Genomic DNA, 57671 nt, shown 5'->3' on the forward strand with positions numbered 1-57671 from the left:
CTGTTCACAGGCCCGCATCCAACCTTCTTGCAGTGGACTGCCACCCCGCGACCCGCCGACCAGTGATCAACAGCCTGGTTACGACACGACACCAGCCGCTGCCCGCAACGCCCGCTAGCCATCCCGTCGGCCTTCGTCCGCACGCAGTGGAACAGGTGGGGTCTGTCCGGTCAAGGTGGAGCACCCTACCGTCTGAACGACCTTGACCGGACAGACCCCACCTGCTCGGCTTCGCCTGGACGGAGGTTGTCGGGATGGCACCACCATCCCAGAGCGCCCGAGCGCCCCGCCGGAGGCGCTGCCTGTGTCTCGCCCCGGAACTGCCACTGACCGTGGCAGCCCGGGGCTTCTTCGTATGTCGCGCCGCCGGCGGGCTGTAACCGTCGCGCTGGCGGCCGTAGGCCAGAGGCGCGGCGGCGGGCCATCGGCCCGGCCCAGGTTCGGCGGCGCGCGCGGCCTGCGAAGCGGGCCGCCTTGATCCCGTACAGAAAGTTCTCACAGCGGAATGTCGTACCTTTGTCCGACTCCGGTTGATGCGTTACAGGTCGACTCCAGTTGATGCGTGACACTCCGCTGAGTGCTGGTGGAGATGAGCGTGACCGAACAGCGGTATCGGGCTGTGCTGGAGGTTCAGGCCGGGCTTGCGGTGACGGAGGTGGCCGACCGGTTCGGCGTCTCTCGGCAGGCGGTGCATCGGTGGCTGCGCTGGTATGCCGAGGAGGGCTTGGACGGATTGCGGGACCGCTCGCACCGGCCCCAGGGGCACCCGGCCCAGACCTCGGCCCTGGTCGAGTCGGCGATCTGCGAGCTGCGCCGTAACCATCCCCGGTGGGGGCAGCGGCGGCTGCACTACGAGTTGGGCCGCCGGGGCTGTCCCGGTCCGGTTCCCTCGTTGAGCACCATCTACCGGGTGCTGGTCCGTCACGGGCTGATCGATCCCGTGCCTCGCCGTCGCCATCGGGAGGACTACCGGCGGTGGGAACGTGGCCGGCCGATGGAGCTGTGGCAGATGGACATCGTGGGCGGTGTCATGCTCGCCAACGGGCGGGAGGCCAAGGTCGTCACCGGCGTGGATGACCACTCCCGGTTCTGCGTCATCGCCGCTGTCGTTCCTCGGGCCACCGGCCGGGCGGTCTGCCTCGCGTTTGCCGAGGCCTTGCAACGGTTCGGGGTGCCCGAGGAGGTGCTCACCGACAACGGCAAGCAGTTCACCGCCCGGTTCAACGTCGGTGGCGGGGAGGTGATGTTCGACCGGATCTGCCGGGAGAACGGCATCACGCACCGGCTCACCAAACCCCGATCACCCACCACGACCGGCAAGGTTGAACGGTTTCACCAGACCCTGCAACGCGAACTGCTCGATGACATTGAGGTCTGGGCTGACCTGGAGGAAGCCCAGGCGGCCATCGACGTCTTCCGTCATGAGTACAACACCGGACGGCCGCACCAGTCGCTCGGCATGGCATTCCCCGCAGACAGGTTCGCCACCCGCCCCACCGAGGCGCTGCCGCTGCGGCTGCCGCCCACGCTGACCACTGCCGGAACCGGCCCGGAGGAGCCGCCCCCGCTTGCGCTGCCGAACCCACGCCGGTCACACGACCAACAGCCGGCCGCCACGACGGCACCGCTGGTCATGGATGCCAACGGCGTTGAACCGGTCAACCTCGCCGTCGAAATCACCCGCACCGTTCCCGCCTCCGGCAACCTCGCCGTCTGCGGGCAACAGTTCTGGCTCGGCCCCGCCAGGGCCGGAGCCGCCATCGGGCTTTGGGCCGACACCTCCGTCGTCCACCTCCTCCTCAACGGCGTCCGACTCAAGACCGTGCCCTCCCGGCTCACCCCCACCCACCTGCGTCAACTCCTCGCCGACGGCGGCCGCCCCGCCGGACCGCCCCCGATCACCGCCGGTCAGCTCAAGTTGAGGGCTCCCGTCGAGGTCGACCGTCTCGTCAACGCCATCGGCCTGGTCAGCCTCGCCGGCCGGCAACACTCGATCGGCTACCACCTCGCCGGCCGACGCGTCACCATCCGCCTCGACCACGGCGTTTTGCATCTCCTCGACGCCGAGCGGGCCCTGCTGCGCAGCCTGCCCAACCCGCTCACCCCACAAGAGCAGGCCCGCATCCGCGACGCCCGCCCCGCCGGCCCTCCGCCCGCTCCCGCATCTGAACCACAACGCGTCGAGCGACGCGTCAGCAGCCGCGGCGTCCTCGTCATCGCCGGCCAGAAGATCCGCGTCGGCATCGGCCACGCCGGTCGAACCCTGACCGTCGAAGAGGCCGACACCACCTTCCGTGCCTCGCACGACCACCAAGCCCATCGCCCGGTTCAAGGTCCGCAAGCCCGAGCCTCCACGACAGCGTCGGATAGCCTGCACCGACCGCGACGACCACGGAGCCCGACCATGAAGCTGCCGCCCGGAGCCACCGGCTTCAACCCACCACCCGGCGCCCAAGCGGACCTCAAAGCCTTCACCGCCGTCTGTCACCACGCCGCCCGCACCATCGACGCCACCGTCACCGGCGTCACTCCCGCCAGCGTCACGCCCAACTTCCACACAGTCGATATCGCCCACGCCCAGCACCACATCGCGGTGCTGCGGCACACCACCCTGCCGTTCATCGCCTTCGCCCGCCCCCACGCCAACCGCGACGTCATGGTGACGTTCGTCGACCACCCCGACCTCGCCAGCGCCCTCACCAACCTGACCGACGCCCAGGCCCTCACCATCGAGCAGCTACAGACCTCCCTGTCACAGGTCGACCTGAGCGCCCTCAGCCCGCACGAACACGACCAGATCAACTACTGGAAACCGACCACAGTCGGCGAGCTGCTGTTCAACTTCTGGGACTGAACATCAGTAGCCTGAGACAAGGAACAACTAAGATCGTCTAGCCGGATGTGTCACGGATCAAGTGAAAGCGATCCGTAACGCATCAAGTGGAGCCCGACAGAATGTCGTACCTTCACTTCATTATGGATGGGTGGCAGACGACCCAGCTCCGACGCAAGCTACTATCCAGCCAGCGCCAGAGTCGGCAACTCCAGCAAGCAGGATCTATGAGGCTAGGCGCAAGTGGGCGCGGACCTACGCGAGCAACCACCGCTCAAGGCGCAGCTTAGGTGCCGCACTGTCATTTATCTTCACAGTCGTCGCAGGGGTCGGCGCTTACGGGATGGCTGGAATTGGGGATGCGTCGGTCTCGGAACGAATCTTCATCACCGCCCTCTTTCCGTTGTTTCCAATATTAGCCGCTCGAATGTCGGCTCGGGTTCGACTGGAGGGCGACACCGCGCCTGCGGGCTGGGTGGCGGCCTGGCTAATCGCAATCTGCTGGGCGGCGCTTCTCTTCTTCGGGTATGCCAATAATGGGCAGCTGCTGCTGGCGTTCACGTTCGGAATTAACAGCCTTGCGCAGGTCGCCGTGTACGCGACATGCATGTTCATCCCAGTTGATTACAGATTCGAGGACGAAGTAGTTCTACCGCGACTCCTTGAGACGCATGCAGCACCGCCGCCACACGCCAACGAGGCGCTCCTGACTGATTACCGTGAGGCCGAGAAGATGGCGGCAGCCTGGCTTAGGCGGTTCGGATACAAGGACGCCGAAATAACGCCGGTTGGCCAAGATGGCGGGATTGATGTAGCCGCCCGGGGAGCCGTGGCTCAGGTCAAGCTCTGGCACACGAAGCGGGTTGGCATTGGCGAGGTGCAGCGACTCGCTGGGCTAACCGAACCCGGACAGCGGCCATTCTTCTTCGCGAGAAGCGGATATACCAAACAGGCAGAGGCCTGGGCTTCTGATCCTGCACACTGCGTTGCGCTTTTCGAGTTGGAGGGGGACGGCAACCTGCGAGCCGCAAATTTCACGGCTCTACGGACACTTTACAAAGCGCCGTACCGGATGCCACCATCGGGGCGCCAGTCAATCTCTGTTAGGTTCAAGGTGGTCACCGGAGGGTTCTTCGCCTTCGGCGTTACCGCAATCCCCGTCGGCGGCGCATTCATTCTCGCGACGCCTGGAATTGCGTTCCTTCCATCCCTCTTTTTCATCGGGGGCATCTGGCTTACCTACGTCCTCGGTTTTACGCAAATCCTAGGAAGGGATTCTCGGCGTCTGATTCGTGCACTCACAGCTCACCGAAAAGGGCAGGGTTGGCCGGCGTGGCGTGAGATTTTGGCAGACCCTATCGTGGCCGATAGGGACGACGACCTTCCCCCAGGTCAATTCTCGGGCTATGCAGAGAAAGGGCAGCTTGGTCTCTTCATCACTGTCATCGAATTCTTTGTTCTGGCGCGGAAGCTGGAACAATGGGTACTCTGCAAGGTCGGCATCACTCGACGTCCGCGTGCCCCCTTCGGAATCGGCGAACTCTTGGCTGTAAAGTTGCTAATGGACATGGGGAGAACGTCCCGACGCCATAAGCGTCTTAGCAGGAGTCCCAAAGCCAATGCCCAACGGAAAAACCCGCGACGAGGTCCATGACAAGTGGGTGAGGCTGCACCAGCAAGCCAAGGCCGACCCAGTCGCCACCAACGTCCCCACGGTGGCGAGTTACATGACCTACTGGCTCGCGGAGGTCGTAGAGCCGAACCTCGCTCCGCTGACCTACGCGACGTACGAGACGCTGAGCCGCCTGTACATCGTTCCCGGCATCGGCGCCAAGCGACTCGACGGGCGGCTGTCGGTACGAGACGTTCAGACCTGGCTCAACAAGGTCGCAAAGACCTGCCAGTGCTGCGCGCAGGGGAAAGACGATCGCCGGCCACCGAAGAGCCGCAAGTGCTGCGCGGTTGGCCGGTGCTGCCAGGACCTCCCCGCGGCTCGCACCGTCAAGGGAATTCGCGCGGTCCTCCGCTCGACGCTCTCCCAGGCCGAAGTGGAGGAACTGGTCGCAAAGAACGTCGCAGCCTTGGTGAAGCTCCCACCGATCCGCAGCCGCAAGGGCAAGTCGTGGAGCAGTGAGGAAGCTCGGGCATTCTTGGAAGCCTCCCGCGACGACGACGATTACCTCTACGCCGCCTACGTCCTGGTCCTCGTACTCGTCTTACGCAAAGGAGAAGTGCTCGGTCTCACCTGGGAGCACATCAACTGGGACGGCTGGCAGAAGCCGTGCACCACCCACGACGAGAAGTTCTGCGAGCACTGCCGCGACAACCACGACATCAGCCTCATCATCGACAAGCAACTCCAGCGGGTACGCGGCCAGCTGCTGCACCGGGCCACCAAGACCGAAGAGTCCGACGCTCCCCTACCGCTACCTGCCATCTGCGTCGCCGCACTGCGGCACCGCTACCAACAACAGCAGGCCGCACGAGAGAAAGCCGGCGACGCCTGGCACAACACCGGCATGATCTTCACGACCCGCTACGGACTGCCGGTCGAACCCCGCAACTTCAACCGCTCCTACGACAGCCGCATAGCCCGAGCAGGAATCCGAAAGATCACCGTTCACGACGCCCGACGCACCTGCGGTTCGCTGCTGGTCGACCTGGACGTGCACCCCCGGGTCGCGATGGCGATCCTGCGGCACGCGGACTTCTCGATCACGATGGAGATCTACAGCCAGGTCTCGTCCAAGACGACCCGGGAAGCCCTGCGGAGGCTCGGCGAGAGCCTCGATCAATGAGCCGTTGCTGTACTTCGCTGCTGTACAAGATCAGAAATGGCCATCCGGAAGATTCCGAATGGCCTCTGACCTGCGTCGGGACGGCCGGATTCGAACCGACGACCCCTTGACCCCCAGGACGCTTCGCCACACGTCCACACACGTCACGCACACTATCCCCAAGATCATGCCGTGCAGTCGACGGCATGCCGGCCACCATCGTGCACACCGTGTGGTCCCCACCTGGTCCCCGGATGCTGACGCCTGGCGACTGCAGCGGGCATTCGCCGGGGCATCAGGGATAGATGGCGAGGGCTACCCTGTACCGCACTGTGACAGGGGGTGTGCCGGTGAGTCATCGGCTGCGGCGCGTCACGATGCTGCTGCTCGGCGCGGTGCTGCTAGGCACGGTCGGCCTGAGCGTCGGCTCCTGGTACGGCGGCCGCGGCGTCACGCCGCCTAGTGATGACCGGGCGCGGAACGTGGCGGCGGAGCTGCTCCCCGATGCGGTGCCGTACGACTCGGATCGGGTCGTGCATGGCTCCCGGTGGGGCGTCAATTTCGCCGCCGACGACCTCGGATCGGGTCGGGTGGACTTCTGGTACGACGAGCGTGCCAACTGCGCGCTCTCCGAGCAGCTACGACGCAACGCAGCAACGCAGGGATGGCAGGGCCTCCGCCGCACGCCGAGCTACCCGTGCGACGACTGGCGGGCCGAGCGGGACGGGCTGACGGTCACGCTCGCCCACTCCGCGAGCGGGTCGAGGCTGACCGTCGCACCGGCCGTGCCCGACAAGTTTCTTGCCGCCACGATCACGGGCACCCTCCTCGGCGCCGCCGCCGGCACGGCGCTGTTCTGGCTGCTGGCACGGCGCCGTCCACCCGTACCCCTGCTGATCGGCACCCTGGTGACGGTCGGCCTACTCCCAGGCGTCGCCCTAACCTGGAGGGTCCTGGACATGAACAGACTCGCCGAACCGGTGTGGCCCATCTGGCCGGCGCTCGCTCCCCTGCTGGCGCCGCTGTGGCTCGTCCTCCTGCCGGTGGGCGTGTACGCCCTCCCGAGGCGACAGAACCGGACCGATCCCGCCACCGGCCCCTTTGGCATGAGTGCTGAAGCGGGAACCGAGGCGCTGGAGTCTTCTCGCAACGGCACTCGGACCGTGGTGGTGGTAACTGTCGCGTGCGTCCTGACCCCCATAGTGATGGCTGCCGCCCTACTCCTCTTGTTCGCTCGAGCGCAGCCCGACCCGGCGGCTTCCAAGCCGGTTGTCCCGTGGCAGATCGAGGCAACTGCAAGTGCCACTTCCAACCCGCCTTCGACCGCCTCGGAGTCAGGAACTACCCCAAGTGCCAACAGAGGTGGCTAGTCGGCTACGGGCGCCTGTCGAGAAGCGTGGCCGGCCAGCCCGGCGGATGCCGGCCGGAGGTCGCCAGCAGGCCAGGGCCGGGCCGCCTTGACGAAACGAAGAAAGCGACTCGGCAGGTAACAGGGCTGGCCACACGGCTTGACCAGCGGTCAAGGAGCGCCAGCCACCGCCAACTTGACTGACCTTGTTCCCCAGAGCGCCAAAGAGGGCACATCCATCGATCGAATGCACCATCTGACCTGCGTCGGGACGGCCGGATTCGAACCGACGACCCCTTGACCCCCAGTTTCACAACGATTCTGTCATGGCATGTCAGGATGGGCTGAAACGTTTTAGAAACGGACAAGAACGACGCCCTCAAATGCCGTTCCGTGTCGTGGCTCACCGCCTCATCCGCCCGTTGCGAAGCCCTCCGTTACCGGGCTCGTTACCGCGGATCGTCAAGCGCTTCCCATGCCAGGCAGTCCGGACGAACTCCTGCCCTTGCGCGACTGTCAGCGGCTCCACCAACCCATCGATCGGCGAACTGGATGGGTCCCGCGAGACTGAGCGCGCGTGCCGCATGGACCGTTGCTTCAAGTGATCACCTGCGGCACCATGATCGCGATGATTAAGCACCTGGACTGGGTAAACCGCTACGTCGCCGGCGAACGAGAGCGCGTCTGGCATGAGATGCGGCAGCTTGGCAGCCGTGTCCGTGAGCCAGCCTTCGCCCCAGAGGCACAGGCGGTGTGCGACGAGATGGCCCGCCGAGCCCGGAGCAACATCGAAACACTCGTCGCGCGCCTGCGCGAGCAGGGCTACCGGTTCCACGAGAACGACGACGACCAGACGCCGATGGATGCATACACGCCACCCGGTCCCAAGGCGGAGGAGCACCTTTACTGGCTGGAACAGCGGCTCGGCCCTCTCCCGATGGTGCTGTCGTCGTGGATCCGCATCGTGGGCGACGTGTGGCTGGTCGGAACGCACCCGCAGTGGCCCAGTTCGGCAGCGGCCGACCCGCTCGTGCTGGAGCTGGCAGGATCCCGCTACCCGGACAGCGACATCCGCGAGTACTTCGCGGAAGAGATCGAGGCGTGGCAGGAAGACCAGGACGAGCCATTCCTCCTGCCCGTCGCGCCCGACCACTTCCACAAGGACAACGTCAGCGGCGGGGGCCCCTACGGCATCCTCCTTCCCGACGCATCCGCCGACGCGCACTTCGTGGGAGAGGCCGGCATGCCCCTGGTGGCCTACCTGAACTGGGCCTTCCAACACGGCGGCTTCCCCCGACCCACCGGCGACCAAGCACAGTGGCAAGTCATCCACCAACTGAGAAAAGGCCTCCACCGCCTCTGAACCTCAAGACAGAGGTGTACTCCGAGCCAGTCGGCACTCGCCCACATGTGGTACTCGAACCGACCGTTAGCAGTGGAACAGCACAGTGGCATAACGGTGAAACGACTACAGGAGATCGCTGAACTGCTCATGCAACCAAGGAATAGCTTCCCCGCCCGGGTACCTCCACGCGTCGGCATCGTCGGCGTGATCATGTCGTTAACCACAGCCCAGGGGTCGGCGCACCTACCGCGCCACTACTGACGACGAGCAGCTGCGGCGCTGGATCCGCTCCTGCCACTGGCGCCAACCGGCTATCGTCAGCGCGTGCTCGAGCCCGCGACGGTCTTCGACACCTCCGGCCCGCTGGAAGGCCCGCTCACCGACGAGGTTCTGCGGGAGGTCGAAGTACGCCTTGGTCGCATACTGCCCACCGCGTACGTCGATTTGGCCCGTCGACACAACGGCGGATCGTTGGCCCGTGACGCCCACCCCACGCCTGGCCGAACCTCCTGGGCTAAGGACCACGTAGGTGTATACACACTGGCGGCGATAGGTCGAACTGCTTCCTTCAGCCTGTGCGGCGCACTCGGCAGCGCGTTCTGGATAACGGAATGGGGCTACCCCGACATCGGCATCTACATCGCCGACTGCCCCTCCGCAGGCCACGACATGGTCGCCCTCGACTACCGCTCCCCCGGTCAGCCAACCGTCGTGCACGTCGACCAGGAGTGGAACTACCAGATCACGATCCTCGCCCCCGACTTCGAGACCTTCCTGGCAGGACTCATCGACGAATCCGAGTACGACGGGGACGACTGATCGCGGGATCCGCACCTACTCTGCGGCACTGGGTGTGCGATGCGCGACGGTCACTGAAGGCAAAGAAAGCGCTGGTCACGGCACCCGACTGGAGCATGCTGACGCACGACCCCGACGACGACGACGGCGACCGATCGCTCCGCCGCCACTCAAGCAAGGCCCGGGAGCTGCTTGGGAACCGCATCGCGGACCACATCGTCTCAGAGGTACACGAATTGCATGCATTCGATCACCAAGGAGCGATATGCGAGTATTCGTCAGAGGGTTCGCCGTGGTGATTACCCTGGCCGGACTGGCCGCATGTGCGGGTGCGCCCACGGCGGCCGAGGCACCCGCCGATGGGCGGGAGGCGCCGCGGTCCGCTGCGGCAACCGGCAAGCCAACGATCCGATCCGCGTGGACCTCCTGCGCGGTCGACGCTCCGGTAGCGGTCGACGCTCCGGTAGCAGACGACGGACGCCCGCCCGACGCCCTCGCCCTGCCCCGCCTGGGCACCGACTTCACGGTGGCGGCTGCGATTCACTGCCAGCTCGAGCCGAAGCGACGCGCCGACCTCGGTGAGGACCTGGTCCTCACCGAGGGCCGGGCCACCGACGTGACGGCGCTTCTTGCCGCACTGCGCCTACCCGATGACACGACCACCGTCGAAGCCTGCACCCTGGAGATGCCCTGGGTGCCGAACCTGCTGCTACTCGACGCGCAAGGGCAGTGGATCCGCCCGGGACTACCGACGGACAGCTGCCGCAGGCCGCGCCCCGAGGTATCAGAGGCGGTGCGAGCCCTGCGCCTGACCTCCGTCTCGGAGAAGGTCGTACGGGAGGTCGTGTCAGCCGGAGCGGCCGCCTCCGGGTGCAACCAGGATTGGTCAGACGTGGTGGCTACCGAGACCAGGGACCCGAGGCTCCTCCCACGGCCGGGCCGGGTGTCGCTCCCGTCCCAGGTACGTCTGTGCGTGTACCGGGTGCCAGCGCAGCAGCAGGGAACGCCCCGGCCAACCGGGACCTTCGCGTACGGACTGCTCCTACCACAGCAGCGGCGGGTGGCCATCGAGCGGAAGCTGGCAGTGCTGCGCCCCGCTGAGCAGTGCTCAGTCGCCGCAGACCGCTTCGCTGCCCTACAGGACGCCACGATCACCAGCGACGTGGTCTACATCGAACTCGACCATTGCCGACGGATCCTGGCCACACCGCTGTATGGCCCGCCGATCCTGGCCCAAGCCGACACCACGCTCATCGAACTGCTCAGGAGGTAGTCGCCCGAGCCAGGCCGACGTCGCCCTCTCCGCCGACGCGAAGACAAGTTGCTCCACTGTCCACCGGTCAACTCGTGACGACCAGACCAGGGAGCGCCGACGACCCGGCCGCATTCAGGCTCGTCGAAACACCCGACGTAGTGACAGCTGGCAACATCTGGAGCGCTTGACGCGAAATCAAGAGACCAAGGTGCCGCTTTATCCAGGACGCAGATGAAGCGGCAGGTCAGAGCGATCAGCGGCGATCACGGTGTGCACGAACACGTCCCGGTGCCCAGTTCCTGCCGCGGTTTCCCGCGCGCACGGCGGTGGCGTCTCGACCGCGAACTGCTACGCCGCCCCGGCGGAGACCGACGGCGTACGACAGATGAGCTCGCTGGGATCGTCTGGGACAGACCTTCGTGCGGATGTTTGGGCCGTGAACCTGGCCCCTTGGGTGCTTCAGCAGTGCTGGCGGGGCAGCGGGCCCTACGGGCGACACAGGAAGTCGGCGGCCATCCGGTCGACCGCGGCCCGGTCCAGCTTGCCGTTCGGCAGTCTCGGCAGTTCCTCGACCGCCTCCCAGCGGCTCGGCAGGGCGCCGCGAGGCAGGTCGTCGCGGAGCAGCCGGCGCAGGTCGGGCAGGCTCTCGCGGGCGTCGGCACAGGCCACGAAGGCGACAAGACTGGGAACCGTCGAGCCTCGGCGGGCGATGCCGACGGCGGCGGGTCGCCCGCCGACGCGCCGTACGATCGCCTGCTCGATTTCCGCCAGCTCGATCCGCATACCGCCGATCTTGAGTTGGGTGTCGCGGCGGCCCACGAAGTGGACGAGATCCTCGGCATCCAGGCTGACGATGTCGCCGGTCCGATAGGTTCGCGCCCCCTCGACGTCCGGGAAGTGCGCGAGCCCACCGGCCGCGGTCGCGTATCCGGCTGCGACGCCCGGGCCCGAGATCCGCAGTTCACCGGTTCGGGAGCCGGTCCGCTCGCCGTCGAGGTCGATGTACGCGGTCGTCCCGGGAATCGGCCGGCCGATCGGCACGTCGGACGAGCCCGCGTCCGCCGGACGGCACCGGTGGACCATCGTCCACACGGTGCCCTCGGTCGGTCCGTACTCGTTGTAGAGCGCCGCACCGGGGAGCCGCGCGAAGTGCCGGCCGACGAGGCGCGGCGGGCAGGGCTCCCCCGCGACGATGACCGTGCTGAGGCTCGTGAGCTGCTTCGGGCCGGCCGTGTCCAGTACCGCCTCGTAGAGGGTGGGCAGCAGCAGGAGGTGGGAGCCGCGGAAGCGGTCCGCCGCCGTCACGATGGCCTCGGCGTCGAGCGGGTTGCGGCCGGGGATGACGAGGTGCGCCCCGGTCGCCAGCGACCAGTAGATGCCGGCCACGGAGCTGTCGAAGGATACCGACGAGCAGAGCAGGTAGACCGACGGCGCCTCCGGGTAGTAGTGGATGCGGGCGCGGGTGGAGTATCCGAGGCCGTCGTGGGTGACCACCACGCCCTTCGGCGTACCGGTCGAGCCACTGGTGAACAACGTGTACGCCGGGGACTCCCCCGCCGGCCGGGCGCGCGGGGACGCTCCGGACGACCCCGCGGCGGCGCCCGTGATCCGGAGTCCGGCGTCGGGGTGCTCGGATTCGATGATGCGGCAGGTCGCCCCGCTCGCCACGATGACGTCCTCCTGCCGCCGGCGGGGAAACAACCGGTCGACCGGCACGTACTGCGCGCCGGCCCGCAGCACGGCGAGCATCGCGACGATCGCCCACCGGGACGCGGCGGTCTGGATGATCACCGGTTCCGCCGCGCCGACGCCGGCCGCCCGCAGCTCCGCCGCCAGTGAGCGGGTCTCGGCGTCCAGGTCCGCGAAGGTCAGGCAGCCGCCGGGATCGGACACGGCGGGCCGCTCCCCGAAACGGCCGAAGGAGGCGTCCAGCAAAGGAAGAATCGGCTCGCCGACGGCGAGGTCCGCACCCACGAGCCGGATCGATTCCACGTCGCCCCCCGAGCCTCCGCAGACAAGTCAGGGTAGCCGCCCCCAACGCTCGCGTCCAGCCGATGCCGACCCCGCCAATGGTCGATTAGCGCCAATGCCTGATGGCGGCTTTCAGATCTTGGCAAGGGTGCCGTGGCAGGCGCTTGACGAAACTCGGCGGGCCTTGTTGTACTGGGTCGGTCTTCACGATCGTGCACCGCGATTTCAGCGGCGGCACGACCGATAGCGGCGTCCGAGTGGCCGCCAGCCAATTAACGTCCACCTCATGAATTGTTGGCGATCAGGACTCGCGAGGCCGATTGATGCAGCGTTCGGACGAAGGAACGGAGGTGCCGTCGCGGCCGGAGGCGGTCTCCGCCAGCCAGCGGCGCTTCTGGTTCCTGGACCAGATCACGCCCGGCGTCCCCGTCTACAACAGCTATTCGGCGATTGACCTGTCGGGCCCGCTCGACCCCGCGCTAGCGGTCCGGGCGCTGCAGGGGGTCGTCCGCCGGCACCGCATCCTGCGTTCCCGATTCCGGGACGAGGACGGCCAGCCGGCCATCGACACGTCGACGGGTGACCAACCGGCGGCGATACCGTTCATCGACCTTTCCGCGCTTCCGGACCCGGCACGCGGTACGACCGCCGGCGGCCTGGTCGACCGACTCGCGCATCGCAGATTCGACATTCAGCGTGGCCCGCTGTTCCGGGCGGCGGTCATCCGCACGGAAACCGACCGGCACATCGTGCTGTTCGGCGTGCACCACATCGTCTCCGACGGCTGGTCGGTGCAGGTGGTGTTCCGCGATTTCCGCGATCTGTACGCCACCCTCGCGGAGAATGGCGAATTCCGTCCGACACATTCTCGGCCGCAGTTCTCGGACGTCGTGGCGAGACAGGAGAAATGGCGGAACAGCGCCGGACATGACCGTCAGCTAGATTACTGGCGCGGTCGACTGGACGGCATCCCCGGCGATTCCCGCGTGCCACCGGACCGCGGGGCGAGGACCGATGCCGGGCACGCCGCCGGACACGCCCGGTACGCCATCGCCGACGACCTCGCCGGGCGGCTGCGGGCCCTCGCCCGCGCCGAGCGGGTCACGCTGTTCATGGTGCTGCTGACCGGCTTGAAGATCACCGTGTCGCGTTACCTGCAACGCGGCGACATCACGGTGGGCACGCCGATCGCGATGCGCGACGATCCGGACGTCCAGGACATGGTCGGGCCGCTGCTGAACACCCTGGCGCTGCGCACCGATCTGTCCGGCGCGCCGACCGTACGACAGGCCCTGCTCCGGGTACGCGACACCTGCCTCGCCGCGTACGACAACCAGGACGTCCCCTTCGACTCCGTGGTCGCCGCGTTGGGCGGCGGGCGGGACCTGGAGAACAGCCCGTTCTTCCAGATCCTGTTCCAGTACGTCGCCGGCGCCGGCGAGCGGCACTCCTTCGCCGGACTGCGGGCCTCACTGAGGGAGGTCGAGCTCGGTCTGGCCAAGCTCGACCTGACCCTCGACGTGGTGGAGGACGACGGCGCCCTGGAGCTCGTCGCCCGGTACCGGGCCAGCAGCTACGACCGGGCCACGATCGACCGTCTGGCAGGGCACTGGCAGAGCGTGCTCGTCGGCATGTGCGAGCGGCCGGACGCGGACATCGAGGACCTCGACGTGCTCGCCCCGGCGGAACGGTCCGTGGTCGCCTCCGCGTCGACCGGGGCGCCCGTCGTCGCGCCGGCGGCGACGTCGGTGCTGGATCTCTTCGAGCGGATCGCCGACGCTGACCCGTACGCCGAGGCGGTCGTCTGCGGAAGCGTACGGCTCGGCTACGGGCAACTGGACCGGCGGGCGAACCAACTCGCGCACCGCCTGCGCGAGCTCGGGGTGGCACCCGAGACGCGGGTGGGCATCCTGATGGAGCGTTCGGTCGAGACGATCGTCGCCGTGCTGGCGGTCTGGAAGGCCGGCGGAGCGTACGTGCCGGTCGACACCGACATGCCGGCCGCCCGGCGGGAGGCGATCCTGGCCGACGCGGGCGTGACCGTCCTGCTCACCCAGGAGCAGCTCGCCGGCGACCTCGCCGACGACCGGCGGCACGTGCTGACCGTCGACCCGGACCACACGGCGTTCGGCCACCTGTCGACCGATCGGCCGCCGCGCACCACGGCCGCCGGGCAGCTGAGCTACGTCATCTACACCTCGGGGTCGACCGGACAGCCGAAGGGTGTCATGGCGACCCACGGTGGCCTGCTGGGCACCTGCCTGGCGTGGGAACACGCGTTCGGGCTCCGGGGGCGGATCCGGTCGCACCTGCAGATGGCGAACTTCTGCTTCGACGGCTTCCTCGGGGAACTCGTCCGGTCCCTCACGTCCGGGGCGAAGCTGGTGGTCTGCCCCCGCGAGTTCCTGCTCTCGCCCGACCGGCTGCTCGCCCTGATCCGGGACGAACGGGTGGATGTCGCCGACTTCGTACCGACCGTCCTGCGGGCGTTGTCCGGGCACCTTGAGCGCAGCGGCCAGGGCCTCGGCGGGCTCCGGCTCGTCATCGTGGGGTCCGACACCGTACCCGCGGACGAGCTGGCCCGCCTCCGGCGGCTCGGCGGGCCGGACACTGCGGTGGTCAACTGCTACGGGCTCACCGAGGCAACCGTGGACAGCACCTACTTCGTCTGCCCGCCCGACTGGCCGGAAGACACGTCCGTGCTCATCGGCGAACCGCTGCCCGGAATGACGGTCCATCTCCTGGACCCGGCGCTGCGGCCGGTGCCGCCGGGAATGCCCGGCACGATCTTCGTCGGCGGCCCCACGGTGGCTCGCGGATACCTGGGCGATCCCGGCCGGACGGCGTCGGTCTTCCTGCCCGACCCGTTCAGCCCGCTGCCCGGCGCCCGGATGTACCGGACCGGCGACCGGGCGCGTTTCCGCCGGACGCCGCAGGGGTTGCGGATCGAGTATCTCGGCCGGGCCGACCAGCAGGTCAAGATCCGCGCGTACCGGGTCGAGCTGGGCGAGATCGAGGCGGCCCTGCGGCGTCTGCCGGGCGTCCGGGACGCGGTGGCAGTCGTAAACGACAGCGATCCCACCGACCGGCGGGTGCATGCCTTCGTCGCCGCCGCCGAGACCGCCGAGACGCGGGACTGGCATGCCGCGCTGCGCGCGACACTTCCCCACTACATGCTTCCCGATCGTCTGGTGCTGCTGCCCGCGCTACCGACCACGGCGACCGGTAAGACGGACCGCCGCGCCCTGGCGGGTCGCCCCGGCCGGGAGATCCCCCTGCCGGGCACCGGGACGCCGCCGCGTACCGAGACCGAGCGGCGGCTGGCTCGGCTGTGGACGCGGGTGCTCCGCGGGCGGCGGACCGGTGTGCACGACGACTTCTTCGTCGCCGGCGGCGACTCCCTGCTGGCCATGCAGCTCGTGGCGCGCGTGCGTGCCGAGTGGGGCATCGAGTACGGCCTCCGGCAGTTCTTCCGCCAACCGACGATCGCGCAGGTCGCCGCGAGGATCGACGCCGAGGACGAGCGCCCCGACCGGGACCTCGCCCGGCTGGACGAGATCGTTCCGGTGGCCCGTGAAGTCGTCCGTCACCCCGCTGACGGAACGCCGTGATCCCGCTCGCCGACCGGCGCTGAAGGAGAGGCCGTGGACCTTCCGTACGTCATCCGCAGTGACCGCCCCGCGGAGAGGCTCACCGACCGGATCGCGGCCGACCGCCCCGAGATCCGGCACAGGTTACGCACCAACGGCGCGGTCCTGCTCCGCGCCTTCGACGTCGGCGGAGTCGACGGTCTCGAGGCGGCGGTGCGGGCGCTGTCCGGTGATCCGCTGCCCTACACGGAGCGTTCCTCACCCCGGTCGACGATCAAGGGGAGGATCTACACCTCCACCGACTACCCACCTACCGAGGAGATCTTCTTCCACAACGAGAACTCCTACCAGAGTTCCTGGCCGATGACGCTGTACTTCCACTGCGTACAGCCGCCCCTGGAGCGGGGCGCCACCCCGCTGGCCGACACCCGCGGCGTGCTGCGGGAGCTCGACCCGACGGTGCTGGAGGAGTTCGCCAGGCGCCGGTGGATGGTCCGGCGCAACTTCACTCCCGACGTGGGCCTCCCCTGGCAGGAGGTGTTCAACACCACCGACCGTGACCAGGTCGACCGCTACTGCGCCGAGCACGGCATCGAGGCGCAGTGGCGCGGCCCGCAATGGCTGCGCACGACCTCGGTCCGCGATGCCGTGCACCGGCACCCGCAGACCGGGGAGCGGGTGTGGTTCAACCACGCCGCCATCTTCCACGTCACCACCCTCGGGCCCGACGTCCGCTCCGGGCTGCTGGAGATGTTCGGGGAGGACGGACTGCCCAGCAACAGCTACTTCGGCGACGGAGGCGCGATCCCCGACGACGTCATCGGCCACGTCCGCGACTGCTACCGCGCGGCCGGCACCCGATTCGACTACGAGCGCGACGACGTGCTCGTGATCGACAACATGCTGACCTCCCACGCGCGTGAGCCGTTCCGGGGCCCGCGCCGGATCGCCGTCGCCATGGCCGAACCGGTGCCGACGGTCGGAGCGGCGTCATGAGCGGGGCCGGTCCGGTCGTCTCGAGCGAGGCCTCCTCGGCGCAGCGTCGCATCCACTTCCTCGACCAACTGGTGCCGGACGGCGCGGTGCAGAACATCACCCGGGCCCTCGATCTGCACGGTGAGCTGGACGTCGCGGCGCTCGATCGGGCACTGCGGCGGACCGTGCGCCGGCACGAGAGCCTGCGGACCTGTTTCGCCGTCGTCGACGGCAGCCTGCGTCAGCTGATCACCGAGCGGGAGCCGCGGCTGCGCGTCGTCGACGTCCGTGACGTCCTGTCGGGGGACGCCGCGCCGTCGCCGGCGGGACTGGTGCAGGCGCTGACCGACCAGGAGGCGGTACGCGTGTTCGACCTCGCGCGCGCCCCGCTGCTGCGCCTCACCCTGCTGCACACCGGTCCGCGCCGGTACGTACTGCTGACGTCGTTCCACCACATCATCGCCGACGCCTGGTCGGTCGACATCTTCTTCACCGAGCTGGCGGCGCTCTACCGTGCCGATCGGACCGGAGAGCCGGCGCTCCTGCCCGAACCACGGCTGCAGTACGCCGACTACGCCACCTGGCAGAACCGGCTGATGCGGGCCGGCCGTTGGGAACGCGGCAGCGCCTACTGGCGGGAGCAGTTGCGGGACGCGACGGAGCTGGCCCTGCCCACGGATCGTCCCCGACCGGCCCGGCCCGCTTACCGCGGTGACAGCTACCGCTTCTCCCTCGACACCGCCGTCACCGCGCGTCTGGGGGAACTCGCCCGCGCGGAGGGTGCCACCGTCTTCATGGCGCTGCTCGCCGGATTCGCGATCCTCCTGCACCGCTGCACGGGCCAGCAGGACATCGTCGTGGGCGGAACGGCCTCGGGACGCGACCGGCCGGAGATCGAGTCGCTGATCGGCGCCTTCGTCAACATGCTCGCCCTCCGGATCCGGGTGGACGGCGAGCGGAGCGCCCGCGAGGTGCTCCGGCTCACCTCGGAGACCTGCCAGGACGCGTACGAGCACCAGGACGTCCCGTTCGAGCAGGTGGTGGCGGCGCGGGGCGAGGCACGCCGGTCGGACCGCCACCCGATCTTCCAGGTCGTGTTCCAGATGATCACAGAGGCGGACCCTGAGTTGACCCTGCCGGGTGCCACCGGCACGTTGCGCGAGGTCGACCGGGAGAACTCCACCTACGACCTGGTCTGCACGGTCACCCGGACGCGGGAGCGGCTCGCCGGGCGGATCGACTACGACACCGATCTCTTCGCACGCTCGTCCGTCGTGGCGCTCGCCGACTGCTGGCTGGCCATCCTCGCCGACCTCGGCCGGGACCCGGACCGGAAGGTCCGCGAACTGGCGCCCGGCGGTGACCGTACGGCCGGCGCACCACCGGCTCCGGTGACCCGGGCCGCGCTGGACCAGGTGCTCGACGTCGCCGCGCTTGCCGGACCCGACGCGGGTGACGACCTGCACGGCGAGGTCGTCGACGTGCACGGGCTGCCGACGCCGGTGGGTATGCCCGGCGAGTTGTGGGTCGTCGGCGGAGGCTGGCGGACCCGCACCGGGCGGCTGGTCCGGCGGCGCCCGGACGGGACCCTGGCGCCCGCGTACCTGCCCGACCACCCCGCCGAGGGGGTCGAGACGCGGGTCGCGGGCACCGGCCCCACGGACGCGACCGAGGCCGCGATCGCCGCGATCTGGAGCGAGGTACTCGCCCGCCCCGACATCGGCCGGCACGACAACTTCTTCGTGCTGGGCGGGCACTCCCTGCTGGCGACCGTCGTCGTGACCCTCATCCAGGAGCGTCTCGGGGCACCGCTCAGCCTGGCCGACTTCTTCCTGTACCCGACGGTCGCCGGGCTCGCGGCCGAACTGACCGCGCGGCCTGCCGTCGCGGGGACCGACGGCGAGCTGGCAGACATGTTGGCCGACCTGGAGCGCGAGTCGAGATGACCGAGACGACCGAGGCGCCGACGTCCCGCACCGGGTCCGCGCCGACCAGCGCGACGACGGCAGGTGCCGCCGCCATCCCGGACGTGGTCGGGCTGATCGAGCGGTGTGCCGCGGGTACGCCGGACGCCGCCGCGGTGACCATGGGCGACACCCACCTGACGTACCGGCAGCTCGACCGGCGCGCCGACGGGCTCGCCCGGCGGCTTCGGGACCTCGGCGTCGGCCCGGGACGGATCGTCGGCCTGCACGCCGATCGGTCCCCCGAACTGATCGTCGGCCTGCTGGCCGTGTTGAAGTCCGGCGGCGCCTACCTGCCCCTCGACCCGGCGCTACCCGACGACCGCCTGCGCTTCATGGTCGACGACGCCGCCGCGTCGATCGTGCTGACCCGACCCGGGCGGCACGGCCCGATGGCCGGCGGCTCGTACGACCTGGTCTCCCTGGACGGGGACGGGGACGGGGACGGGGCGAGGCTCGGGGCCGGAGCCGGAGCCGGCCCACGGGACCTGGCGTACGTGATGTACACCTCGGGCTCCACCGGGCGACCGAAGGGCGTTATGGTGGAGCGCCAAGGGCTGGCGAACTACGTGCGGTGGCTGATGGCCGAGTTCTCGCCGGGCAACCCGGTGCACAGTCTGCTGCACAGCTCGATCGCGTTCGACTTCTCCGCCACCAACATCTACCTGCCGTTGGTGACCGGCGGGAGCCTCGCGCTGGCGCCGCCGGACGCCGACCACGAGGCCCTCGCCCGACTGCTCCAGGACTCGCGGCTGGACCTCGTCCGGGTGACCCCGTCGCACGCCGAGCTGCTGGACGCCGCCACGGGCGGGCGGACGCCACCACCCGGGCCGCGGTACGTCGTCGTGGGCGGCGAGATCCTCCGGGCGCACCAGGTGTCGACCCTGCGCCGCCTCTTTCCCGGATCAGTCGTCTACAACCACTACGGACCGACCGAGACGGTGATCGGGCGCTGCTTCCTGCGCCTCGACGAATCCGCCGGGTTCCACCTGGACGACTACGCCGCCCATGATCCCGTGCCGGTCGGCGGCCCGATCCCCAACACCCTGCTCACGGTGCGTCCCCGAGAGCCGGAGGCGACCGCGGACGACACCGACGAACTGCTGATCGGCGGGCTCGGCCTGGCCCGCGGATATCTGAACCTCCCCACGCTCACCGAACGGAACTTCGTCACGCTGCCGGACGGTACCCGGGCGTACCGGACCGGCGACCTGGTGCGCCTGGACGACCGGCGGCGGCTCGTGGTGGTGGGACGGACCGACGACCAGGTCAAGATCCGCGGGCACCGCATGGAACTGGGCGAGGTCGAGGCCTGCCTGCGGGCGTCCGACGAGGTACGCGCCGCCGCCGTCGTCAAGGTGGCCTCCCCCCGCGACGCCCTGGTCGCATTCGTCGTACCCGAACGGGACGGGCATCTTGATCCGGCCGCCCTGCGCGCCGGCCTGGCCCGGAGGCTGCCCAACTACATGCTGCCGCACCGGTTCGTCGTACTGGACGCGCTGCCGCTCTCCGCCAACCGCAAGCTCGACCGGGCCGCCCTCGCCGCGCTGGCGGTCGCCCCCGCGCCCCGACCGGTGGCCGAGCCGTCCGACCCGCAGCCGGAGAGTCGGGAGGAGCGGTTCCTGCGGTGCGTACGGGACGTGCTGGGGCTGAGCGAGTTGTCGGCGGACGACGACTTCCTCGCGCTGGGCGGCGACTCGATCGCCGCGATGAAGCTGGCCGCCCGGTGCCGGGCGATCGGCATCGAGCTGCGGTACACCCACATCCTCGTCGCCCGGAGCCTCGGCGAGACGCTGGACGGCGCCGCCCGCTAGCGCAGCGTCGGCGACCCGGCGGCCGAGCCGTACCGGGAGGGCCGCGAGTCCACGCCCGCGTACCAGTCGACCAGGGCCCGCTCCGCGACCCGGCGACGCGCCGCGGTGCCGGCGTCCTCACCGTCGTTGAGGACCATGAGGTCACGGCCCAGCCGGTGCAGCCGAACGACCTGCTCCGGGCTGAACCCTCGGCCGAGCAGGTAGGGCAACGCCCAGAAGTCGAAGTTCCACATCGGCATCCACAACGACTCCGTCACCTCGGCGAAGACGCGGTCCACGGCGTCGCACGCGCCCGCCGAGTCCATCGTCGCGTGCCGCCAGCGGAAGTCCCGGCCGGTCAGCGCATACTTCGCCGCCTGCTGGTGGATCGGGGCCCGATGGTTGTACCACCACGGCTCGATCCGGAAGAACGTCGGCGCCACGTCGTTGAGGAAGTCGATCGTGTGCTGCACCGTCCGCTCCGTCTCGCCGGGAAAGCCGGCGATGAACGAGGCGAACGACATGATGCCGCGCTCGTTGAGCCGCTCGATGCCGTTGCGGTACCGGTCGACGCTGGCCGACTTGCTCATCGCCTTCAGGACCGTGTCGTCGCCCGACTCGATGCCGAGGAAGACGCCGGCGCAGCCGCTGCGCGCCATCAGGTCGAACATGTCGCTGCCCCGCACGTTGCCGCACCGGAAGTACGAGTACCAGCGGAAGCCGTACCCCTTGCGGATCATGAGCTGGCAGATGTCGACGAAGCGCGGAAGTGGCACGTTGAAGGTGTCGTCGATGAAGACGACGTCCGTCGCGCCCAGTTCGGCCATGGCGTCGAGTTCCCGTTCGATCGTTTCCAGCGAGGCCAGCGACAGCGCGCCCGCCCGGATGGGGTAGTCGCAGAAGCCGCACTTGAACGCGCAGCTGCGCGCTGTCCGGGTCTGGAGCACGGGTCCCAGGTCGGCACCGTCGAACTGACCCCACTCGATGGCGCACTCGTCGAGCGAGTTGTTCTCCGGCACCCGGCGGGTGCTCACCACCGTCTCCCCGTCCCGCACCCACAGCAGGTTCGGCACGTCCTCGAGCGGCCGTCCGTCGCGGACGGCGGCGGTCAGCCGACGCAGCGTGTCCTCGCCCTGCCCGTCGTGCACATACACGTCGGCGCCGATCTCGGCGAGCACCCAGGGCAGCGTGGCCGCGTCGGCATCGACGATCAGGTTGGCGACCAGCGGCCCGCCGACCACCACCATCGTCTCCGGGTTGCGCTCCCGGACGAACTCGACCAGCTCGATCACCGGTCCCGGCGAGACGTAGAACGTGGTGGTGATGACGGTGAGCACGGGGTCTCGCTCGGTCAGCAGGGCCGCCAGCCGGTCCTGCTCCGGGCGGAACGCCGAGACGAAGTCCGCCTCGTACCCGTGCCGGCGCAGGTGGCTGGTCAGGTACACGGCGGCGAGGTTCGGGACCTCGCCGATGTGGTACCCGACGTGGCCGGCGCCCGCGCCGGAGCGGCGACGGTCCAGTTCCGACAGCAGGTCCATGTACGGCAGCCGCTGGCCGTCGAAGCGCACGTGGTCGTGGCGGGCGGTCCGATACTCGATGGCCTGGCCGCCCTTGCGGCCCACCAGGTCCAGGTGACGCGAGAAGGGCGTGTCGTTGTAGCCGATGATCAGACAGTCGAGCCGCATCGTGTGTCCCTTCGTGGGTCCTCCGACGCGACGCCGCGCTACCGGCGCGCGCAGAGCATGAACATCTGACTCGGTGCCGCGGGGTCCCTGCCGGTGCGCTCCGCGTCCAGCTCCACCAGCCAGGAGAGGTGCGCCGCGCCCGTGCCGGAGACACTGGAGCCGGCGATCAGCCAGTCCGGGAACGTGCAGAAGCTCTTGGTCGTGACGTCGCGGAACCCCGACCGGGCGCACTCCCCCGCCAGGGTCCCCGGCGGCGTGAGCCGCCCGCGCAGTTCGGCCACCTCCCGGGGCGAGTAGAAGGACAGGAACGTCTGGAACCGGCAGTCGGGGTGCCACGCGCTCACCACCAGCCGGCCCCCGGGGCGCAGGGTCCGCCGGGCCTCGGCGAAGAACCGCCCGCGCTGCGCGGCCGAGAGGTGGTTGATGGTGCCCATCATGCAGCTGACCAGGTCGAAGGACCCGGTCCGGAACGGCAGGAAGGTCCCGTCGGCGACCGCGAACCGCCGCTGCCACCGCCCGTCGACACAGGTCCGTACGCCGGCGTCGCTCAGGTCGACGCCGAACGACCGGACGCCGTACCGGCTGAGCACCTGGGGGTAGCGCATGGTGCCGCTGCCCACGTCGAGCGACGTGCGGTAACGGTCGACGGGACCGAGGGCGTGCAGCAGCTCGACCGACTCGAGCTGCTTCTTCGCGGTGTCCGTCACCCCGGTGTTCTCGAACTGGAGGTAGAACGTGGCGTCGTAGGCGTCCAGCCGGGTCGCGTCGGCGTCGAGCAACCCACGGTCGGCGAGTTCCCCGACCAGCGCCGCCGGTCTCGGCGTGCGCCGAGCCGACCCGGGTGCCTCGGCCGGGGCGGGCACCGCACGGCAGGCGGCGTGCCGCGCCTGGGCGTCGAGGTAGCTGACGTCCCAGGCCAGCAGGGCCTCGAAGCAGTCGGCGGCCTCGCCGGGGCGGCCCTGCTCCTGCAGGCGCCGGGCCTGGTGGTAGAGCTGTCGGAGCTCCTCCTCGCCGGGACCGCCGAGCGACGCCTGCTGGAACGCGATCGCCGCCGCGGCCGGGGCGCCGACCTGCTGGAAGCACTCCGCGGCGGCGTACCAGGCGGAGGCCCTGAGCCGCGCGGACGCGGTGGCCGCCTGGAAGTAGGCGACCGCCTCGCCCGGCTCGCCCCGGTCGCGCAGTGCGCGGCCCACCTCGTACGCGGCGGACGAGTGGCCGTGCAGGGCCGCCCCGGCCGCCCGGGCCACCGCCACGACCGCCGCGTCGCCCTCCCCGGCGCCCGCCGAGCCGACGCGTTGCAGATGCCGGATCCGGTGCACGGCGAAGGACGGGCCGGCGGTGGCGGCGTAGAGCCGGGCGGCGCGGTCGAGGGTGCCCGCGTCGACCGTGCCGAGCAGCCGACGCTCCGCGTCCAGGAGAGTCGCGGCCTGGGCGGCCGTCAGCGACGGCCGCAGCGCGTGCACGGTACCGGCCGTGGTGCCGGCGAAGACCTTCGTGCCGTCGGCGCCCGCGGTGACGGCGGTGATCGGGCCGTCGAGGGTGGCGGCACAGAGCGGCGTGCCGTCCAGCAGCAGGGTGAGCCGCGCGCCGTCGGCGACCAGCTCGCACCACGCCGGATCCCCGGCGGGCGGGGCACCGGACGACCCGGCGGCGGCCGGCGAGCCGTCGGTGCCGAGGAGGGCGCGTCCGCCGTGGTAGGACACCTCCAGCACGTCGTCGCGCCGCCACGCGAGCGTGCGCACCGGCATGGCCATCGGGGCCGTCCAGAGCGGCTTCACCGGCCACTCCCGCCGGCCGCGGGCGCCATCGGCTGCGCCCCGATCCAGGCGCTCAGCTTTGCCACGGTCGGGTGCCGCAGGAAGGTCTCCAGCTCCGCCTGGATGCCGAACTCCTCGTTGAGCCGGTTGGTGAGCACCGCCGCGAGCAGGGACGTACCACCCAGCTGGAAGAAGTTGTCGTCCGGGCCCACGTCGACGGCGTCGAGGACGTCCTCCCACAGGCGGCGGACCGCGTCCTCGACCGACCCGTCGGCAGTCGCCGCACCGGTGCCACTGAGCACCAACTCCCGGGCGGCCAGCGCGGCCCGGTCGACCTTGCCGCTCGGCGTCGTCGGAAACCCGTCGACCGGCACGACCGCCACCGGCACCATGTGCGCCGGCAAGGCCGATGTCAGCTGCCCGCGAACGTCGGCGGGCCACCCGCCCGGACCGGCGACGGCGTAGGCCACCAGCCTGCGTTCGGCGCCCGGGCGGCCGTGCGCGACCACCACGGCGTCGGCGAGGCCGGGCACGGCCTTCACCGCGACCTCCACCTCACCCAGCTCGACCCGGTGGCCACGGATCTTCACCTGGCCGTCGTCGCGGCCGAGGAACGTGACGACGCCGTCCGCGTCGAGGCGCCCGCGGTCCCCCGTGCGGTACAGCCGCCCGCCGGCGGCACCGTGCGGATCGGGCACGAAGCGTTCCGCCGTCAACGCCGGGCGGTGCAGATAGCCACGGGCCAGCACCCGCCCGCCGATGGCGATCTCCCCGGTCGCGCCGACCGGCAGGGGCAGCCCGCGGTCGTCGAGCACCACGATGCCGGCGCCGTCGATCGCGGCGCCGATCGACGGCAGCTCGGGCCACTCGCCCGGGTCGCGTCCGAGCTGGATCGACGTCACGATGTGGGTCTCCGAGGGACCGTACTGGTTTACCAGCGTGGCCGCCGGCAGCGCCGCGAAGAAGCGCCGCAGCGCCGGCGTGACGTACAGCTGTTCCCCGGCGGTGATGACCTCCCGGACCGCCTGGGGGAATCGTTGCTGCCCGGTGGCCGCGCCCGCCAGCGCCTGGAGCGCGACGAACGGCATGAAGATCCGGTTGATCCGGTACTCGTCGACGAAACGCAGCAGGCGGTGCGGGTCACGCCGCACGTCCTCGTCCACCAGCACCAGGCAGCCACCGGCGGCCCAGGTGCTGAACATCTCCTGGAAGGACGCGTCGAAGCTGAACGCGGAGAACTGCAACGTGCGGGAGCCCTCCGCACAGCCCGACGCCCCGCGCTGCCACTCGATGAGGTTGGTCAGCGGGCCGTGCGGCATCGCCACGCCCTTGGGGACACCGGTGGAGCCGGAGGTGTACATGACGTACGCCAGTTCGTCGTCGGTGACCGTGGGCCACGGCTGCCCGGACGACGCACCGCCCGACGGCTCCCCGTCCAACCACATCGTGTGGACGCCGGCCCGCGACGGCAGACGCTCGGCGATGTCGGGCTGGGTCAGCAGCACCCGTACGTCACTGTCGCGCAGCATGAACGCGAGGCGCGCCGGCGGGTAGGCCGGGTCCAGCGGCAGATACGCCGCGCCGGCCCGCAGCACGGCCAGCACGGCGACGGGCAGGTTGACGGAACGGTCGACGGAGACGCCGACGATCCGGCCGGTCACGCCGTGGCGCAGCAGCCGCCGCGCGAGCCGGGACGCCGCCGCGTCCAGCGCCGCATAGGTGAGGGCCTGTCCGTGGTACTCCACGGCGGGGGCGTCCGGCGTGGCCCGGCAGCGGTCGTCGAAGGCGCGCAGGACGGTCATGACCGCCCCGCCGGGGCGCGGAGAGCGTCGGTGAGGATCGTGGCCAACTCCCTGACGTGCGGTTCGGTCAGCATCGTGTAGTGGTCGCCCGGTACGAGGTGCCGCCGCACCGGACGCTCGGTGATCCGCTGCCAGCTGTCGGCGGCACGGTCCCGTTCCAGCGGGTCGGCGTCCGACGCGAAGACCAACAGGAGCTGCTCCACCGGCCGGACGGCACGGTGGCGGCGCCGGGCCCGGTCGTGCGCGCGGAAGAGCGTCAGCCAGGTCAGCAGTTCGGTGATGTCGGTGCCGGGCGGCAGGGCACCCGCGGCACGGGCGGCGGCGAGGACCCGGGCGAGGCCGTCGCCGAAGGAGAGCGGACGCAGGTCGTCGGCCGGCACGGCGAAGGGCCGGCCCAGGACGCCGCCCAGGTGGGTGGCGAAGGCCGACAGGATCTCGGTCTTGCCCGGCGCCTCGTCCTCCTCGGCCGGGTAGCTGTCCACCAGCGCCAACAGGTCGACGCGGGCGCCCGCCCCGCGCAGCCGCCCGGCCATCTCGGCCGCGAGCACCCCGCCCAGGGACCAGCCGATCAGCGAGTACGGCCCGGCGGGCTGCGCCTCGGTGAGCCGAGCGAGATGGTGTTCGGCGATGTCGGCCAGCTCCGGCTCGTACGGATGGGTGTCCGCCGGCGGCGCCGGCAGCCCGTAGACGGGCCGCTCGGGCGGCAGCAGCCGGACCAGCTCGCGGAAGGCGAGGAGGTCGCCGCCGGCCGGATGCACGCAGAACACCGGGTCGCCGGCACCGCCGCGCCGCAACGTCACCGGGCCCGCCGGGGAGTCCGGCTGCCCGCCGCCGAGGTCGCGCCGGACCAGATCGCTGAGCACCGAGACGCTGGCGGCCTCCTCGTCGGCGTGCTCGAACAGCACGGAGACCGGCACCACCGTCCCGAACGTCTTCTTGATCCGGGCGAGCAGCTGGACGGCCAGCAGCGAGTGCCCGCCGAGCGTGAAGAAGTCGGCGTGGACGTCGACCCCGTCCACGCCGAGCAGATCCTCGTAGATCCGCGTCACCCCCAGTTCCACGCTGTCGCGCGGGACACTCCTCGCGGCGGTCACACCGTCACCTCCCTGTCAGGACGCTGGATGGGTAGGAGAACGACCTCGAGCCGGTCGAGGCCGTGCAGGAACGTCGAGGCGCTGCGTACCGGCTCCGCGCGCAGCTCGATCCGGTCCACCCTGGCGAGCAGCACCTGCAACAGCACGCGCACCTCCATTCGGCCGACCGACGCCCCGACGCAGTAGTGCGGTCCCGCGCCGAGGCTGAGGTGCCGGTTCGGCCGCCGGTCGATCCGGAAGGCGTCCGGTTCGGCGAAGACCGACTCGTCGCGGTTGCAGGACGGGATCCACAGCACGACGCGGTCGCCGGCGCCGATGCGGGCACCACCCAGTTCCACCTCGCGCGTCGCCGTGCGCATGAGGTGCATGGGTGGTGACGCCCAGCGGAGCACCTCCTCGACGGCCGACGGGAGGAGCGAGGCGTCCCGCCGCAGCCGCAGCCACTGGTCGGGATGCCGGGCGAAGGCCAGCAGGGTGCCGGAGACGGCGTGTCGGGACGTGCCCAGCCCGCCGTTGACCAGACCGTCGCAGCTGAGCAGGATCTCTTCGTCGGTGAGCCGCCGCTCCGGGTCCGGTTCGTGTGCCAGCGCGCTGACCACGTCCGCGCGCGGATCCGCCCGCCGGCTCTCCAGCAGGTCGGCGAAGTAGCCGAAGACGTGTGCGCTGGCGGCGCGGCGCGAGGTGCGCTCCGCCGGGTCGGTCTCCTCGGCGAAGGCCGTGCGGACGAGGGCGGCGAGCCGGGCGGTGTCCGCGTCGTCGGTGCCGAGCATCCGCCCCACTACCCAGGTGGGCACCGCGCTGGCGAGGCGCTGCACGATTTCCACCGGTTCGCCCGTCACCATCGGTTCCAGCTCGGTCTCGAGCCGCCGGCGCAGCGCGTCCCGCATCGCCGCCACCTCGTTCGACCGGAACCAGGGCGCGTGCGCCGCGCGCAGCCGGGCGTGCTCCGCGCCGTCGGCGACGACGAGCATCCGGCCGGCCGCGGCCCCCACCGCGGCCTCGTCCGCGCCCAGTCGCATCCCGCGCGTCGAGGTGAACCGGACGGGATCCTCCAGCACCTGACAGGCCAGGTCGTGGGTGGTCACCGACCAGAACGGGCCGTACCGGGGCGAGTCGAGTCTGGCGATCGGACGGTGGCGGCGGACCGCCCGCCAAAGCGCCAGGTAGTCGGTCCGGCGGTAGGTCGCCGGGTCGGTGAGATCGGGCTCCGCGAGCTCCCGGTCGGTGGGTTCGGGCGTCACGGCCGCTCAGCCCGCTGCCGTTTGGTCCCGGCCGGTCCGCCGAGGTCGAGGATCATCGCGTCCAGCGCCGCGGTGAAGTCAGCGATCACCCGGTCGACGGTCGTCTCGTCGAAGAGCGTCGTGTCGTACTCCAGGAATCCCGTCATCGCACCGGGCTCGTCCTGCAGGACGAGCGCGAGGTCGAAACGCACGGCGTCGGAGGCGACCGGCACCTCGGTGACGTCGAGGCCGGGCAGCGTCGCCGGTCGGCGCGGCGTGTTGTTCAACACCAGCTTCACCTGGAAGAGGGGGGTGCGCCGGCCGGACCGGCGCGGCCTCAGCGCCTGCACGACCCGTTCGAACGGCACCTGGTGGTGACGCAGTCCGTCCAGCACGGTGGTGCGGGCCCGGTCGAGCAGCTGCCGCCAGGTGGGGTCGCCCCCGGTGTCCATCCGCAGCACGATCTGGTTGACGAAGAAGCCGAGCATGGTCTCGGTCTCCGGCATCGACCGGTTGGCCACGTCCGTGCCGACGGCGACGTCGTCCTGACCGGTGAGGTCGTGCAGGGTCGCCGCCAGCGCGGCCAGCAGCACCATGAAGGGCGTGGCACCGGTCGCCTGACCGAGGCTCCGCACGCCGCGGCTGACCGACGGCGACAGCCGAACCGGCACGCTGCGCCCGGCGGGCCGCGCGTCGGGCGGATCCGGTCGCTCCGCCGGGCGCGGGAACAGCTCGCGGACGCCGGTGAGTCGTCGGGTCCAGAAGTCCAGCTGGGCGGCGAGGTGCCCGTCGCCGTACGACCGCCGCTGCCAGACGGCGTAGTCGGCGTACTGCGGGGTCGGCGGCGTCGGATCGGGTGGGCGCCCCGCCACCAGGCCGGCGTAGGTCTCCCCCAGCTCGGCCGTGAGCAGCCCGAAGGACCAGCCGTCGTGGACGATGTGGTGCATCGACAACAGCCACGCGTGGTCCTCGTCGCCGAGCCGGACCACCTGTGCCCGCAGCACCGGGCCGGTCTCGAGGTCGAACGGACGGTGGTACTCCCGGTCGACCAGCCGCCGCAGTTCGGCCTCGCGGTGCCCGGCCGGCAGCGCGGTCAGGTCGACCAGCGCCATCGGCACCGGCGCGGCGGGCAGGATCCGCTGCCGGGGCACGCCGTCGTCGTCGGCCACGATGACGGTACGGAGCACCTCGTGCCGGGCGACCACCGCGTCCACGGTCCCGGCGAGGGCCCGGACGTCCAGCGGGCCCGCGATCCGGTCGAACACTGGGACGTTGTACTGGTGGTCGCCGGGACGCAGCTGCGCCATGAACCACAGGCGCTCCTGGGCGAAGGACGCGGGCAGCGGGTCGCGCCGATCGACCGCGACCAACGCCGGAAGGTCGTCTCCGGCGGCGGACAGACCGTCGAGGTAGCTCGCCAGGTCGGCCAGGGTCCGGTGGTCGAACGGCGCCCGTACCGGCACGTCCACGCCGAGCAGCCCGCGCAGCTTGAACACCACCTGCAGGGTGAGCAGGGAGTGGCCGCCGAGCCCGAAGAAGTCGTCCTCCGGCCCGACGTCGTCGCAGCCCAGCAGCGCGCGCCAGATGTCGGCGACGACCCGCTCGGTTTCGGTCAGCGGTCGTGCGGGGACCGCCCAGACGTTCTCCAGCACCGCCGGGTTCGCCGCCATGCGGCGCAGCTGGGCGCGGTCGACCTTCCCGTTCGAGTTCAGCGGCAGCTCGGTGACGGGCAGGTAGCGCGCCGGCAGCGCGGGTTCGGGCAGCCGCTCGCGCGCGTACCCGGCGAGTTCCGGGATCGCCGCCGCGCAGGCCCGGCTCCAGAGCGGATCGTTGGCGTACGGCCGGGCGTCCCAGGACTCCTCCGGCGGGCGGTGGACGGGCCGGCCAGGCGCCCCGATCGGCCCGCGACGACGCAAGACGACGTCGTACGCGCCCTCGGCGTGTCCGGCCGCCCAGCTCAACTCGACGTCGACGGATCCGTCGCCGGCCAGCTCCCACCAGTCCTCCGGGGCGGTCCCCTCCGCCGGCAGACCGGTGGCGCAGGCCACGAGTTCACCGGCGGAGGAGGCGGGATCCCGCTCGTCCATCGACCGCTTGAGGCGGCGGGCCCAGGACAGGCGCGCGTTCGGGACGGCGGCCAGGCGCACGGCGTCGAGCCGCTCGGCGTCGAGCAGGCGGAGCAGGTCGGCGGGGGTACGGCGATCGGGTCCCCAGTCGTGGGTCGGGGGGTCCTCCGCGGCGACGGGCGTACCGACGGTGAGAATGACGTCGTACCGGAAGGTGACCAGTTCGTTGTCCTGACGGCCGCGCTTGGGCAGCACCCGGACCCGCGCGATCCTCGGCCACCGCGCGCCGATCTCCCGGAACAGTGCGGGATCCAGGCACAGCTCCGGCTCGTGGGCGACGGTGCGCCGGACCCGCTGGCGCAGCTCGCCCAGGCGCAGCCCGACCGGGGCCTTGTGCACCTCCACCGACGTGTGGAACAGCTCCGACAACGGCAGGCTGCGCAGGTCACCGAGGAAGACGTGGCCGCCGTCGGGCAGCACGTCGACGGCCTGGCGCAGCACCCGCAGCAGGTACTCGACGGACGGAAAGTACTGCACCACCGAGTTCATGACGACGGCGTCCGGCGGTGCGCTCGCCGCGTCGGCCCGAAGACTCTCGTGGGCCGGCGCGGCCCAGGTCTCGACCCGGTCGGACCACGCGCCGCCCACGTCGCGCAGGGCACGCCGGACGTATTCCACGGCGGCGGGCGAGTTGTCCGTCGCCTGGTAGGACTCGCATGTCGGGGCCACCCGGCCGAGGATCATGCCGGTGCCACAGCCGATCTCGAGCACCCGACTCGGGCGCAGCCCCCGGATGCGCCCGGCGGCGTCGTCCAGCCAGGCCCGCATCTCGGCGGGGTCGAGGGGCCGCCCGGAGTAGCTGCTCAGCCAGCCGGCGAGGTTGAAGAAGGGGTCCTGGTCGCCGTCGAGGTCGCGGTAGGTGTCCTCGTAGAGCTCCCGCCACTCCCGGACGCGGTCACGGTCCCACCCGCCGTCCCGCGTCTGCTGGCCCTCCAGGCAGACGAAGGCCACGATCTGCTCGTCACCGGTGTCGCGGCGGACCAGTTCCGCGGCGCTGGAGCGCACCGCGGGGTGACTGTCCAGGACGGCCTCGATCTCCCCGCACTCGATCCGGTGGCCGCGCACCTTGACCTGCTCGTCGCGGCGGCCCAGATATTCGAGACAGCCGTCGGGCAGGTACCGCGCGACGTCGCCGGTGCGGTAGAGCCGGCCGCCCGGCTCGGGGCCGAACGGGTCCGGTACGAAGGCCGCCGCGGTGAGCGCGCCCCGGCGCCAGTAGCCCAGACCGACCCCGGCACCACCGACGTACAGCTCGCCGGGCACGCCGATCGGGGTGGGGCGCAGGGCGGCGTCCAGAACGTAGACGCGCGCGTTGCTGATCGGCGTGCCGATCGGCACCCGGCCGTACGGCGTGACCTGGTCACCGTCGTACGCGGTGCAGGCCACGGCCGTCTCGGTCGGGCCGTACTCATTGACCAGCCGGACCTCGGGCTGACCACGACGCAGCCCGGCCACCGCCTCCCCACGCAGCCCCTCGCCGCCGAGGATGACCGTCCGGCACGGCAGGGCCGGTGCGTCGTCCGCGGCGGACTCGACCAGGAGACGTAGATGGGACGGGGTCAGTTTGACGAAGCTCAGATCGTCGGCCTCGTCGAGCAGGGCCCGCAGTTCCGCTCCGGGCACCTCGCGCTCGGCAGCGGCGAGGAGCAGTTGCTGGCCGGCGAGCAGCGGCGCGAACAGGCTGGTCACCGCCAGGTCGAAGGCCAGCGGCGAGTGCACCGCCACCCCGGTCCCCGCTGAGACGGTGTAGTACCGGGCGGCCCACCGCAGGTAGTTCACCACGTTGCGGTGGGTGAGCAGGGCGGCCTTGGGCCGGCCGGTCGAGCCGGAGGTGTACATCAGGTAGAGCAGGTGGTCGGCCGACACCGGTACCGGGAGGGGCTCCGCCGGCCGCGCCGCGATCGACGCGCGTTCGGCGTCCAGTCTCACCACCCGCAGTGCGGAGCGGTCCACACCCTCCGGCACGCCGTCGGGCACGACGAGCAGGGCGCTGCCGCTGTCGGCGAGCATGACGCCGGTCCGCAGTGGCGGCTGCCGCGGATCGAGCGGGAGGTATGCCGCGCCGGTCTTCATGATCGCCAGCAGCACGGCTACCGTGTCCGGCGCGTGCGACAACAGCACCGCCACCGTGCCGCCGGGCCGGGCGCCGGCGTCCCACAGGTGGTGGGCGAGCCGGTTCGCCCACCGCACCAGTTCGCGGTAGGTGAGCACGCTCCCGGCGCAGCACACCGCGGGCGCGTCCGGGCTCCGTTCGGCCTGCCGCTCCACCAGCTCGTGCAGTGGCGCGTCGACGCCCGGCGCGGCGGTGTCGTTCCACTCGGACAGGATCCGGTGCAGCTCCTCCCCCGACATGACCGGCAACCCGGCCAGGCGCCGACCCGGATCGGCGGTGGCCGCCGCCAACAGCTCGCGGAACGAGGTGGCCAGCCGGGCGACGGTGGCTCCGTCGAACAGGTCGGTGGAGTAGTCGATCAGGCATTCCAGCCCCTGGTCGGACTCCCAGACGTTGACGTCCAGGTCGAAGCGGGCCGACTCGGTGCCCGTCTCCAGCAGCGTCACCGTGAGGTCGGAGAGCGACGCGGCCAGCGGCGGCGTGTTGTGCAGCGTGAAGTTGACCTGGTAGAGCGGGTTACGGCCGAGGTCACGCTCGGGGAACAGCCGCTGGGCGATGAGGTCGACGGAGACGTCCTGGTGGGCGTACGCCGCCAGGCACGTGTCGCGTACGTGGCGCAGGAGTTCGTCGAAGGTCTGCCCGCCACGGGGGCGGATCCGGAACAGGACGGAGTTGGCGAAGAAGCCGATCAGGTCGTGCAGTTCCGGGTGCCGGCGGTTCGCCACCGCGCCACCGATGACGATGTCGTTCTGGCCGCTCCACCGGTGCAGGACGGCACCGAGGGCGGCCAGCAGGGTCATGTGCGCGGTGCCACCGCGGCGGCGGCTCAGCTCGGCCACCGCCCGCGTGAGGTCGGCGCCGAGCGCGAACCGGTGGGTCGCGCCGCGATGGCTCTGCACGGCCGGGCGTGGCCGGTCGGTGTACAGCGTCAGGGCCTCGGGCGCGCCGCTGAGCTGAGCCTGCCAGAAGGTGAGCTGTTCCTGCGCCTCCGCGCTGTTCTCCCAGTCCGCCTGCCACCGGCTGTACCCGGCGTACTGCACCGTGAGCGGGCTCAGCGGGCTGGGTCGCCCGGCGGCGAAGGCGCGGTAGAGCTGGTCCAGCTCACGCCCGAGCACGCTGAGCGACCAGCCGTCGACCGCGACGTGGTGGAACGTGACGAGCAGGACCGACTCGTGCTCCGCGAGGAGGACGAGGCTGGTCCGCATCGGGGGGTCGACGCCCAGGTCGAACGGACGGCGCCGCTCGATCGACGCGAGCCGGTCGCTCTCCCGCTGCGCGACGTCCGGCTTCAGGCCCCGCAGGTCGATCACGGGCAGCGCCGGTTCGAGGGTCGGCCGGACCCGCTGGTAGGCCACCCCGTCCACGACGGGAAAGGTCGTCCGCAGGATCTCGTGCCGGGACACGATCTCGAGCAGGCAGCGCCGCAGCACACCGACCCGCAGCGGTCCGGCCAGGTGGAACGGGTTGACACTGGTGTAGAACGCGCTGTCCGGCCGCAGCCGGTGCAGGAAGAGGATGCGGCGCTGCGCCGACGACACCGGGGCGTCGCCCTCGGCGGCTCCGCCGTACAGGGCCAGCGGGCCGACCATTCCCCGGTCGCGCAGCCGCTTGGTCAACGCACCACGTTGCTCGGGCGTGAGGCTCTGGATCCGCTGGGTCAGCTCCCGCACGGTCGCTCCCCTCTGCCGGTCCACGCCGTGCCGTCAGCCCGCGTCGGCCCGCAACTCGGCGGGCACCTCGAAGCGGAGCTCGGACTCGCAGAACGTCCGCCACCGCGGGGTGTCCGCGTCCCACAGCACGCTCTCGTCGTCCTGCACCGGGTGCAGCACGACGGACAGGTCCTGGCGTACGTAGACCACCGTCTCGTCGGTCAGGCCAATTCCTTCCGGCTCGACCCAGCCGGGGAAGCGGCGCAGCTCGGCCAGCAGGTGCCCGCGGTAGTACGGGATCATCGCGCGGCCTCCCGCCCGGACCGGCGCCGCAGGCCGGGTGCCGGCGTCCCGCCGGAATCCATGTCCACCATCGTTTCCCCTCTCCCGCACCAGATGATCGGCCCCCTACGAACGCGCGCCCTCCAGGGCTCTCTCGACCGCCGGCGTCGCCCCGGCGCGCCCGATGCTGCTGAACGCCCCGGACAGCGCGATGGCGACCATGGCCGTACCCACCGCGAGGAGCACCGGGGTGACGCCGACCCCGGCGGCGACGGCGGTGATCGCGCCCGCGCCGAGCGGTCCCAGCGCGGAGTGGATCGTCCAGAAGGCGGCGGTCACCCGCCCCAGCAGGTGACCCGGAGTGATCTCCTGGCGCAACGACATCGAGCAGATGCCCGCCACCCCGGTGCCCAGCAGCATGACCGCCATCAGCACCGCGAGCGCGGGCACGCTGCGAGCCAGCCCCATTCCGGCGACGGCGAGGCCGGCCAGGCTGAAGGCGCCGATCCAGCTGGGGCCGAAGCCCAGCCGCCCGCGGACCCGGGCCACCACGAACGACGCCACAAAGGTGCCCACCGTCCCGGCGGTCAGGACGTAGCCGACCACCGTGTCCGGTTGCCCGAGTTCGTCCTTCAGCCGGAAGATGACGGCGTCGGTGAGCCCGTAGGTCAGGAACGTCAGCAGCGACAGCAGCAGCGTGAGCTGACGCAACAGCGGATGGTTCCAGAGGAAGCGCGCACCCGCCAGGAACTCGTTGCGGACGTTGCCCGCGCCCGCGACGGCCGGCCGGGCGGCGTCCGGCCGCCCCGCCGCGAGCCTGATGAACAGCACGCCGACGGCGGCGACGGCGAAGGTGACGGCGTCGAGGCCGATGGCGGCAGCGGGACCGAAGGCGGCGGCCACCATGCCGGCGAGCGCCGGGCCGGCGACGCTCGCGACCGCGTACGTGGCGTAGAGGTGGCCGTTGGCCCTGGTGATCTGGTCCGCCGCGACGATGGCGGGCACCACGGCCACGTAGGTGACCTGGAAGATCATCGAGAAGACGCCGGCCAGGGGCACGACGAGGTAGATCAGCCAGGACGGCTCGGCGACGAGGAAGACGACCGCGACGGCTCCGTAGAGCACGCAGCGGGCTCCGTCGCAGATCATCAGGAGGGTCCTGCGGTCGAAGCGGTCGACGACCACCCCGGCGAAGAGCCCCGTGGTGATGGAGGCAACGCCGGTCAACCCGGTGACGATTCCCATCTGGACCAGCGAGCCGGTGACCTGCAGGACGAGCAGCGGTATGGCCACGTAGGAGAACGAGTCACCGACGGCGGAGAGCGTCTGTATCCCCAGGAAGGTGCGATAGTTCGGATTGCGCCACAGTGAGGTGCCGGGAGCCACGGCACCGGCCGGGCGGCCGTTCGGCGAGGCTGCATCTCCTTCGACTCGGGCAGCCGCATCCGAAGCGGTTACTGGATCATCATTAGACACAAGCGGCCCCCCCCCAAACCGGACTCGAATAGTCCATCATGACATCTCCACGTCGGTCAAGGTCGGCGCCAAATCGGTAGGCGCAAGATCATTATGTTGACATCCATGAATGGCTGACATACAGTCGCAAGGCTCGCTCATACGGTAACGCGGGCTTGGCATGGCTCAACGGGGGCATTTATCTCGGCCATGGATATCTGTCGCCGCAGCGGTAATCGCTGAAACCATCATGGAATGTCCATCATCCTGACGGGCGGAAATGCGGGTATCATTCGTTCACACACCAATGTCCACCGTGCCGGTGCCGCAACGGAAGTTGTTCTGGCGGAATTTCGACGTCCAATACCACTCGGTGCACCCGGGCCTACGCCACATGAAACGCAACATGTGGGAACTGCCGCACTGGATGCTCTGGCTCGGCGGAGTGCTGGACGCGCACGGCTACTCCGACATGGGAGTCCTCGACCTCTACACCGATCCGGGCACCTTCATCGAGCCGGGTCGCCTGGCGAAGGACGCCATCGAGGAGGCGGCCCGCAGCAGTCCAGCCGACGTCTACCTCTTCTCCCCGATGACGGTGAACCTCTGCTACGCGTACGAGATCTCCACCGTCATCAAGCAGATCCACCCCAGGTCCATCATCGTCTACGGCGGGGTGGCCGCGACCCCGCTGGCCGACGAGGTCGCCGCCCACCCGAGCGTGGACTACGTCGTGGTCGACCGTGGGGAGCGCGCCCTGCCCGCACTGCTCGACGCACTGCGCGACGGGCAGGAGCCGACGCCCGTGGGCAACCTGGTCTACCAGCGCGAAGACGGCACCATCCGGCGGACCGCAACCCGCTACCCCGACGTCGCCCCCGCCGACCTGCCATTTCCGAAGATCGACCTGTTCCCCCGCAGGAGCGGCGAGGACATCCGTTACCTGCGCCAGGTCTACGCGCTCGGCTGCCCGTACCAGTGCACGTTCTGCACCATCCAGACCATCGGCCGCCGCCCCGGATACTTCCCGATCGAGCGGGTGCTGCGGGAGATCCGGGCGTACCGCGCCCATTACGGCGCCCACCACAGCATCTACTGGGGCGACGAGACGTTCACCCTGCACCCGGAACGGACGCTCGAACTGCTCGACGCGCTCGCCCGGGAGGGCAACATCCAATACGACTGCCAGACGCGGCTCAACTGCCTCACCGACGAGCGCGTCCTGCGCAAACTAAAGAGCAGCGGCTGCCAGTGGATTGAGATCGGGCTCGAGACCGGGTCGCAGGACACGCATCACACGCACAAACACCACATGAACCTGAACGCGACCACCGAGACGTTGAAACGAGTCCGGGACGCGGGGCTGGCAACGTGCGCGTTCACGGTCAACGGCTTTCCCGACCAGACTCCGGACGACATGGCCCGCAGCATCGACTGGATCAGCGGACTGATCCACGAGGATCTGCTGCAGGCGACCTACCTGTTCGGCCTCGTACCCTATCCCGGAAGCACCATGTTCCAACATCCCGAGCGCTTCGGAATGAAAATCCTGCATCGTGACTTCAGCCTTTACCACGAGGACCTACCGCCGGTCTATGCCACCGACAAAGCCACTCCGGACCAGATCTACCAGGTATTCCTGGACGGGCTGGAAACATTCGCCGAGGCCATGGGCAAACGGCCGTACTTCAATGACGCGTCGCCGGTCGGCGACCTGTCGAAGTATGGCGGGTTCTGGGCGGATGCCCATGTGTAGCGTCTCGCGGCCCTACCGGACGGGAGCATGATGACACCTTCCCCCTGGCGCCTGCTGGCCGACGGCAGCGCGGGCGTGATCCTCACCGTCGCGTTCGAGGCGCGACGCGGCGACCCCGGCTTCGCGGAGCTCGCCCCGCACCTGACCGGGTACCGGGTGCTCGAGGCGGTACCGCCGGCGACGACCGTCACCGAGGTGACGGAGCCCGGCGCCTACATCGAGCCGTGGTTGGCCGGCGCCCTCGCGGACGGGCCGCCCGTCGTCGGTGTCCTGGGGCACTGCTCCGCCGCACCGCTCGCCGCCCAACTCGCGGCCGCGATCCGCGGGTCCCGTGCGGCCGACCCGAGCCTCGTCACGGTGGACCCGGTCCTCGTGGACAGCCGGATCGCCCGCGGCGAGTACCGGCAGGCGGTCGACTCCCTCGCCGCCCACCTCAGGCCGGAGGAGTTGGCGACGGCCCTCGCCCCCGTCGCGGCCCGCGACACGGAGCCCGCGACAACGGGCCACGCGCTGCTGCCGGTCCTGACCGGCCTGGAAGACGCCTACCGTACGACGCTCGCCGCCGCCTGCCGCACGATGCCCGTGCCCGCCGCCATGCAACGGCAACTCGCCGACCGGTTCGCCGCCTACCTCGCGTTCCTCGCCGCGTCGTCGCTGTCGGCCGTCCAGCCGCCGGCCGCGGCGCCGCTCGGGTCCGTGGTGCTCTCCGGTACGCAGGACGCCGAATACCCGGCCGATCTCCTGGTCGGCGCGACCACGTTTCCGGTCGACCGCAGGCGCCTGCTGGCGGACGCCGACGTCGCTGCGTTCGTCCTGAAGGTCCTCGGCCGGTGACCGGTGCAGAGGAGCGCATCCGCCGGCAACGGGCGGAGCGCATTGCGCGCGACCTCTCCGAGCACGAGCGGGGATGGCGCTGGTACCCGGGCGACGGCCTGGACCCCGGCACCGTCTCTCCCGCGGCGATGCGGCGCGAGTTGGACCGGGAGCGACAGCTGATCGCCCGACTGGGCACCGCGAGCGGGCCGGAGGCGGAACGGCAGGGGCACCGCCTCAAGCACTTCCCGGTCCTGTTCGTCAGCGCCCCCCACATCGAGGAGAACGCCACCGGTGCCTTTCCCGGAATGCCGACCCCCCTGCTGTACGCCACCTGCCTGCTCGACCGCATGCTGCGCATCGACGAGTTTCCCCGCGACCGGGTGCCGGAGGTCGTCGGTGTGCTCAACCCGCCGGCCTACAGCGACGCGTTCGAGAAGGCGCTCGTCGAGTGCGTGGCCGAGCACCTTCCCGTGGTCGTCGGCATCAGCAACCTGTCGGAGGGCCACCACTTCGCGATCCGCATCGCCGAGTTGGTGAAAACGGTCTCCCCGAACAGCATCGTGCTGCTCGGGGGACAACACGAGGACGCCGTGAACCCGGATGCCTACCGGTCCACCTCCGAGCGGGTCCGGGCGATGAGCGAACGGCAGCGCGGCGTCCACGGGTCGTACTCGTTGACGTCCCCGCAGCTGGCCCGGCTGGCGGCCCTGCAGACCTTCGCCCAGGAGCGGGAACGCGCCATCGTGGACCTGGTCTTCGCCGGGGACGCGGTCTTCGCCCTGCCCGAGGTGCTCATGGTGATCGCCGAGGACCTGCCCACCGATGCCCGTGCGCTGCGCAAGAGACTGCTGGCCAGTCCCGAACGCTTCGCCGCCCTTCCCGGGGTCGGGCAGCTCATCCTCGTCGACGACGACACCGGGCGGATCACGCCGATACCGCTGAGCGGCACGCCGATCGACGGCAACAAGTTGCCGTTCATCGACGTCACCAGGCTCACCCACGAGAACCTCTTCCCCGTCTTCGACAACCGGCGGACCGCTCAGGTCATGGCCGCTCTCGGCTGCAAGTACTCCTGCTCGTTCTGCCACGAGTCCGCGGACGCGTTCCTCTACAACCAGCCGAAGATCCGGCAGCGTACGCCCGCGCACGTGCTGCGGGAGATCCGCCTCCGCAGCGACCAGGGATTCGAGGCGGTGTTCTTCGACGACAGCACGTTCACGCAGAACCGCCGCTGGCTGTCGGACCTGCTCGCGATGCTCGAGACGGACCAGGCGGCCGGCCGGCAGGTCGAGTGGGGCTGCCAGACCACCATCAACGACGTGGACGAGAAGCTGTTGCACCGGATGGGCCGGACCGGATGCAGCTACATCTACTTCGGCGTGGAGTCGGCCCAGCCGGACGCCGAACGGGTGCAGAAGGTGCAGCGACTACGGTTGCTCGCGGAGCCGACGGACTGGACGGAGCAGTTCCGGCGGGTGGCCCGCTGGTGTCGTGCCGCCGGTGTCCGGGTCGGCACCTCGCTGCAGTTCGGCCTGGGCGAGACCGACGAGCAGCGGGTACGGACGCTTCAGCTCATCGCCGACCTGCACCGCGAAGGCTGCATCCCGGACGGGTGTGTGGCGCTGAACATCAACAGTCCCTATCCCGGCACCCGCCAGTGGCTGGACCTGATGAGGTCGGACGCGCCGTTGCCCGACTACCGCGACAAGCTGGAGCGGCACCCGGCATTCGAGACCGCGCACCAGTTCTCCGCCATCACCGGGGAGGCCGCTTCCGACCTGTACCGCCTCGCCGCGGACATCCTCGGCTCCGCGCTGCACCAGCAGGTCGTCCCGACCCAGCAGTGAAGCGGCGTCGCCTCGGCGGGTTCACCTTCGGCCTGGTCGACAAGGGCACCAAGGGAAAACGCGCCCGCGTGGTACCGCTGATCGACCAGGTGCGACCGATCGTCGCTCGCCGCCTGGACTCGGTCGCCGAGCTGCACTCCCGACTGTTCACCGGGCCGCGTGGTGGACGGATCAGCACTGCCGTACTGCGGGACGCGACCCACTGGGACGAGGTGGTGACGAAGCTGGGCCACGAACACCTGCGCCGGCACGACCTGCGGCACACCGGGCTGACCTGGATGACCGATGCGGGGGTTCCGGTGCACGTGCTGCGGAAGATCGCCGGGCACGGATCGCTCAGCACGACACAGCGGTACCTGCACCCTGACCGGCAGTCGATCACGGATGCGGGAACGGCGCTCAGCGCCCACTTGAAGGCCCGCCGGTCCCCAAGTGGTCCCCAGCTACGCGTCGTCTAGATCAGCAAATCCCTACTGCCCCAGTACGGGTTAGAGGCCGTTGACCAGGGCTTCCACCCCGGTTGACGGCCTCTTTTCGTGCTGTCGGGACGGCCGGATTCGAACCGACGACCCCTTGATCCCCAGGACGCTTCGCCACACGTCCACGCACGTCACGCACGCTATACCCAAAATCAGGCCGTGCGGTCGACGTCGTGCCGCGCACCATCGCGCAGGCCGTGTGGTCCCTGATTGGTCCCCGGGACGCTGACACGCTCGATGACCGCAGCGCACGCTTCAGGGAGTGTCGACGTTGCGCCGCCACGCACATCGGTCACCTGTCCTGACCTGCTCTCGGTCACTGCGGCCGGCGCGCCAAGGTTGACCCGTGTTGACCGTCTGCGTCCGTCAGATCGGGCACGCAAGGGGCACGCCTTGGGCCTACTCGTCCTCGGCAACCAGGTAGGGCGCGTACCCGAGAGGCACTTCGCTCACCTCTAGCTCGCTGAAAATCAGGTTGAGGTTGTGTCCGTTCATCTCGATGCGGACCTTGTGGAAGTCGATCCCGATGTGCCCGGCCCATTCATGGGCGCGCTGGGACTCGGCAACCAGCTGCGCTCCCGGGTAGAGCGCTTGCCATCTGACTGCCCACACGTAGCCGTCGAGGTCCGGCCCGATGTGCGGGTCCGTCAGCCGTTCATCCAACGAGTTGCGCCAGGTGTCCGGGCTCAGGGCGGTGCTCGCCTCGGCCTGCACGCAGTGCTTGAAGAGGTATCGGAAGTGCACCGGCTGAATGCCGGTCCTCGGGTCGGCTGTCACGTAGACGATGACCTCGTAGTCGCGCATGTAGTTGGTGTAGGCGTGGTATACCACGGCCTGGTCGAACACGTCGTCCAGTGCCCGACGCAACTCAGCGATCTCCACGCCGCCTGTTCTATCAGGCGCGCCGCCGGCCTTGGGGTTAGAAGATCGTGGATGGCTGGTCGGGTGCCTGCGGCCATGGTCGGCCCGTCTGGCGTTGTCGGGTGGCGTCGGTGTCAGCGGGTGGTCTTGGCTGTACGACTGGCTGTACAGCCGCACGGCGCAAGGCTGGCATGATCGACGCATGGACGGAGCGGACGCGCAACCAGGTCAGCCAGCCGCGGCTCTCAGCGACCTGGTCATGGTCGACCTCACCGAAGCTGAACGCCACCTACTCACCCGGGGGCTCATGGAGTGGGGCGGGCCGGCTCATTGCACTGAAGCCTTGGCGGTCGCCATGGGCTTCGAGGGGGTCAAGGATTTCTATGCGCAGGCCGGTCCTTTGCACGCGTCGATCCGCGCTGAAGAGTCGCTTAGCCGTCGTGACTGGCGACGTGTCCTGATAGCCACTGAGGTAGTTTTCGCCAGCGACATTTTCGGATCCGGTTGTGATTGGTCGACCACGACCGGCCTATCAGACGAAGAGACGATCTTTCTTCTTCGGGCCGTTCAGCGCAAACTGGCACGCTCGGCGAACGTTCATAACCCGTGAGGTCTCAATGGCGGCTGTTGAGAGCGGATCTCCTCGTCGGGCAGTCGTAGACCGTCCAGCCTTTCCGAACGGGGACCAGGTCGTTCGTCCAGTGGGGCGCTCCACCTGGTCCCCGTTCGGAAAGGCTGGTAACCCTTGTGATGCCCGGCGAGGGGATCCGAGGCGGCATCTCTGAGGAGGGCCTGGGTTCGGGGCGGAGCCCCGAGGTCTTCAAGGTCTGGTAGTCCCGAAGCGTGGCCGGCCGGCCCGGCCGATGCCGGCCGGAGGTCGCCAGCAGGCCGGGGCCGGGCGGCGCGGCCCGCTTGCGGGCCGCCTTGATACGTCGAGGGAACAATTCGGCAGGCGAGAGATCAGTCGTTGTAACGTGACCAACGGTCAAGCAGCGCTAGGCACGCTCCAACTTGACTGATCTTGGTCCCCAGAACGGCGAAAGGGCCGACCCGATTTCCGGATCAGCCCTCTGACCTGCGTCGGGACGGCCGGATTCGAACCGACGACCCCTTGACCCCCAGTGAACTAGCCGGCGTACCGGCGCCTGCCGGACGGGACCGGCTCGTGCCGGACACGCTGGTCAATGGCCGGTTGGCGGTCGGCCTCATGTCGGGCTGTGTCGAGTCTTGCCCGACTATCCGTGAGACGGTTGTGAGATATTCAGGCGGTCCGGCTCGGGGTGAGGCGCTGGAGATCAGATCCAGCGCCTCATCGCCCTGCGAGTAGGCTGCACCAGCATCGAGCCGGACGTCCCGCACCTGAGAGGAAAGAAGATCTTGGATGCCAGAGTGAAGGAAATTGGCGTTCCTGATCTTTAGAGTCGCAGGTCAACAAGCCTGGTCCCCGCACGCGCGGGGGTGTTCCGGATGTCCGGCGTCCGGTCCCGCGCATCCCGACCTGGTCCCCGCACGCGCGGGGGTGTTCCCCCCCGCTCGATCGCCACGAACGCGGGATAGATCTGGTCCCCGCACGCGCGGGGGTGTTCCCCGTTCCATGGCCTGTGCGACCTGCGGCTTGTGCTGGTCCCCGCACGCGCGGGGGTGTTCCGGGGCCAACCACACACGCCCCGGGGCGGTTCCGCTGGTCCCCGCACGCGCGGGGGTGTTCCCCGCGTCCGTCACCGCCTGGACGACTACATGCGCTGGTCCCCGCACGCGCGGGGGTGTTCCTCCGCCCGCATCGACCCGTCCAGGAGGGACAGACTGGTCCCCGCACGCGCGGGGGTGTTCCGGGCGTGCGGGTGGAGCACGTGGGGGACGGCTGCTGGTCCCCGCACGCGCGGGGGTGTTCCGAGCTGTTCGACGTGGCGGTGCTCAACGCGTACCTGGTCCCCGCACGCGCGGGGGTGTTCCCGTGGCCGCGTTCGCGCCGAGGTTGACGTCCTCCTGGTCCCCGCACGCGCGGGGGTGTTCCTGCCCCGGCCGAGACGCGCACCCCGACGCCGCCCTGGTCCCCGCACGCGCGGGGGTGTTCCCGTCTTCCTTGCGGTCCTGATGGTGGGCACGCTCTGGTCCCCGCACGCGCGGGCATGTTCCCGGGGGCCGCCGAGTAGCTGCTCGGGCGACGTGCTGGTCCCCGCACGCGCGGGGGTGTTCCGAGAGCGTCAGCTTGGGCGGAGGTACGCCGGGCCTGGTCCCCGCACGCGCGGGGGTGTTCCCACGGTGGCGCCGTCCCGGCCGGACACGTTCAGCTGGTCCCCGCACGCGCGGGGGTGTTCCGCCCCCGACCCGTCAGGGCCGAGGGCTTGTCGTCTGGTCCCCGCACGCGCGGGGGTGTTCCCGACCCGCAGCCCGGCGAGGAGCCAGCGCAGGTCTGGTCCCCGCACGCGCGGGGGTGTTCCCGGCTTGAAGGGAGCGTCGTGGCATCCAAGTCCCTGGTCCCCGCACGCGCGGGGGTGTTCCGAAGTCCACCTCGACGGTCGGGTAGTCGAACAGGCTGGTCCCCGCACGCGCGGGGGTGTTCCCCAGATGAAGCACGCCAAGATGACCGGCCTGAACTGGTCCCCGCACGCGCGGGGGTGTTCCCCTGGTGCTGTGGTTCATCAAGCTGCGCGACGACTGGTCCCCGCACGCGCGGGGGTGTTCCCCGGCCGCAGCATCGTCAGCGGACGCGACCCGGCTGGTCCCCGCACGCGCGGGGGTGCTCCGTGCTCCGTCGCCTGGGCGACCGACTCCGCGGGCTGGTCCCCGCACGCGCGGGGGTGTTCCCCGGAACCGTACGCCGTGCTTCGACGCGGTGACCTGGTCCCCGCACGCGCGGGGGTGTTCCCGCCACCATCGGCCAGCTGACGAACTTCTGGGCCTGGTCCCCGCACGCGCGGGGGTGTTCCGATGTATGTCCTGCGGGTGCCGCTGGTCATCGGCTGGTCCCCGCACGCGCGGGGTGTTCCCCGGCGTCGGAACCGCCGACACGGTGTACAGCGCTGGTCCCCGCACGCGCGGGGGTGTTCCCGTTCGAATGTTGCGCCCAGGGAACGTCAGTTAGTGGGATTGATTCGCATCTACCAGTTGCTCGCTGCTCAACGACCCAAAACTGGGCACAGCGCCGGTAGCCGGTGAGCTGGAACGCCTATTTAGAGTAGTCGCGATCCTCGTCCGGTCCGACGGCGGTGAGGGCGACCGTCAGGATTACGAGAAGCACGTCAGGTAATTGCCACGGCCACGAGAGCCACGACGCCGGCCACCAAGGTGCGGATGGACCAAGTGATCCAGGTGAACTTGCGGTATGCCACCATGTTCGCTGCCCAGATCTGTCCGACGATCGCCCGATCAAAAGCGTCTTCGTCGGCCGCCGCCTCCACCCAGGCGCTCACGAAGGCTTCCCGGTCATCGCCGTACCGACGGGCGACGTGGTCGTAGAAGTGCAGTGACCACGCGGATGCCACCTGCCGCCGTGGTGCCAGGGTATAGAGCGCCAGTAACGCGCTGAGCACGATGCAGATGCTGGCGGCTAACAGGACGCCTTTGGCCCAGGAGCCGTGAGCCGACGGCAGTTGCCCGGCGAGAACGCCAGCGGCGGCAAGGACGGCGGCCGCCTTCACATCGGCGAAGCGGATCATCTCGTTCGCCTGTTGCAGGTAGGCTCGTTCGGCTTCCCTCATGAGGCTTCCAGGCTTTCGGCCAGGTCAGGGCGGTCGTACGAGGAGAAGATCTTGCCCAACTGTCCGAGCAGATATCGGCGTTCGCCGTCCTCGAGTCGTCCGAAGAAGTCGTCGATCAGTTTGGCGATCACCAGAAAGCGTGACTCCTCGGCGTCTCCGAACTTTCTTGCGATTCCCTCGAAGTCGATGTTCAGCATCGTGTTCAGTTGGTCTGGGTGGTGGTAGAGCCAGTAGCTGCGGGCAACATCGGGACGGGAGTAGACGCTTTCTCGTAGGTATCGGATCCGTTCCAGCTCGGTCTGCTGCTTTAGGTGTTCGAGGGTGGTCTGACGTCCGATATCCAGGATTGCCTCCGCAGCGGCACGGGCTTGCCGGCTGACCGCCAGATGGACGCGGGCGCCGTAGGCGATCCTGGCGTTGATGTCGTTCTCGGCGTTGCCGGCCTGGGTGACGCAGTATCGGGCGCTCTCCTGGTCGGCCCATTCTGTGAGCTTCTGCCGCGTCGTCCATAGGGCGGCCTGATCGTCTCCATGCCACCGCAGCTGGAAGGTCGCGTCGAACGCGACGTGCGGATGGCAGCTGCGCAGTTCCGCGGAAAAGGTGACCGGCTGTGCGGGTTCCTGGTGTCTCCTCCAGAGGCCCGACAGGCGGCTACGCCAGCTTTCGATCATGAAGCGTCCAGTGGGTTTGCTTGGTGGAATCGCTCGTTGAGTCGGTCACGCAGAGCCCGTGCATCCGGTGCCTGGGCGTCGTGGGCGGTCGGCTGCCAGTCGTACAGCAGGTCGGACATGCGGGCGAAACGGCTGCTAGCACCCTGACCTGCCCCGCCGGCGCGGATCATCAAGTCGGTGATCAGGTCCTCGTACGTGGGTTCGACTGCCGCCGCGTCCAGCCAGCGAAAGAGCGTCTCGCGGAATTCGCCCTGTGGACCTCTGCCTGTGAACAGGAGCGTGAAGGCGTCTACCAGTCCGGTCTGCAGTTCCGGGTCGCCAACCAGCTCGGTGAGGAGAAACCCGGCCTGGTCCGGGGTGTTGGAGATCGCCGCCAGGGCGCGCAGCCCTGCGTCATGCCGCTGGTCCTGTCCGGCCGCCCACGCGATGACCCGCTGTAGTGTCGCCTGCCGGTGCAGCGGTCGTTCCCAGAGCGATCGCACGGCCTCCACGACCTCCTGGGTGACGGCGTCGAGTCCCCGCCCGGCGAGGTTGTTCAGGCGGGTCAGCACCGCCTGCGGATACGCGTCTGCCAGCGCGCCGCCGCAGACTCGGGCCACCGCGCAGAGCAGCGTCAGGCTTCCTGACTGGACGGCCCATTGGTTGAGCCGACCGCGCATCGCCGCACCGGCCTCGGGACTCATCGCAACCGCCGTCATCAGATCGACGACCAGCGGACGCAGGGTCTGGTAACCCCACCATCGTTCGACCAGAATGCGCACTTCGGGTGCATCGGCTCCGGGAAGGGCTAGGGTCACGGCGAGCATGGCCGAGGCCACCTGACCAGCAATGCGGGCGTTGGGGGAACCTCCGCGGCGCATCGGTAGGTCAGACGCCCAGCTCCAGAGGCGGTTACGGAAGCCCTTGGACTGATCACCGTGGACGTAGCGCAGGATCGCGACACCATAGGACGGCAGGGTGAAGAAGATGCGGTGCTCGTCGTCAATCCTGGCCTTGACGTTTTTGGCAAGTTGGCGAATCCCTGGGGCGCCCATGCCGCCACGTACGTCTGCCGGTTCCTCCAGCTTTTCGGCTAGCTTCTCCATGGCGTGCAGAACGTTGGTTGCCTGTCCTCCCTGTAGGAAGGCCAAGGCGATGAGGAAGAGCCGAGTCCGGGGGTCGGCGTACTTTTCAAACCAGGCGACCAGTTCTTCGTCCCAGTTCTGGTATGCCTGGACCGATTTGCGGGCGATCTCGGCCAGGGGTTCCTGCGGGTCACCCGCCGCGGCCCTGATCCGGCGAGACAGCCTCGCGATCTGGGCCGGGGTGGCGCCGTCCAACATCGCTGGCAGTGGCGGCGTCTGGAGCAGCAGATCCACGTCCAGCCAGGCAGGTCCATCGCCCAGGAGGCGGCTCAGCAGCTCCTCGCGTGCGGGAGCGCTGACCGTGAGGACGGTGAAACCGGGAACGTCCTCGGGCCTTTCGAGGCTCTTCCGATCGACCAGGACAACGAGGTACGAGTCGCGCTTCTCCACGGCTTCTCGATAGGCGATTAGCGTCTCCCGCAACCGTCCGTTCCGGTTGCCGGGTGGCACCGTGAGCAGATAGGCGGACCGGCCGTACGATGTCCACGGCACCTTGTCAACCGGCAGGAGTCGCTGCTCGTCGTCGTCGATCGGGATCTCCCGCCGAGGCGAGGAAACGCCGCCGAGAAGCCCCACTGCGGCGGTCCTCCGGCCAGTGCCGGGATCGGCCACCAGCAGAACGTAATGCTGCTCCCGCAGGACCTCGGCCGCTGCCTCCCTGGACAGCCCGCCCGGGCTGTAGACCCGATTCACGAAGGTCGCGATCGTCTCGTCCACGAAGGCGTCGGAGAGCTCGTGGGCGGCCTGGTAGTGCCCGAGCCAGTTGTGGACGTTCTGCACCATGTCCCGGCCGACGCGCGAGGCGACCTGGCCGTTGTTCTCCTCAACGTATAGCGCATCGTCGATGTCGTCGGCGTACGACTCGTCGGTGTCCGGGGCGACGGCCTCGATCGGGGTGGTGGTCATCGGTCACCGCCCCGGTGCTGCATCATGGTCTCGACCGTGGTGGCGACCTGGCCGTTGTTCCGCTTCACCCGCGGTCCAGCAATTTGAGGCCGTACGGGTTTTCCGGCCCTCGGCAGTGGCGGCGACGCGGCCGGCAACACGCCGAGCAGGTTTCCCGAGACCTCCGGGAGGTAGAGCCATGCCTGCCGGCTGAACGCCTTACCGTCGACCGTCGCTGTGACCGGGAGGCAGCGGTCGGGCTGCATGCCGGCGTACCCGGCGGCGATGACGTCTTCGAAGACGCGGTCGGAGAAGATGCAGGCTACGAATGTCACGCGCGGGCTGGCCGCAGCGAGCACGGCCTTCACCGGTGCGGAGTCAAGCAGGCGGTGAGTGTCGTTGCGTGCATCCCCGTTGCCGGTCCAATGGAGGTTTTCCGGGTCGGCAGGCAGCGGCCCGACGTGCAGACTGACCCGCAGTTGAAGGTGCGCCCGCGTCTGGCGGTTGTGCTCGGCGAGGCGCTCCTGAAGCAGACGTGGGAACGGTTCCACCAAGTAGGGCAGGACGCGTGTCGGGAGCCCGACGGCGAAGCCGTCGCCGGTCGGGCCGAGAAACGCTGGGCGTTCCCACTCGGCCGCCAGCCCGGCGTCGGCTAGGGCGTCGCCCACAAGGTCGAGCAGGTTCTTGCTGATTGCCTCGTGGGTGCTTCCTGGTTCGGCGGTGAAGCCCTTGGCGTCCACCGCCAGAATCGCCCGGTACGGTGGCAGATCGGTCGAGCGTGCGAACGGGATGTGTTCCACGGGAGTCCTTTCTCGACGAGGATGGGACCCCCTCAGCGTCAGCCCGTGACAGGCGATTCTCTGCCCAGTTCTGGGCGAAACCCGTGTGACCGGTCGCTCAATGCCGCCAGGTCCAAGATGGTGACCTCGCGCCGCCCAGTGACGAGGATGCCGGCCTCACGCAGGGCGGTCAGCTCGGCGACGACCGCGTTACGCGAGGCGCCGACCAGTTCGGCGAGTTCGGCCTGGGAAAGCCGGATCGCCGGCCCCCCGTCGGCGTGCCGGCTCTCTCGGTCGAGCTGGATCAGCGCCCGGACCAGCCGCTCCCGCACAGGCAGCACGGCCAACGCCGCACGCTGCGCGTCCGAGGCGCGCAACCGGCTCACCGTGTAGGTGGCGAAGCCCACGGCGAACGCAGGCCGGGTCAGGAAGCGCCGGAACTGCGGTCCGGTCAGCAGCCGGGTGACCGTGGTGGTGAGGGCGGTCACGGTGGCCGAGCGGGGCTGCAAGTCGACCGCAGCCAGATCCCCGACGACGTCGCCAGCAGCCCGCAGCGTCAGAATCGCGCAACTGCCGTCGCTTTCCGACCGCACAATCTTGACGCAACCAGCCAGAACCACATGCACGTGCTGGGTGGTGTCGCCCTGACGCAGAAGCACGTCGCGGGGCTCGAAGCGTACGGGGATTCCGGTGTCCTGCACCCGGAGCCACTCGTCCTGCGGAAGATGAGCGACGAGTCCGGATCCAAGATGGCCACGCATGTACAGAAAGGTATCGCCGACGGGCACAGAGGGTGGGGCAGCAGTCACTCTGGCCTTGCTTCCACGCGGGGTGGCGATCCCTCATCAAGGGCTGACGTGACCTTCACCGCCCATTAGGGCTACCAGGGGTGCCCAGGGCAGCGTGCGAAAGCCCAGCTGGCGATGCGCCAACTCTCCGAGCATCTGACCGAGGCGGCACACGGCGTCGTTGAGATCCAGCCCCGCAGGCCACAACCCGCACGGCGCACCGGGCGGACGGTTGCGTCCGTGGAAGTGGTGTACAACTTGCCCGTGATCGGTGTGTTGCGTAGATAGGAGACGGCCCGCCACCCCGAGTGGCCGCAGGCAGGTCGCTGTCCCACCGGATGCGGATGGAGGGCCGCGAGGACGAGTTCCGGGAACTCTCCGACGCGTTCGATTCGATGCTCGAACAGCTCGAATCGCACCTCGCCGAGCAGCAGAGGTTCGCCGCGAACGCCTCCCACGAACTGCGCACCCGCTCGCGATCTCGCGGATGCTCCTCGACGTCGCCCGCCGCGACCCCACCCAGCAGCGCGGCGAACTCATCGAACGTCTGCACACCGTCAACCAGGGGGCGGTCGACCTCACCGAGGCCCTACTGCTGCTCAGCGGGGGCGACCGGGGAAATTTCACCCGTGAGAGCGTCTATCTTTCCCTCGTCGCCGAGGAAGCCGTCGAAACGCTGCTTCCGCTCGCCGAACGGCGTCGGATCACCCTGGACGTCACCGACGGAGCGGCCCGGACCAGCGGCTCCACCGAACTCCTGCTGCGGATGGTGACGAACCTCGTCCAGAACGCCGTCGTCCACAACCTCCCCGCCGGCGGCACCGTTACGGTTCACACCGAGGCGCACGGCGACACGAGCGTGCTGCGGATCGAGAACACCGGTCGTCGGCTCCCACTCGAGTTGGTACCGACGCTCACCGAGCCCTTCCAGCGCGGCACCGAACGCGTCCGCACCGACGAACACGCTGGCGTCGGACTCGGCCTGGCCATCGTGGGCAGCATCGTCCGCGACCACGACGGGACCCTCGACCGGATTTCCGTCGGTGCCCGCGATCACCGAAGCACAGGTCGCCCGCAGGCCGTCGACACAGGAGGAGGTGAAGACCTTCCTGACTGGCAACACGGACGAACGCCTGTATGCCGATTGCCTTCGGTCGCTGATGGGCCTGCGACCCGCAGAGGTGCGCGGGCTGCGATGGTCCGACATCGACTTCGAGGCTGGCACGATCCGGCCGGCGACAACACTCGGACACTCGTCGACGGCGCGATCGAGGAAAAAGGCCAAATCGGCAGCGGGCAGACGTGGCCTGCCGATGCCGGCCATGGTAATGAAGGCGCTGAAGGCGTTCCACACCCGGCAGAAGAAGGAGCGCCTCCAGGCCGGCGACGCCTACATCGCCAGCGGCTACGTCCTGGTCGACGAACTCGGCAGACCGCAGCGCACCGACTGGCTGCGCCGCCGGGTGTACGAACTGATGGCCAAACTCGGAATGCGCAAGGTCCGACCGTACGACGCCCGGCATGCCTGCCTGACATACCTCGCCGACGTCGTGCTCGCCGCCTGGGCCGGCCACGCCGACGTGGGCAACGCTGGCCAAGCGGGTCTACGTCCACCCCGACAGCAGTCACCTCAAGGTGGCCGCCGACCACCTCGAAACACGGCTGTTCGGGTGACGCCAGGACCACAGACTGAAACAGTACGGGCGTACGTGAAACGGAACAGCGAAAGAGCCCTGATCCGAGTAGGTGAATCAAGGCCCTGACCTGCTGTTTTACTGTCGGGACGGCCGGATTCGAACCGACGACCCCTTGACCCCCAGTTACATAACAGTTCTGTCTCGGCGCGCTGAGGGTGCCGATAAGTACACATATCAGGACCTTTTGACATCCACCGGCAGCGCGATGTCGATAAGTGCCGCCACCTTCACCCCACTGAATTCAAGCCTGTGACCAGGATCGTGACCTCGAGAAATCAAGTGCGTGACCTGCCGCGCAGGCTTCGTCGCGCAGTTTGACGCACGATCGTGGCGAGCCCGCTATCGGCACGCACCTCGAGTAGGGAGCAGCCGTGGGCGCAGGCGCCACTGCCGCTTGCGGACATCTTCGGCTCCACGTCCCCGAAGCATCACGAGGAAGCCGGTCCTCGACGGGCCCGGCGTCGGTGAACACGGCCTTGGCTCGGCTGCCGTTACGCATATTCCCCGCCACGCTGACAGGAGAGTCATACTCTTGTCGTTGCCGATGCGCTCGACAATGCCACCGCCCAGGGCCGATTCGGAACCCGCTTCGTGTGCTGCCGCAGTAGCTCACCCTCAACAGTGAGCTTCAGCTCGTCACCCCGAGCCCGATCGATCAGCATCGCGATCAACTGCTACACCTCAGCCCATCAAACCGGGACACGTTCCTCGCAGATCGGAATCACGCTTTGCAAGACCAAGCCTGGATTCCGACGCCGCCGAGGCATACTTACCGTCAACACCCTCATCACACGCCCGCTACCCTGCACTTAGGACATCGCCGATTGGAGCTGCCATTTCCAGGAGGATGATCTTGCGAGCCAAAGTGAAGAAAAGTCGCTCTGTTGATCTTTAGAGCCGCAGGTCAGCAAGTCCTGCTCCCCGCGCACGCGGGGGTGATCGCATCCTCCGGTGCCTGCGCTACGGCGTTCCGTACCTGCTCCCCGCGCACGCGGGGGTGATCGGCCACCGTCCCGTCTTGTCGCCGGGCTTCTTCCTGCTCCCCGCGCACGCGGGGGTGATCCCAGGGTGCGGATGGCCTCGATGTTGCCTTGGTCCTGCTCCCCGCGCACGCGGGGGTGATCCCAGGGTGCGGATGGCCTCGATGTTGCCTTGGTCCTGCTCCCCGCGCACGCGGGGGTGATCCTTTCATCGGCACCGTGACCGGGATGCTGTCGGCCTGCTCCCCGCGCACGCGGGGGTGATCCCGCGGCCGGCACGCAGACTGAAGACATGGGGATCTGCTCCCCGCGCACGCGGGGGTGATCCGTGCGGCGACCGCACCAGCCACGGGGAGACGTGCTGCTCCCCGCGCACGCGGGGGTGATCCACGTGACCGTTGAGGCCGTTGTGACCCCTGCGGCTGCTCCCCGCGCACGCGGGGGTGATCCCAGCCAGAACAGGATCATCACGACCAGCAGGTGCTGCTCCCCGCGCACGCGGGGGTGATCCGATCGCGGCGCACTTCACCCGCTCCCCGACCGTCTGCTCCCCGCGCACGCGGGGGTGATCCGTACCTGCTCCTGCCATACGATCAGGCCGAAGGCTCCTCCCCGCGCACGCGGGGGTGATCCCTTCGCCATCGGCGAGGCGCTGCGGGAGGTGCCCTGCTCCCCGCGCACGCGGGGGTGATCCCCAGGGACCGGGACCACCGGAGATCCGCCATGCCTGCTCCCCGCGCACGCGGGGGTGATCCCCACCCCGACCACCTCGCCGCCGGGCGGGCCGTCTGCTCCCGCGCGCGCGGGGGTGATCCCACGTCAGCGACCGGCCGTGGCGGCGGCTCGCTCTGCTCCCCGCGCACGCGGGGGTGATCCCGCGCCGGCGCCCGGGCCCGCCTCGGCGTACCGGCTGCTCCCCGCGCACGCGGGGGTGATCCCGACATCTTCGGGCCCGTCGGGCCGCCGGCCGTCTGCTCCCCGCGCACGCGGGGGTGATCCGTCGTTCCACCCGGCCACCGTGATGGAGTCGCCCTGCTCCCCGCGCACGCGGGGGTGATCCGCGCACGTCGTTGCCCCTGACGGCACCCGCGCCCTGCTCCCCGCGCACGCGGGGGTGGTCCCCGGCAGCCCTTGAGGCCGACCTTCTCGAACGCCTGCTCCCCGCGCGCAGGGGGGCCTCGCGCTGTCCCGCATCCGAGCCAGGGTGTCCTCTGCTCCCCACGCACGCGGGGGTGGTCCCGTGCTGGTTGCGCGCAGCATGGGGCGCCCCTTCTGCTCCCCGCGCACGCGGGGGTGGTCCGTGAGCGGCGATGCGTCCCTTCCCGGCCGTGATCTGCTCCCCGCGCACGCGGGGGTGGTCCCGGGACGCCGGGCATGGCCACGTTGGCGAGCACCTGCTCCCCGCGTACGCGGGGGTGGCCCGTCGCGCGAGTAGATCAGCTTCGTCTGGCCGGCCTGCTCCCCGCGCACGCGGGGGTGGTCCGGCCACCGATGACCACAACCGCAGAACCGCCCACTGCTCCCGCGCACGCAGGGTGGTCCGCTACTGCTCGGCACGTGGTGGATCCGCCCCTCCTGCTCCCCGCGCACGCGGGGGTGGTCCCCTGTGGCCCAGCGAGATCGAGGCGTTGCAGGACTGCTCCCCGCGCACGCCGGGGTGGTCCATCCATGCCGGCGTCGAACCCGGCCGCCCACACCTGCTCCCCGCGCACGCGGGGATGGTCCCCGTGGCCTGACGTACGGGGTGCCGGGCGCGGGCTGCTCCCCGCGCACGCGGGGGTGGTCCCTCAGCCGCCTACGATCAGTGCATGGCCCGTTGCTGCTCCCCGCGCACGCAGGGGTGGTCCTTCGCCGGCCACGAAGGTGTTCAGCGCGCTGCCCTGCTCCCCGCGCACGCGGGGGTGGTCCCGACACCAACAACAAGCCCATGCTCGGCCCGATCCTGCTCCCCGCGCACGCGGGGGTGGTCCCTGTGGCTGTGGCTCATCGTGGTCGGTGCTTTCCTGCTCCCCGCACGCGGGGTGGTCCTCGGCCGGCGGACCTGGAGCAGGTCGTCCCACCCTGCTCCCCGCGCACGCGGGGGTGGTCCATGCCACGGGCCTGGCGGAATGCAGGGCATCTGCTGCTCCCCGCGAACGCGGGGATGGTCCTCCCAAGGAGTGGCCCCGTGCCACGCGAGAGGACTGCTCCCCGCGAACGCGGGGGTGGCCCTGCACGCACGCGCCATCGGCGCCATGTCGGCGCCTGCTCCCCGCGCAGGCGGGAGTGGCCCCTCCACCCGGACATTCTTCGGCCCTGGTCCCGCGCACCGGTGGGGGTACATCGCAGACGTCGGCGCCGGTACCATGCTGCGCCCTAAGCGCGGGTGGCTCAGCGGCTGATAGGCCCCGTAGGTGAGGTTCTGCTCCTGCGAACGCAAGGCTGATCGCGGATCGCGCCGTACCCGCGTTCGCGTGACGGTCCCGCTCCCCCGCACACGTGACGTCGAAGGTTCTCGATTTGTCGTACCTATCGCTGCACGCCAGGCACACAGGGCTCTCCCCAAACCGAACCCGCCCATCGCCTACGTGTCGCATCATCACCGTCGACTGGGGCATCGATCGCCTTGCCTGTTGGCGTCCTCTACGCTGGTCGCCCACGGCGCCCGAACCGACGGCGCTTGGCCGCCTTGCTCCAGCCTCCAGAGACCGCAGGGTTGACCATCGGGTCAGCGGGGCGCCGCATCAGGGTCACCCCATCCACATCTACTGGGATCCAGTGATGGTCGTGGGCCAGGAACGATAACCGCTGTTCTCCGCGGACCTGGAAGACCATCAACGCCCTGCCCGCACCAGCCATGTCGATAACGCGAGCCCACAGTCTGTCGCGTACACGGGTGCTCACGTACCCGACGTACACGCCAGCGGAGATCTCGAACAGCCACTGCGTCAGATGCCCGCGTAGTCCGGGCGGGCAGGCGGTGAGGATGATGACGGTCATCAGAAGTCGACCTCGCCAATGTCGGCGTAGTTTCGACCTGCTGTCAGTTCGATGCCGGTGTCATCCCAGAGGCATAAGGATTCTTCGTCTTCGATCTCACCGCCGGGCTGAGGTTGGAGCAGCAACATGCGGATATCACGTACACACCGCGCGAGGATGGCCCCGTCGTGCACGCGGTCACGTACCGCGCGTCGGGTGTCGGTGCCGATGTCGGTCGAGCCGCTTGCCACCACGTCGAAGGCAACGGGGATTGTTATCTCAGCCTTGTACAGGTCAGCGATGTCGTACACGAAAGCGCGTTCGTGCCCGGTGTGCACGAAGCCGAGACCAGGCGCGGCCCCAAGCGCGACGATGACCGTATGCACGATGCCGTACAGGCAGGCGTGGGCGGCCGACAGCGCTTGGTTGATGGGGTCGCCGCCGGCAAAGTCGGCCCGGTCGTAGTCGCGGTGGCGCCAGGCGACACCAGTCCGCTCGGCATGCTCACGGTATGTCCGGCGGACTCGTGCGCCCTCTTTGCCGCGCAGTTGCTGCATCGTGAGGTTGGCGGTGTTCTCGCCAGGGAAGCGCATCGCGTACATGGTGCGGGCTACGGCGAGCCGGCGGTCTCGATGGCTGACCGCAGCGGCCTGCGCTACGAGCAGACGGCTGGACGCCGCGAGTGATCGTCCGTGCGCGTAGTAGCGCACGCCCCGCTCGCCGACCCAGACGGCGGTGGCTCCGTGGTCGGCGAGCAGGGCGATGGCCTGATGGGTGATGCTGGTGCCGGGCCCGAGCAGCAGCACGCCCACCGAGGCGGCCGGAATGTGCACAACGCCTTGATCATCGGTTGCGGTGATCGCGTTGCTGTCCCGGTGGATCACGCTGCGTTCGAGGTAGAGGAAGCTAATCCGGTCCTCGGCTCGGGTGAGGTCGCCGAGCTCGGCTGGCGGCACGCCTGGGATCTTCATCGGTCAGCCCGGATTCAGCCTGCGGGAGCGAGAGTGAGCAGGCCGCAGCCGTACGCCTTCGCATGTCCGATCCCGCTGGTCAACGCTCTACGAAAGGCGTCCGCATCGGTAACGTGGAGGATGCCGTCGTAGGTCACCGTCGTGAGGGTGACAGCGCCCATGCCTCGTCTGAAGGTTTGCGTCTGGCGGCGGTGCAGCCGCAGGTTAGGGCGACCGTCCTGCTGGGTCGCCAGGGCGAAGCCGTTCCGGGCGGCCCGGCTGGCCAACCATCCGACCTGCTCCTCTTCACGAAGGTAACCGAAGCGCTGTGTCTCCTTGGCGTCGGTGGTCTTACGCCCGTTGTGTGTGGGGTTCGCGGTGAGCCGAAACGCCCAATCCTGGCCGGGACGAAGCGAGCCGAGCAGCCCGCCGTAGTCGCGGATTACCCAGGTCTCCGTGGTGGGCCAGCCGGCCTGCTCGACCAGATGGGTGAGATCGGGCCGGCCAGGGCTGACGATGTAGAGGTGGACGGTGGCGGTGGCTGGGGTGTCGAGCCGCCACAACGTACGGGTGCCGTCCCGTTCGTGGTCCTCCGCGACGGCGAAGGCGGCGCGGACCGCCGCGTGCATGGCATGTGGTGAAGAGAGCAGCTTCCGTGCACCTCGGCGAGCGGGGTTGATCTGGAATCGGGTGAGGAACATGCTCAGCCTCCCAGCAGGCTCAGCGGGTCGTGCTCGGCGACGCCGGCCCGTTCCGCGAGGTCGTTGGTGACGTCGACGTGCCGGCGCAGCACCGACCGCCAGGTGTGCTGCCGATGCGCGGGATCAAAGCTGACCGGCTCGTCCGGCAGGGTCTCCGTGACCGGCTCGCCGGGCCGGGCGTCGCGGATGATCTCCAACCGGACCGTGCGGGCCGCTTTGCGGCGGTGCCACTCGGCGGCGAGCCACGGCCACGACGTCAGGGCGTCGTCGACAGTGCCTTCGTGTACGCCGAGGCTGATCGGAAGGGCCGGCGGGCACGAGCGGCGACCGAGATAGAGCGGAAACCGGGGCCGTTTGAGTGCCTCCATCAGACCGTGCAGAAGCTCCTGCTCACCGCTGACGGCGGCGAGAAAAGCGGCGTCGGAGAGGTAGAAGCGGTAGGTGAGTGGCGCGCTGTCGCGTCCGTCGAGAGAACGGGCGGTCTGGAAGTCCCGCAGGATCTGCCCGGGCTGGTCCAGCCGTACCCCGAACTCTAAGCCCAGCAACTCGGTAAGCGGCTCAGTACGTCGGACGCCCTTGGCCGCGGCGAGCAGGCCGATCACTCCGCTCTTGGTCGGCGCGACCTCGGTGCCCCGGCGAGCAAACCGGCTCGACGACCCCCAGGACTGGAGTGGGCCCGCCAGCCTCAACAACAACACACTCATGCTGGCTGTCCGAGCGCCACAGCGACCTGCTCTCCCACTCCGGTGACTAACTCGCTGAAGCTGACCGCCTTGCCGAGGTCGGCCAGCACCGCAGTCTTGTCACCGACCTGGGTGACCCAGCTACCGATCGGCCGCTCGCCGA

Annotated in this window: 36 protein-coding genes, 3 pseudogenes and 5 CRISPR repeat arrays (2 of these 44 running past the window's edge); of the genes and pseudogenes, 19 read left to right on the forward strand and 20 right to left on the reverse strand. The window is 69.7% G+C overall.

What is annotated here, in order from left to right:
• From RM555_RS09025 to RM555_RS09060, 8 genes and pseudogenes are all read left to right on the forward strand, one after another.
• Positions 1–66 carry the 3' end of a hypothetical protein gene (locus tag RM555_RS09025; protein ID WP_311411307.1) on the forward strand. Its footprint begins 1026 nt before the window's first position, so the window shows 66 of its 1092 coding nt (coding positions 1027–1092); the start codon falls outside the window, past its left edge; its stop codon occupies positions 64–66.
• A gap of 523 nt (positions 67–589) precedes the next feature.
• Positions 590–1486: pseudogene (locus RM555_RS30975) on the forward strand (IS481 family transposase); the annotation flags it as partial.
• A gap of 1498 nt (positions 1487–2984) precedes the next feature.
• The gene (locus tag RM555_RS09035; RefSeq protein WP_396888719.1) at positions 2985–4487 is read left to right on the forward strand and encodes a restriction endonuclease; all 1503 of its coding nucleotides are present in this window, start codon (positions 2985–2987) and stop codon (positions 4485–4487) included.
• Positions 4453–5631 (forward strand): tyrosine-type recombinase/integrase, encoded by a 1179-nt coding sequence (locus RM555_RS09040; protein WP_396888720.1) that lies wholly within the window; start codon positions 4453–4455, stop codon positions 5629–5631. The genes RM555_RS09035 and RM555_RS09040 overlap by 35 nt, the downstream gene beginning before the upstream one ends.
• 329 nt (positions 5632–5960) lie before the next feature.
• Positions 5961–6980: a hypothetical protein gene (locus RM555_RS09045; protein WP_311411309.1), complete on the forward strand. Its 1020-nt coding sequence runs from the start codon at positions 5961–5963 to the stop codon at positions 6978–6980.
• A 555-nt stretch (positions 6981–7535) separates the two neighbouring features.
• Positions 7536–8321, forward strand: coding sequence for a hypothetical protein (locus RM555_RS09050; RefSeq protein ID WP_311411310.1), 786 nt, complete (start codon positions 7536–7538; stop codon positions 8319–8321).
• A gap of 306 nt (positions 8322–8627) precedes the next feature.
• Entirely contained in the window at positions 8628–9122 is a 495-nt protein-coding gene (locus RM555_RS09055; RefSeq protein ID WP_311411311.1) for an SMI1/KNR4 family protein, read from the forward strand.
• A gap of 271 nt (positions 9123–9393) precedes the next feature.
• Positions 9394–10374 carry a hypothetical protein gene (locus tag RM555_RS09060; protein WP_311411312.1) on the forward strand — a complete coding sequence of 327 codons (981 nt, stop codon included), beginning with the start codon at positions 9394–9396 and terminating at the stop codon, positions 10372–10374.
• 468 nt (positions 10375–10842) lie between these two features.
• Here the strand turns inward: RM555_RS09060 and RM555_RS09065 are convergent, their stop codons facing one another.
• Positions 10843–12348: an AMP-binding protein gene (locus tag RM555_RS09065; protein ID WP_311411313.1), complete on the reverse strand. Its 1506-nt coding sequence runs from the start codon at positions 12346–12348 to the stop codon at positions 10843–10845.
• Positions 12349–12677: 329 nt separating this feature from the next.
• On the opposite strand from RM555_RS09065, the gene RM555_RS09070 reads away from it, so the two are divergent.
• The 4 genes from RM555_RS09070 to RM555_RS09085 are packed head-to-tail and all read left to right on the forward strand — an operon-like array spanning position 12678 to position 20670.
• Positions 12678–15938 (forward strand): non-ribosomal peptide synthetase, encoded by a 3261-nt coding sequence (locus RM555_RS09070; protein WP_311411314.1) that lies wholly within the window; start codon positions 12678–12680, stop codon positions 15936–15938.
• 33 nt (positions 15939–15971) lie between these two features.
• Positions 15972–16913: a TauD/TfdA family dioxygenase gene (locus tag RM555_RS09075; RefSeq protein WP_132234368.1), complete on the forward strand. Its 942-nt coding sequence runs from the start codon at positions 15972–15974 to the stop codon at positions 16911–16913.
• Complete coding sequence (locus RM555_RS09080) at positions 16910–18838, forward strand: condensation domain-containing protein (protein ID WP_311411315.1); 1929 nt, start codon at positions 16910–16912, stop codon at positions 18836–18838. The genes RM555_RS09075 and RM555_RS09080 overlap by 4 nt, the downstream gene beginning before the upstream one ends.
• Positions 18835–20670: a non-ribosomal peptide synthetase gene (locus RM555_RS09085; protein WP_311411316.1), complete on the forward strand. Its 1836-nt coding sequence runs from the start codon at positions 18835–18837 to the stop codon at positions 20668–20670. Before RM555_RS09080 ends, RM555_RS09085 begins: the two co-directional genes overlap by 4 nt.
• On the opposite strand, the gene RM555_RS09090 is transcribed toward RM555_RS09085, so the two are convergent.
• The 8 genes from RM555_RS09090 to RM555_RS09125 form a co-directional block, all read right to left on the reverse strand.
• Positions 20667–22334, reverse strand: a complete 1668-nt coding sequence (locus RM555_RS09090; RefSeq protein WP_311411317.1) for a PhpK family radical SAM P-methyltransferase — start codon at positions 22332–22334, stop codon at positions 20667–20669. The genes RM555_RS09085 and RM555_RS09090 overlap by 4 nt on opposite strands.
• A 38-nt stretch (positions 22335–22372) precedes the next feature.
• Positions 22373–24112, reverse strand: a complete 1740-nt coding sequence (locus RM555_RS09095; protein WP_311411318.1) for a class I SAM-dependent methyltransferase — start codon at positions 24110–24112, stop codon at positions 22373–22375.
• The gene (locus RM555_RS09100; RefSeq protein WP_311411319.1) at positions 24109–25893 is read right to left on the reverse strand and encodes a non-ribosomal peptide synthetase; all 1785 of its coding nucleotides are present in this window, start codon (positions 25891–25893) and stop codon (positions 24109–24111) included. The genes RM555_RS09095 and RM555_RS09100 overlap by 4 nt, the downstream gene beginning before the upstream one ends.
• Positions 25890–26987, reverse strand: a complete 1098-nt coding sequence (locus tag RM555_RS09105; RefSeq protein ID WP_311411320.1) for an alpha/beta fold hydrolase — start codon at positions 26985–26987, stop codon at positions 25890–25892. The genes RM555_RS09100 and RM555_RS09105 overlap by 4 nt, the downstream gene beginning before the upstream one ends.
• Positions 26984–28228 (reverse strand): cytochrome P450, encoded by a 1245-nt coding sequence (locus tag RM555_RS09110; RefSeq protein ID WP_311411321.1) that lies wholly within the window; start codon positions 28226–28228, stop codon positions 26984–26986. The genes RM555_RS09105 and RM555_RS09110 overlap by 4 nt, the downstream gene beginning before the upstream one ends.
• Positions 28225–34116, reverse strand: a complete 5892-nt coding sequence (locus RM555_RS09115; protein ID WP_311411322.1) for a non-ribosomal peptide synthetase — start codon at positions 34114–34116, stop codon at positions 28225–28227. The genes RM555_RS09110 and RM555_RS09115 overlap by 4 nt, the downstream gene beginning before the upstream one ends.
• Before the next feature lie 33 nt (positions 34117–34149).
• A complete protein-coding gene (locus tag RM555_RS09120; protein WP_311411323.1) occupies positions 34150–34398 on the reverse strand; it encodes a hypothetical protein in 249 nt (82 codons plus the stop codon).
• Between the two features lie 105 nt (positions 34399–34503).
• Positions 34504–35763, reverse strand: coding sequence for an MFS transporter (locus RM555_RS09125; protein WP_311411324.1), 1260 nt, complete (start codon positions 35761–35763; stop codon positions 34504–34506).
• A 376-nt stretch (positions 35764–36139) separates the two neighbouring features.
• On the opposite strand from RM555_RS09125, the gene RM555_RS09130 reads away from it, so the two are divergent.
• The 4 genes and pseudogenes from RM555_RS09130 to RM555_RS09145 all read left to right on the forward strand — a co-directional run.
• Complete coding sequence (locus tag RM555_RS09130; RefSeq protein WP_311411325.1) at positions 36140–37588, forward strand: B12-binding domain-containing radical SAM protein; 1449 nt, start codon at positions 36140–36142, stop codon at positions 37586–37588.
• A gap of 27 nt (positions 37589–37615) precedes the next feature.
• Positions 37616–38422, forward strand: a complete 807-nt coding sequence (locus tag RM555_RS09135; RefSeq protein WP_311411326.1) for a hypothetical protein — start codon at positions 37616–37618, stop codon at positions 38420–38422.
• Positions 38419–40251: a B12-binding domain-containing radical SAM protein gene (locus tag RM555_RS09140; protein ID WP_207914070.1), complete on the forward strand. Its 1833-nt coding sequence runs from the start codon at positions 38419–38421 to the stop codon at positions 40249–40251. Before RM555_RS09135 ends, RM555_RS09140 begins: the two co-directional genes overlap by 4 nt.
• 29 nt (positions 40252–40280) lie before the next feature.
• Positions 40281–40709: pseudogene (locus tag RM555_RS09145) on the forward strand (tyrosine-type recombinase/integrase); the annotation flags it as partial.
• Between the two features lie 420 nt (positions 40710–41129).
• Here the strand turns inward: RM555_RS09145 and RM555_RS09150 are convergent.
• On the reverse strand, positions 41130–41612 hold the full coding sequence (locus tag RM555_RS09150; RefSeq protein ID WP_311411327.1) for a YxiG-like protein: 483 nt from the start codon (positions 41610–41612) through the stop codon (positions 41130–41132).
• A 181-nt stretch (positions 41613–41793) separates the two neighbouring features.
• Here RM555_RS09150 and RM555_RS09155 point away from each other — a divergent pair, with 181 nt between their 5' ends.
• Entirely contained in the window at positions 41794–42201 is a 408-nt protein-coding gene (locus tag RM555_RS09155) for a hypothetical protein (protein ID WP_311411328.1), read from the forward strand.
• 827 nt (positions 42202–43028) lie between these two features.
• Positions 43029–44642: a CRISPR direct-repeat array (repeat unit 28 nt; unit sequence CTGGTCCCCGCACGCGCGGGGGTGTTCC).
• 191 nt (positions 44643–44833) lie between these two features.
• Here the strand turns inward: RM555_RS09155 and RM555_RS09160 are convergent.
• From RM555_RS09160 to RM555_RS09180, 5 genes are read right to left on the reverse strand one after another with little or no spacing between them, the layout of a single operon-like run.
• Positions 44834–45292 (reverse strand): Pycsar system effector family protein, encoded by a 459-nt coding sequence (locus RM555_RS09160; RefSeq protein ID WP_311411329.1) that lies wholly within the window; start codon positions 45290–45292, stop codon positions 44834–44836.
• Complete coding sequence (locus RM555_RS09165; protein WP_311411330.1) at positions 45289–45963, reverse strand: hypothetical protein; 675 nt, start codon at positions 45961–45963, stop codon at positions 45289–45291. The genes RM555_RS09160 and RM555_RS09165 overlap by 4 nt, the downstream gene beginning before the upstream one ends.
• Positions 45960–47993 (reverse strand): hypothetical protein, encoded by a 2034-nt coding sequence (locus RM555_RS09170; RefSeq protein ID WP_311411331.1) that lies wholly within the window; start codon positions 47991–47993, stop codon positions 45960–45962. The genes RM555_RS09165 and RM555_RS09170 overlap by 4 nt, the downstream gene beginning before the upstream one ends.
• Positions 47990–48772: a hypothetical protein gene (locus RM555_RS09175; RefSeq protein ID WP_311411332.1), complete on the reverse strand. Its 783-nt coding sequence runs from the start codon at positions 48770–48772 to the stop codon at positions 47990–47992. The genes RM555_RS09170 and RM555_RS09175 overlap by 4 nt, the downstream gene beginning before the upstream one ends.
• Before the next feature lie 38 nt (positions 48773–48810).
• A complete protein-coding gene (locus tag RM555_RS09180) occupies positions 48811–49512 on the reverse strand; it encodes a Crp/Fnr family transcriptional regulator (protein WP_311411333.1) in 702 nt (233 codons plus the stop codon).
• Positions 49513–50305: 793 nt separating this feature from the next.
• Between RM555_RS09180 and RM555_RS09185 the strand changes: the two are divergent.
• Both RM555_RS09185 and RM555_RS09190 read left to right on the forward strand, forming a co-directional pair.
• Positions 50306–50515, forward strand: a pseudogene (locus RM555_RS09185) (ATP-binding protein); the annotation flags it as partial.
• A 121-nt stretch (positions 50516–50636) separates the two neighbouring features.
• Complete coding sequence (locus RM555_RS09190; protein WP_311411334.1) at positions 50637–51302, forward strand: tyrosine-type recombinase/integrase; 666 nt, start codon at positions 50637–50639, stop codon at positions 51300–51302.
• Between the two features lie 848 nt (positions 51303–52150).
• Positions 52151–52972: direct repeats of the CRISPR family, unit length 28 nt; unit sequence CTGCTCCCCGCGCACGCGGGGGTGATCC.
• Positions 52973–53064: 92 nt separating this feature from the next.
• A CRISPR array of direct repeats spans positions 53065–53338; the repeat unit is 28 nt; unit sequence CTGCTCCCCGCGCACGCGGGGGTGATCC.
• A gap of 89 nt (positions 53339–53427) precedes the next feature.
• Positions 53428–53700: direct repeats of the CRISPR family, unit length 28 nt.
• Between the two features lie 91 nt (positions 53701–53791).
• Positions 53792–54187: direct repeats of the CRISPR family, unit length 28 nt.
• 651 nt (positions 54188–54838) lie between these two features.
• Here RM555_RS09190 and cas2e read toward each other — a convergent pair.
• The 5 genes in view from cas2e to cas7e are tightly spaced (at most 14 nt apart) and all read right to left on the reverse strand, a layout consistent with a single transcriptional unit that may run on beyond the window.
• Positions 54839–55195: a type I-E CRISPR-associated endoribonuclease Cas2e gene (gene cas2e / locus RM555_RS09195; RefSeq protein WP_311411335.1), complete on the reverse strand. Its 357-nt coding sequence runs from the start codon at positions 55193–55195 to the stop codon at positions 54839–54841.
• The gene (gene cas1e / locus RM555_RS09200; protein WP_311411336.1) at positions 55195–56145 is read right to left on the reverse strand and encodes a type I-E CRISPR-associated endonuclease Cas1e; all 951 of its coding nucleotides are present in this window, start codon (positions 56143–56145) and stop codon (positions 55195–55197) included. The genes cas2e and cas1e overlap by 1 nt, the downstream gene beginning before the upstream one ends.
• Positions 56146–56159: 14 nt before the next feature.
• Positions 56160–56825 carry a type I-E CRISPR-associated protein Cas6/Cse3/CasE gene (gene cas6e, locus RM555_RS09205; RefSeq protein ID WP_311411337.1) on the reverse strand — a complete coding sequence of 222 codons (666 nt, stop codon included), beginning with the start codon at positions 56823–56825 and terminating at the stop codon, positions 56160–56162.
• Between the two features lie 2 nt (positions 56826–56827).
• Positions 56828–57529, reverse strand: a complete 702-nt coding sequence (gene cas5e / locus RM555_RS09210) for a type I-E CRISPR-associated protein Cas5/CasD (protein ID WP_311411338.1) — start codon at positions 57527–57529, stop codon at positions 56828–56830.
• Positions 57526–57671, reverse strand: partial view of a type I-E CRISPR-associated protein Cas7/Cse4/CasC gene (gene cas7e, locus RM555_RS09215; RefSeq protein WP_311411339.1) — the 3' end only. Its footprint extends 979 nt past the window's final position; the window shows 146 of its 1125 coding nt (coding positions 980–1125); its start codon lies beyond the right edge, outside the window — the gene reads right to left on this strand; its stop codon occupies positions 57526–57528. Before cas7e ends, cas5e begins: the two co-directional genes overlap by 4 nt.

The organism is Micromonospora reichwaldensis (assembly GCF_031845925.1).
Lineage (GTDB): Bacteria > Actinomycetota > Actinomycetes > Mycobacteriales > Micromonosporaceae > Micromonospora > Micromonospora reichwaldensis.

Excerpts from the sequence above, each read along its gene's own strand:
- RM555_RS09040 (WP_396888720.1), top strand. The coding sequence starts at position 4,453 with ATGCCCAACGGAAAAACCCGCGACGAGGTCCATGACAAGTGGGTGAGG.
- RM555_RS09080 (WP_311411315.1), top strand. The coding sequence starts at position 16,910 with ATGAGCGGGGCCGGTCCGGTCGTCTCGAGCGAGGCCTCCTCGGCGCAG.
- RM555_RS09085 (WP_311411316.1), top strand. The coding sequence starts at position 18,835 with ATGACCGAGACGACCGAGGCGCCGACGTCCCGCACCGGGTCCGCGCCG.
- RM555_RS09090 (WP_311411317.1), bottom strand. The coding sequence starts at position 22,334 with ATGCGGCTCGACTGTCTGATCATCGGCTACAACGACACGCCCTTCTCG.
- RM555_RS09100 (WP_311411319.1), bottom strand. The coding sequence starts at position 25,893 with ATGACCGTCCTGCGCGCCTTCGACGACCGCTGCCGGGCCACGCCGGAC.
- RM555_RS09120 (WP_311411323.1), bottom strand. The coding sequence starts at position 34,398 with ATGATCCCGTACTACCGCGGGCACCTGCTGGCCGAGCTGCGCCGCTTC.
- RM555_RS09130 (WP_311411325.1), top strand. The coding sequence starts at position 36,140 with ATGTCCACCGTGCCGGTGCCGCAACGGAAGTTGTTCTGGCGGAATTTC.
- RM555_RS09135 (WP_311411326.1), top strand. The coding sequence starts at position 37,616 with ATGATGACACCTTCCCCCTGGCGCCTGCTGGCCGACGGCAGCGCGGGC.
- RM555_RS09155 (WP_311411328.1), top strand. The coding sequence starts at position 41,794 with ATGGACGGAGCGGACGCGCAACCAGGTCAGCCAGCCGCGGCTCTCAGC.
- RM555_RS09160 (WP_311411329.1), bottom strand. The coding sequence starts at position 45,292 with ATGAGGGAAGCCGAACGAGCCTACCTGCAACAGGCGAACGAGATGATC.
- RM555_RS09165 (WP_311411330.1), bottom strand. The coding sequence starts at position 45,963 with ATGATCGAAAGCTGGCGTAGCCGCCTGTCGGGCCTCTGGAGGAGACAC.
- RM555_RS09170 (WP_311411331.1), bottom strand. The coding sequence starts at position 47,993 with ATGACCACCACCCCGATCGAGGCCGTCGCCCCGGACACCGACGAGTCG.
- RM555_RS09180 (WP_311411333.1), bottom strand. The coding sequence starts at position 49,512 with ATGCGTGGCCATCTTGGATCCGGACTCGTCGCTCATCTTCCGCAGGAC.
- cas2e (WP_311411335.1), bottom strand. The coding sequence starts at position 55,195 with ATGACCGTCATCATCCTCACCGCCTGCCCGCCCGGACTACGCGGGCAT.
- cas1e (WP_311411336.1), bottom strand. The coding sequence starts at position 56,145 with ATGAAGATCCCAGGCGTGCCGCCAGCCGAGCTCGGCGACCTCACCCGA.
- cas6e (WP_311411337.1), bottom strand. The coding sequence starts at position 56,825 with ATGTTCCTCACCCGATTCCAGATCAACCCCGCTCGCCGAGGTGCACGG.
- cas5e (WP_311411338.1), bottom strand. The coding sequence starts at position 57,529 with ATGAGTGTGTTGTTGTTGAGGCTGGCGGGCCCACTCCAGTCCTGGGGG.